This window comes from Hespellia stercorisuis DSM 15480 (genome assembly GCF_900142165.1).
Lineage (GTDB): Bacteria > Bacillota > Clostridia > Lachnospirales > Lachnospiraceae > Hespellia > Hespellia stercorisuis.
The window spans coordinates 1-57,671 of record NZ_FQZY01000023.1 but is presented as its reverse complement, the minus strand read 5'-3'; the positions used below and the strand labels follow the sequence as shown (position 1 = coordinate 57,671).

General features: G+C 49.6%; 58 protein-coding genes, 2 riboswitches and 1 other annotated feature (1 of these 61 running past the window's edge). Of the genes, 51 read left to right on the top strand and 7 right to left on the bottom strand.

Annotation, left to right across the window (positions count from 1 at the left end; all coding sequences use genetic code 11):
- From BUB85_RS09180 to BUB85_RS09170, 3 genes are all read left to right on the top strand, one after another.
- Positions 1 to 361, top strand: the 3' portion of a protein-coding gene (locus BUB85_RS09180) for a Fur family transcriptional regulator (protein ID WP_242945392.1). Its footprint begins 104 nt before the window's first position; only the last 361 of its 465 coding nucleotides appear in the window; its start codon lies beyond the left edge, outside the window; it ends in the stop codon at positions 359 to 361.
- A gap of 206 nt (positions 362 to 567) precedes the next feature.
- Entirely contained in the window at positions 568 to 1,128 is a 561-nt protein-coding gene (locus BUB85_RS09175; protein ID WP_159434634.1) for a hypothetical protein, read from the top strand.
- 476 nt (positions 1,129 to 1,604) lie between these two features.
- A complete protein-coding gene (locus tag BUB85_RS09170) occupies positions 1,605 to 2,198 on the top strand; it encodes a nucleotidyl transferase family protein (RefSeq protein ID WP_242945391.1) in 594 nt (197 codons plus the stop codon).
- A gap of 140 nt (positions 2,199 to 2,338) precedes the next feature.
- Here the strand turns inward: BUB85_RS09170 and BUB85_RS09165 are convergent, their stop codons facing one another.
- The 3 genes from BUB85_RS09165 to BUB85_RS09155 form a co-directional block, all read right to left on the bottom strand.
- On the bottom strand, positions 2,339 to 2,836 hold the full coding sequence (locus tag BUB85_RS09165) for a DUF6106 family protein (RefSeq protein ID WP_073108932.1): 498 nt from the start codon (positions 2,834 to 2,836) through the stop codon (positions 2,339 to 2,341).
- Positions 2,829 to 3,743, bottom strand: coding sequence for a PucR family transcriptional regulator (locus tag BUB85_RS09160; protein WP_073108927.1), 915 nt, complete (start codon positions 3,741 to 3,743; stop codon positions 2,829 to 2,831). The genes BUB85_RS09165 and BUB85_RS09160 overlap by 8 nt, the downstream gene beginning before the upstream one ends.
- Before the next feature lie 96 nt (positions 3,744 to 3,839).
- The gene (locus tag BUB85_RS09155; RefSeq protein WP_073108921.1) at positions 3,840 to 4,952 is read right to left on the bottom strand and encodes an ABC transporter ATP-binding protein; all 1,113 of its coding nucleotides are present in this window, start codon (positions 4,950 to 4,952) and stop codon (positions 3,840 to 3,842) included.
- Between the two features lie 228 nt (positions 4,953 to 5,180).
- Between BUB85_RS09155 and BUB85_RS09150 the strand changes: the two genes are divergently transcribed.
- The 11 genes from BUB85_RS09150 to BUB85_RS09095 all read left to right on the top strand — a co-directional run bounded on the left by BUB85_RS09150 (position 5,181) and on the right by BUB85_RS09095 (position 15,466).
- Positions 5,181 to 5,819, top strand: a complete 639-nt coding sequence (locus tag BUB85_RS09150) for a hypothetical protein (protein WP_330392268.1) — start codon at positions 5,181 to 5,183, stop codon at positions 5,817 to 5,819.
- Between the two features lie 65 nt (positions 5,820 to 5,884).
- The gene (locus BUB85_RS09145) at positions 5,885 to 6,403 is read left to right on the top strand and encodes a peptidylprolyl isomerase (RefSeq protein WP_073108918.1); all 519 of its coding nucleotides are present in this window, start codon (positions 5,885 to 5,887) and stop codon (positions 6,401 to 6,403) included.
- Between the two features lie 148 nt (positions 6,404 to 6,551).
- A complete protein-coding gene (locus BUB85_RS09140) occupies positions 6,552 to 7,403 on the top strand; it encodes an energy-coupling factor transporter ATPase (RefSeq protein ID WP_073108916.1) in 852 nt (283 codons plus the stop codon).
- On the top strand, positions 7,388 to 8,236 hold the full coding sequence (locus BUB85_RS09135; protein ID WP_073108913.1) for an energy-coupling factor transporter ATPase: 849 nt from the start codon (positions 7,388 to 7,390) through the stop codon (positions 8,234 to 8,236). Before BUB85_RS09140 ends, BUB85_RS09135 begins: the two co-directional genes overlap by 16 nt.
- Complete coding sequence (locus BUB85_RS09130) at positions 8,229 to 9,053, top strand: energy-coupling factor transporter transmembrane component T family protein (RefSeq protein ID WP_073108911.1); 825 nt, start codon at positions 8,229 to 8,231, stop codon at positions 9,051 to 9,053. Before BUB85_RS09135 ends, BUB85_RS09130 begins: the two co-directional genes overlap by 8 nt.
- Before the next feature lie 88 nt (positions 9,054 to 9,141).
- A complete protein-coding gene (gene truA / locus BUB85_RS09125; protein WP_073108908.1) occupies positions 9,142 to 9,909 on the top strand; it encodes a tRNA pseudouridine(38-40) synthase TruA in 768 nt (255 codons plus the stop codon).
- Positions 9,910 to 9,992: 83 nt separating this feature from the next.
- Positions 9,993 to 10,739: a nickel pincer cofactor biosynthesis protein LarB gene (gene larB, locus BUB85_RS09120; RefSeq protein ID WP_073108905.1), complete on the top strand. Its 747-nt coding sequence runs from the start codon at positions 9,993 to 9,995 to the stop codon at positions 10,737 to 10,739.
- The gene (gene larC / locus BUB85_RS09115) at positions 10,736 to 12,226 is read left to right on the top strand and encodes a nickel pincer cofactor biosynthesis protein LarC (protein WP_073108902.1); all 1,491 of its coding nucleotides are present in this window, start codon (positions 10,736 to 10,738) and stop codon (positions 12,224 to 12,226) included. Before larB ends, larC begins: the two co-directional genes overlap by 4 nt.
- 69 nt (positions 12,227 to 12,295) lie before the next feature.
- On the top strand, positions 12,296 to 13,126 hold the full coding sequence (gene larE, locus BUB85_RS09110; RefSeq protein WP_073108898.1) for an ATP-dependent sacrificial sulfur transferase LarE: 831 nt from the start codon (positions 12,296 to 12,298) through the stop codon (positions 13,124 to 13,126).
- The gene (locus BUB85_RS09105) at positions 13,123 to 13,923 is read left to right on the top strand and encodes an MBL fold metallo-hydrolase (RefSeq protein ID WP_073108895.1); all 801 of its coding nucleotides are present in this window, start codon (positions 13,123 to 13,125) and stop codon (positions 13,921 to 13,923) included. The genes larE and BUB85_RS09105 overlap by 4 nt, the downstream gene beginning before the upstream one ends.
- A 163-nt stretch (positions 13,924 to 14,086) precedes the next feature.
- Positions 14,087 to 15,466: a sigma-70 family RNA polymerase sigma factor gene (locus BUB85_RS09095; protein ID WP_242945388.1), complete on the top strand. Its 1,380-nt coding sequence runs from the start codon at positions 14,087 to 14,089 to the stop codon at positions 15,464 to 15,466.
- Positions 15,467 to 15,746: 280 nt separating this feature from the next.
- On the opposite strand, the gene BUB85_RS09090 is transcribed toward BUB85_RS09095, so the two are convergent.
- Entirely contained in the window at positions 15,747 to 16,559 is an 813-nt protein-coding gene (locus BUB85_RS09090; RefSeq protein ID WP_073108892.1) for a nitroreductase family protein, read from the bottom strand.
- Positions 16,560 to 16,982: 423 nt separating this feature from the next.
- Here BUB85_RS09090 and BUB85_RS09085 point away from each other — a divergent pair, with 423 nt between their 5' ends.
- The 3 genes from BUB85_RS09085 (at position 16,983) to BUB85_RS09075 (ending at position 22,026) form a co-directional block, all read left to right on the top strand.
- Complete coding sequence (locus BUB85_RS09085) at positions 16,983 to 17,993, top strand: PD-(D/E)XK nuclease family transposase (RefSeq protein WP_073108888.1); 1,011 nt, start codon at positions 16,983 to 16,985, stop codon at positions 17,991 to 17,993.
- A gap of 189 nt (positions 17,994 to 18,182) precedes the next feature.
- The gene (locus BUB85_RS09080; protein ID WP_073108996.1) at positions 18,183 to 20,723 is read left to right on the top strand and encodes an excinuclease ABC subunit UvrA; all 2,541 of its coding nucleotides are present in this window, start codon (positions 18,183 to 18,185) and stop codon (positions 20,721 to 20,723) included.
- A gap of 153 nt (positions 20,724 to 20,876) precedes the next feature.
- Positions 20,877 to 20,994: riboswitch (FMN riboswitch) on the top strand.
- Between the two features lie 384 nt (positions 20,995 to 21,378).
- Complete coding sequence (locus tag BUB85_RS09075) at positions 21,379 to 22,026, top strand: ECF transporter S component (RefSeq protein WP_073108886.1); 648 nt, start codon at positions 21,379 to 21,381, stop codon at positions 22,024 to 22,026.
- Between the two features lie 113 nt (positions 22,027 to 22,139).
- Here BUB85_RS09075 and BUB85_RS09070 read toward each other — a convergent pair whose 3' ends face one another.
- Positions 22,140 to 23,783: a SulP family inorganic anion transporter gene (locus BUB85_RS09070; protein ID WP_073108882.1), complete on the bottom strand. Its 1,644-nt coding sequence runs from the start codon at positions 23,781 to 23,783 to the stop codon at positions 22,140 to 22,142.
- A 213-nt stretch (positions 23,784 to 23,996) separates the two neighbouring features.
- On the opposite strand from BUB85_RS09070, the gene BUB85_RS09065 reads away from it, so the two are divergent.
- The 13 genes from BUB85_RS09065 to BUB85_RS09010 all read left to right on the top strand — a co-directional run bounded on the left by BUB85_RS09065 (position 23,997) and on the right by BUB85_RS09010 (position 37,139).
- Positions 23,997 to 24,938, top strand: a complete 942-nt coding sequence (locus tag BUB85_RS09065) for a glucosaminidase domain-containing protein (RefSeq protein WP_242945387.1) — start codon at positions 23,997 to 23,999, stop codon at positions 24,936 to 24,938.
- Positions 24,939 to 25,121: 183 nt separating this feature from the next.
- Positions 25,122 to 25,350 (top strand) — a binding site (T-box leader).
- A gap of 208 nt (positions 25,351 to 25,558) precedes the next feature.
- Positions 25,559 to 28,207 (top strand): valine--tRNA ligase, encoded by a 2,649-nt coding sequence (locus tag BUB85_RS09055; protein ID WP_073108876.1) that lies wholly within the window; start codon positions 25,559 to 25,561, stop codon positions 28,205 to 28,207.
- 19 nt (positions 28,208 to 28,226) lie between these two features.
- A complete protein-coding gene (locus tag BUB85_RS09050; protein ID WP_084533975.1) occupies positions 28,227 to 30,593 on the top strand; it encodes an LTA synthase family protein in 2,367 nt (788 codons plus the stop codon).
- 117 nt (positions 30,594 to 30,710) lie between these two features.
- Positions 30,711 to 32,018 (top strand): bifunctional folylpolyglutamate synthase/dihydrofolate synthase, encoded by a 1,308-nt coding sequence (locus BUB85_RS09045; RefSeq protein WP_073108874.1) that lies wholly within the window; start codon positions 30,711 to 30,713, stop codon positions 32,016 to 32,018.
- Positions 32,011 to 32,148, top strand: coding sequence for a hypothetical protein (locus BUB85_RS21720; RefSeq protein WP_200803561.1), 138 nt, complete (start codon positions 32,011 to 32,013; stop codon positions 32,146 to 32,148). The genes BUB85_RS09045 and BUB85_RS21720 overlap by 8 nt, the downstream gene beginning before the upstream one ends.
- A gap of 22 nt (positions 32,149 to 32,170) precedes the next feature.
- A complete protein-coding gene (locus BUB85_RS09040) occupies positions 32,171 to 33,574 on the top strand; it encodes a tetratricopeptide repeat protein (RefSeq protein ID WP_073108872.1) in 1,404 nt (467 codons plus the stop codon).
- Between the two features lie 198 nt (positions 33,575 to 33,772).
- On the top strand, positions 33,773 to 34,081 hold the full coding sequence (locus tag BUB85_RS09035) for an STAS domain-containing protein (RefSeq protein ID WP_073108870.1): 309 nt from the start codon (positions 33,773 to 33,775) through the stop codon (positions 34,079 to 34,081).
- 96 nt (positions 34,082 to 34,177) lie between these two features.
- Complete coding sequence (spoIIAB, locus tag BUB85_RS09030; protein ID WP_073108868.1) at positions 34,178 to 34,633, top strand: anti-sigma F factor; 456 nt, start codon at positions 34,178 to 34,180, stop codon at positions 34,631 to 34,633.
- Complete coding sequence (locus BUB85_RS09025) at positions 34,612 to 35,325, top strand: SigB/SigF/SigG family RNA polymerase sigma factor (RefSeq protein WP_073108864.1); 714 nt, start codon at positions 34,612 to 34,614, stop codon at positions 35,323 to 35,325. Before spoIIAB ends, BUB85_RS09025 begins: the two co-directional genes overlap by 22 nt.
- A gap of 56 nt (positions 35,326 to 35,381) precedes the next feature.
- Positions 35,382 to 35,537, top strand: a complete 156-nt coding sequence (locus BUB85_RS21715) for a hypothetical protein (RefSeq protein ID WP_200803560.1) — start codon at positions 35,382 to 35,384, stop codon at positions 35,535 to 35,537.
- The gene (locus tag BUB85_RS09020; protein WP_073108861.1) at positions 35,534 to 36,199 is read left to right on the top strand and encodes a stage V sporulation protein AA; all 666 of its coding nucleotides are present in this window, start codon (positions 35,534 to 35,536) and stop codon (positions 36,197 to 36,199) included. Before BUB85_RS21715 ends, BUB85_RS09020 begins: the two co-directional genes overlap by 4 nt.
- Entirely contained in the window at positions 36,159 to 36,575 is a 417-nt protein-coding gene (locus tag BUB85_RS09015; protein WP_073108858.1) for a stage V sporulation protein AB, read from the top strand. The genes BUB85_RS09020 and BUB85_RS09015 overlap by 41 nt, the downstream gene beginning before the upstream one ends.
- 102 nt (positions 36,576 to 36,677) lie before the next feature.
- Positions 36,678 to 37,139: a SpoVA/SpoVAEb family sporulation membrane protein gene (locus BUB85_RS09010; protein ID WP_073108855.1), complete on the top strand. Its 462-nt coding sequence runs from the start codon at positions 36,678 to 36,680 to the stop codon at positions 37,137 to 37,139.
- An 11-nt stretch (positions 37,140 to 37,150) separates the two neighbouring features.
- Here the strand turns inward: BUB85_RS09010 and BUB85_RS09005 are convergent, their stop codons facing one another.
- Positions 37,151 to 38,491 carry an MATE family efflux transporter gene (locus BUB85_RS09005; RefSeq protein ID WP_073108852.1) on the bottom strand — a complete coding sequence of 447 codons (1,341 nt, stop codon included), beginning with the start codon at positions 38,489 to 38,491 and terminating at the stop codon, positions 37,151 to 37,153.
- Positions 38,492 to 38,909: 418 nt separating this feature from the next.
- Between BUB85_RS09005 and BUB85_RS09000 the strand changes: the two genes are divergently transcribed.
- The 21 genes from BUB85_RS09000 to BUB85_RS08905 all read left to right on the top strand — a co-directional run bounded on the left by BUB85_RS09000 (position 38,910) and on the right by BUB85_RS08905 (position 57,197).
- Positions 38,910 to 39,914, top strand: a complete 1,005-nt coding sequence (locus BUB85_RS09000) for a stage V sporulation protein AD (RefSeq protein ID WP_073108849.1) — start codon at positions 38,910 to 38,912, stop codon at positions 39,912 to 39,914.
- Positions 39,908 to 40,072: a hypothetical protein gene (locus BUB85_RS21465; RefSeq protein ID WP_159434633.1), complete on the top strand. Its 165-nt coding sequence runs from the start codon at positions 39,908 to 39,910 to the stop codon at positions 40,070 to 40,072. Before BUB85_RS09000 ends, BUB85_RS21465 begins: the two co-directional genes overlap by 7 nt.
- Positions 40,048 to 40,404: a SpoVA/SpoVAEb family sporulation membrane protein gene (locus tag BUB85_RS08995; protein ID WP_073108846.1), complete on the top strand. Its 357-nt coding sequence runs from the start codon at positions 40,048 to 40,050 to the stop codon at positions 40,402 to 40,404. Before BUB85_RS21465 ends, BUB85_RS08995 begins: the two co-directional genes overlap by 25 nt.
- Before the next feature lie 189 nt (positions 40,405 to 40,593).
- Positions 40,594 to 42,234: a Na/Pi cotransporter family protein gene (locus tag BUB85_RS08990; protein WP_073108843.1), complete on the top strand. Its 1,641-nt coding sequence runs from the start codon at positions 40,594 to 40,596 to the stop codon at positions 42,232 to 42,234.
- A gap of 61 nt (positions 42,235 to 42,295) precedes the next feature.
- Entirely contained in the window at positions 42,296 to 42,643 is a 348-nt protein-coding gene (locus tag BUB85_RS08985) for a hypothetical protein (protein WP_073108993.1), read from the top strand.
- The gene (locus tag BUB85_RS08980) at positions 42,616 to 43,134 is read left to right on the top strand and encodes a shikimate kinase (protein ID WP_073108840.1); all 519 of its coding nucleotides are present in this window, start codon (positions 42,616 to 42,618) and stop codon (positions 43,132 to 43,134) included. The genes BUB85_RS08985 and BUB85_RS08980 overlap by 28 nt, the downstream gene beginning before the upstream one ends.
- Before the next feature lie 294 nt (positions 43,135 to 43,428).
- Positions 43,429 to 44,721, top strand: coding sequence for a UDP-N-acetylglucosamine 1-carboxyvinyltransferase (locus BUB85_RS08975; protein ID WP_073108838.1), 1,293 nt, complete (start codon positions 43,429 to 43,431; stop codon positions 44,719 to 44,721).
- Between the two features lie 71 nt (positions 44,722 to 44,792).
- Positions 44,793 to 44,889: riboswitch (SAM riboswitch) on the top strand.
- 441 nt (positions 44,890 to 45,330) lie between these two features.
- Positions 45,331 to 46,518, top strand: a complete 1,188-nt coding sequence (gene metK, locus BUB85_RS08970) for a methionine adenosyltransferase (RefSeq protein WP_073108835.1) — start codon at positions 45,331 to 45,333, stop codon at positions 46,516 to 46,518.
- 125 nt (positions 46,519 to 46,643) lie between these two features.
- Positions 46,644 to 47,699, top strand: a complete 1,056-nt coding sequence (locus BUB85_RS08965) for a sensor histidine kinase (RefSeq protein ID WP_073108832.1) — start codon at positions 46,644 to 46,646, stop codon at positions 47,697 to 47,699.
- The gene (locus tag BUB85_RS08960) at positions 47,692 to 48,381 is read left to right on the top strand and encodes a response regulator transcription factor (RefSeq protein ID WP_073108829.1); all 690 of its coding nucleotides are present in this window, start codon (positions 47,692 to 47,694) and stop codon (positions 48,379 to 48,381) included. The genes BUB85_RS08965 and BUB85_RS08960 overlap by 8 nt, the downstream gene beginning before the upstream one ends.
- Before the next feature lie 23 nt (positions 48,382 to 48,404).
- Entirely contained in the window at positions 48,405 to 49,781 is a 1,377-nt protein-coding gene (locus BUB85_RS08955) for a TrkH family potassium uptake protein (protein WP_330392267.1), read from the top strand.
- Positions 49,782 to 49,790: 9 nt separating this feature from the next.
- Positions 49,791 to 50,435 (top strand): potassium channel family protein, encoded by a 645-nt coding sequence (locus BUB85_RS08950; RefSeq protein ID WP_073108822.1) that lies wholly within the window; start codon positions 49,791 to 49,793, stop codon positions 50,433 to 50,435.
- 20 nt (positions 50,436 to 50,455) lie between these two features.
- Complete coding sequence (locus BUB85_RS08945; RefSeq protein WP_073108818.1) at positions 50,456 to 51,247, top strand: TrmH family RNA methyltransferase; 792 nt, start codon at positions 50,456 to 50,458, stop codon at positions 51,245 to 51,247.
- Between the two features lie 5 nt (positions 51,248 to 51,252).
- Positions 51,253 to 51,726, top strand: coding sequence for an NfeD family protein (locus BUB85_RS08940; RefSeq protein ID WP_073108815.1), 474 nt, complete (start codon positions 51,253 to 51,255; stop codon positions 51,724 to 51,726).
- An 82-nt stretch (positions 51,727 to 51,808) separates the two neighbouring features.
- The gene (locus BUB85_RS08935; RefSeq protein WP_073108812.1) at positions 51,809 to 52,738 is read left to right on the top strand and encodes an SPFH domain-containing protein; all 930 of its coding nucleotides are present in this window, start codon (positions 51,809 to 51,811) and stop codon (positions 52,736 to 52,738) included.
- Positions 52,739 to 52,794: 56 nt separating this feature from the next.
- On the top strand, positions 52,795 to 53,778 hold the full coding sequence (gene argF / locus BUB85_RS08930; protein WP_073108808.1) for an ornithine carbamoyltransferase: 984 nt from the start codon (positions 52,795 to 52,797) through the stop codon (positions 53,776 to 53,778).
- A 54-nt stretch (positions 53,779 to 53,832) separates the two neighbouring features.
- A complete protein-coding gene (locus BUB85_RS08925; protein ID WP_073108805.1) occupies positions 53,833 to 54,813 on the top strand; it encodes a biotin--[acetyl-CoA-carboxylase] ligase in 981 nt (326 codons plus the stop codon).
- A gap of 21 nt (positions 54,814 to 54,834) precedes the next feature.
- A complete protein-coding gene (locus tag BUB85_RS08920) occupies positions 54,835 to 55,161 on the top strand; it encodes a DUF6145 family protein (protein ID WP_073108990.1) in 327 nt (108 codons plus the stop codon).
- A complete protein-coding gene (locus BUB85_RS08915) occupies positions 55,162 to 55,932 on the top strand; it encodes a type III pantothenate kinase (protein WP_073108802.1) in 771 nt (256 codons plus the stop codon).
- Between the two features lie 46 nt (positions 55,933 to 55,978).
- A complete protein-coding gene (gene dusB / locus BUB85_RS08910; RefSeq protein ID WP_073108985.1) occupies positions 55,979 to 56,950 on the top strand; it encodes a tRNA dihydrouridine synthase DusB in 972 nt (323 codons plus the stop codon).
- Positions 56,951 to 56,954: 4 nt separating this feature from the next.
- Entirely contained in the window at positions 56,955 to 57,197 is a 243-nt protein-coding gene (locus tag BUB85_RS08905; RefSeq protein ID WP_073108799.1) for a hypothetical protein, read from the top strand.
- Positions 57,198 to 57,349: 152 nt separating this feature from the next.
- Here BUB85_RS08905 and BUB85_RS08900 read toward each other — a convergent pair.
- Positions 57,350 to 57,671 (bottom strand): IS66 family transposase (locus tag BUB85_RS08900; protein ID WP_143160689.1); only part of this gene is annotated, 322 nt, incomplete at its 5' end.

Below are 57,671 nucleotides of genomic sequence, written 5' to 3'. Positions count from 1 at the left end.
CAGGATTACGAAGCAGCGGCTTCTGATTCTGGACATCATCCTTGAAAACCAGTGCTCCTGCTGCAAGGAAATCTACGCGGAGGCGTTGAAGTCGGATCCGAACATTGGAACGGCAACGGTGTACCGCATGGTGAATCGCCTGGAAGAAATCGGGGCAATCAGCCGGAAGAACATGTATAAGGTTGTGAATCCTGCGGTAGAGGGCGGAAAACAGGTCTGCACGGTAGTGCTTGACGATGAGACGACGTATATCCTGTCGGCAAAACGCTGGAAGGAAATCGTCAAGGCAGGTCTGTCTACCTGCGGATATCTGAAAAAACAGAACGTTGTGTCGATTATGATGTCACAGCGAGAAGCTTAGAAACGGTCTGCAATATTGCTGAGCCGCTGTCAAAGAGCCTGGCTCTCTGACAGCGGCTTTTGAAACGTCGATGGAACAGGGATGAAAAGACTACCCATGGGGGTAGGTTACAAATGACAACAATCATGATAGCCTTAGAGAGTACAATTCAACCTAGAAAATAAAGATTGGCAGTTCAGAAAATGAGGATTGAACCAAGGAGGGAAATGATGAAATTAAGAAAGTGTTTTTTAACAATAATGATGGTGTTTGTAATGGCATTTTCATTAACAGCATGCGGCGGCTCTTCGAGCAGCAAAGATACATCGACAGAGGCGAAAGCAGATAAAGAAGAAACAGATGAGGAAGATGTAGAAGAAGTCGATACAGAGGATACAAAAGACGCAGATGCAGAAGAAGACGGATCATGGTATGATTATTCAGATCTTCTGACCGTATGTTTCCAAGGCGTTTCGGATGCCGGAGAAGTGGCAGTATTCGTGGCATCAGATGATATGAGTTTTGCAGTACTTGGTGTTGCAGATCCTGAGTCTGCACAGTCTGTCAGCTTTGCAGGAGATCTTACAGAAGATGAAAGCACTGGATATCTGACAATTACAGATGAGACAAGTGAGCAGACACTTACATTTGAAGTGATAGATAATGGAGACGAAACATATACATTAGACATGGGCGACACAGGCAAATTAACAATTACCGCTTGTACACAGGACGAAGCATTTGAATTGCTTGATACATTAGACACTTATACAGAGCCTGTTTCATAGGATTACGCAAGGTTGATATTTGTACAAAAAAAGGAATAATCGTTTCGGTGTCTGGATCTGTTCGTTCCAACGCGTTAGCCAGTGCATCCGAACTTATCATTTTTAAAAGAATTAATAACTCAATATCTACAAAAATAGATGTTCAAATATGAGCGTCTATTTTTTTTCCAAAAAATGGAAAGGCGTATTCACGTATTAAGTGGCAGATGTGGACTGGTTCATTAAGGCAGACGATATTGTTTTAAAGGGGAAAGGTAATTAGACAGCAGGAAATCCGCAGAGTTATAATAACCAACAGATACAAGGTGAAAATAAGCAATTTATAAAATTGGATTTATGCATTGACTTTCTTGGCTCAAGTTCACAAATATCTTGGAATTTTGCCGAATCTGTACTATACTATAAGTACTGAGCAATTACAACATATGCCCTGTTCAGGATTGAACAGGGCATAAAGTTGCTTATAGGAGATTTATTTGGCAACAAAAGAAAGAGGGAGAATGATAATGGCAGAGATAGGCGTAGTTCACGGACGTTTTCAAATATTGCACTTAAAACATATGGAGTACCTGCTGGCAGCGAAGATGCGCTGTTCCAGATTGTATATTGGAATCACACACCCAGATGATCTGTATCTGGGAGGCCTGGAGGCAGACAGACATGGAATCCGGAAGTCGGACAACCCGCTGACGTATCTGGAGCGGTATGAGATGATCCACGATGCGTTGGTAGACTTCGGAGTGCGGAGAGAAGAATTTGAGATCGTACCATTTCCAATCACGAGACCGGAATACATTTTTGAGTATGCACCGAAGGATGCGACATATTTCATGAGTGTCTACGATTCCTGGGGCGAGATAAAATGCGAGATGCTCAAGAGCATGGGCGCAGATGTAGATGTACTCTGGAGAAAATCAGAAGAAGAAAAAGGCGTGACCGGGACAGATGTCAGAACCGCGATTGCGCTCGGGCGCGACTGGCAGCAGATGGTGCCGAGAACGGTATATGATTATATCCTGAAGAACGGGATAGATCAACGGATCAAAGACAATGCAGTGTTCACCGGATAGGAGATAATCCTGCCGGGTTATCCAAATGTTAATTGGGGACAGAGCAAAAGTGCAATTGGGGACGTAGTAAAATGTCATTTTACTACGTCCCCAATTGCACTTTTGCTCTGTCCCCAATTAACATCCTCGACGAATGCTGATTATGATAACCATAAAGTACGCGGAAGAAAGCTCTTCATATGCTGCAGCATATCATCATCTGGTGATAGTCGCACAGCAGTAGTCACATTCTCGATCGGAACAACCGCCACATAAGAAGTAACTGATGAATCTCCGGCTGAGCAGTCAATCGTCTTACTCGGATTGAAGTGGGCGAGCCGCTCGGATCCTTCCGGTGCGATGATCTCAGCCTGTTTCAGATCAAAAGAGATAACGCTTTTTCTTTTGGACTTATTCAGGATCTTATCAATCGTGATCTCATGGTTCAATATGGAATATTCGTACTCCACATGAAAGCCTGGGAAAATGAGGTAGTAACAGATGATTCCCAGAATCAGTGCAAGAAACAGAGCTGGAAATCCGATGATCATGGTTCCAGCGACGAGTATTGCGATCAGCACAATGAGCAGAATCTGCAGGACGCGCTGTGCGCCGCTCATCTTCCTGGAAACAAGTAATTCACAAAATGTATCATTCATAAGAGTTCTCCTTTTTCGCGTGTAAATAATTAATGACCATAGTAGCGAGCTTGAAGGTCAGGGCATCTTCGAAAATACGGATGTCCAGCCCGGTCATTTTTTGAATATGTTCAATCCGATAGATCAGAGTGTTCCGGTGCATGTGAAGCTGTCGGGCTGTCTCCGCGATGTTCAGATTGTTCTGGAAGAAACGGCTGACGGTGGTCAGAAGCTCCTCATCCAGAGCATCAAATGGATTGACGCCGAATACTTCCCGCAGAAAATTCTCGCACAGAGCGGGAGGCAGACGATAGATCAGACCGCCGATCCCGAGTCTGTTGTAAGGAATCACGGCGTATTCCGGATAAAACACCCGTCCGATCTGAATAGCAAGGCGTGTCTGTGAATAGGCCTCCGCGGAATCCGACAGATGAGAAAACAGATTGCTGTAGGCAACCTGGACAGAAGTCATGAGCTCGGAGCTGATGGTATCCACCACCGTGCGAGCTGTCAATTCGGCATCATCGGTTCCGGGTGCTTTGCAGGGACTGATGAGGACGATACGCTGACCATCCATCCGGACAATAAAATACTTATGGGACGATGGAAACAGATTTTTCAGCAGCTCTATGAAATTTTCATCCATCACATTCCGGGAGGCAATGAGAAACAGACGCCGTTCACCGTGTGCATCGATGTGAAAACGGGAGGCGCGGGCATCAATTTCCGGGCGGGAGACGGCTTCACCAAGAATACTCTGCAGAAAAAAGTCCCGGTTGTATTTTTCCTTATAGGCGGAAGACAACTGCCGCAGCTGCGACAGCGTCTGTTCCGGGTCCCTGCTATCCTCGGCATTGAGGTGCAGATCCAGACCGGTCGCGCTTCGCAGATCGTCCAGTGCCTTTTGTAATTTTTCCTGATCTGTCATGGTATCCTCCTGTGATGAAAATCAATACGGACAAAAAAACAATACGGATAAAAAACGGAGACAGGTCATCTGCCTGTCCCCATTTATTTTAAAGGATTAATCTGTAATCGTCAACTCAGTTTCTTTATCAAAGAAATGAATTTTTTCCATATCTAATGCAAATCTTCCTTTGTCACCGTTTCTCAGTGGTGTGCGGGGATTTACACGGGCTGTAACCTGTGTGCCCTCCACATCAAAGTAGAGGTAAACCTCTGCGCCGAGCAGTTCATAAACCTTGATCGTAGACTCTACGATGCTGTCAGGAGACTGTACAAGGAAGGATTCCTCATCATGGATATGCTCCGGACGGATACCGAGAACAACAGTCTTGCCGTCATAACCACCGTTGATCAAAGCTTTTTTCTTTGAGGCCGGTACCTTCAATGTGTAAGAACCAACCTGCAGGGATACGTCCTGTCCCTTGATTGTCACCGCTGCATCCAGGAAGTTCATCTGTGGAGAACCGATGAATCCGGCAACGAATAAGTTGCATGGGTTGTTGTATAAATTCTGAGGAGAATCAACCTGCTGAACGAGACCGTCCTTCATAACGACGATTCTGGTTCCAAGTGTCATAGCCTCTGTCTGGTCATGTGTTACGTAGATGATGGTTGCGCCCAGTCTCTCGTGGAGCTTGGAAATCTCGATACGCATCTGAACACGAAGCTTTGCGTCCAGGTTGGAGAGCGGCTCATCCATCAGGAATACCTTAGGATTACGAACGATGGCACGTCCCATGGCAACACGCTGTCTCTGTCCACCGGATAAAGCCTTTGGTTTACGATCTAATAATTTGTCCAGATCAAGGATTCTGGCTGCTTCGCGAACCATCTTGTCAATCTCGTCCTTTGGCACTTTACGCAGCTTTAATCCGAAAGCCATATTATCATATACGGTCATATGCGGATACAGAGCATAGTTCTGGAAAACCATGGCGATATCGCGGTCTTTTGGCTCCACATTATTCATTGTCTTGCCATCAATTTCCAGTGTACCGCCGGAAATCTCTTCCAGTCCGGCCACCATACGAAGTGTAGTAGATTTACCACATCCGGAAGGTCCTACGAAGATGATAAATTCTTTGTCGTCGATGTCCAGGTTAAAATCTTTTACTGCTACGAATCCGTTTGGATATACTTTTTCAATACCTTTTAAAGATAAACTTGCCATGATAAATAGCCTCCTTAAATTCTGATACTGCTCGTCACTCTTGAGAGCAGGCGTTTGTTTTTGTTATGAATTCAGTATAGAGAAAAAACGGAAAATACACAATGTCACGAGTAACTAAAAAAATGGAAAGAAAGTGTACAGATTAACTATTGTATATGGTATACTCAATTCTGAGAGAAAAACTATCGGAATAGCATAGAAAGAGACAACGTGGATAGAAGACAGAAAATGGAGTGTAATGGTATGCAAAATGAACTGGAATACTACAAAATAGGAGATTCATTTGGCGGAAATCAGGAGTGGTTTCGAAATGTACTGATGTACATGGGCGGCTGTGCGGCTGCAACAGCCTGTGACAGCTGCATCTATCTGGCACTCAGACAGGGAAAAGAAAAATTATATCCTTATGATATCCATCATCTGACAAAGGAAGACTATATTCAGTTTTCGATGGTCATGAAGCCGTATCTCAGACCGCGGGTGCAGGGCATCAACAAACTGAGTCTCTATATAGAAGGATTTGCCAAATATCTTCATGACACGGGAATGCAGGAGCTGAAGATGGGAGGGTTTCCCGGAGAATACAGCGCCGAAAAGGCGGCACAGCAGATAAAGAACCAGATTGACAAAGGGTTTCCGGTGCCTTACCTGATGCTGCATCACACGATGCGAAAGTTCAAGGACTTCAACTGGCATTGGTTTTTGGTGGTCGGATATGAGGAGACAGCGTCGGATTTCAAAGTGAAGGTAGCGACCTACGGAGAGGCGACTGTATTCTCACTGGAGGAACTCTGGAACACAGGTTTTGAAGAAAAAGGTGGAATGATACTTTACGAATGGGAAAAAATTGGTTACAATATAGGTTAGCATACACTAAGATGGTCTTTTGCACAGAGGTGCGGCGGGCCACATAAAAAGGAGAGGTATTGATTATGGCAAATCCAGTAGTTACATTTGAGATGGAAAACGGAGACATTATGAAAGCAGAGCTGTATCCGGAGATCGCACCGAATACAGTGAATAATTTTGTATCATTGGTAAAAAAGGGATATTATGACGGGCTTATATTTCACCGTGTAATTCCGGGCTTCATGATTCAGGGCGGCTGTCCGAGCGGAACAGGAACAGGCGGACCTGGATACAACATCAAGGGAGAGTTCAGTCAGAACGGATTTGAGAACAATCTGACACACGAGCCGGGAGTGCTTTCCATGGCACGTGCAATGCATCCGGATTCAGCCGGATCTCAGTTCTTTATTATGCATCAGAACTCCCCACATCTGAACGGTGCTTATGCGGCATTCGGAAAGGTGACAGAGGGAATGGACGTGGTGAACAAGATTGCTGCGGTACAGACAGATTACAGCGACAAACCAATGCAGCCTCAGGTGATGAAAAAGGTTACGGTCGACACCTTCGGTGTGGAGTATGATGAGCCTGAGAAGGCATAAATTTACAGTAGAACGGCAAAGGCGCTTCGATAGAAGTGCCTTTTGTAAAATGAGAAATGTTTCGCAGGTGGAAAAAGTCTGAGATACAAGTACTGTCCGGCGTCAGTTTACTGACAGCACAACAGGAATAAATAAAAGAGGTAGAACTATGGAAATGATTCAAACGGAAGATCTGGTGTTTGAATACGATAAGCATGATGAGGAAGGCAATGTCATCGGGAAAAATACAGCCATCGATGGCGTGAACATAGATATTGAGCAGGGGAGCTTTGTGGCGATTCTGGGGCATAACGGTTCTGGAAAATCGACCCTTGCAAAGCATATCAATGCGATTTTAGTCCCCAGTGGCGGAACGATGTGGGTGGATGGGAGTGACACGAAGGATCCTGACAAATTATGGGATGTCCGCCAGACGGCCGGTATGGTATTTCAGAATCCGGACAATCAGATCATCGGAACGATTGTGGAGGAGGATGTGGGCTTTGGGCCGGAGAATCTGGGGGTGCCGACGGAGGACATCTGGACGCGTGTGGAGGAGAGCCTGCGGTCGGTGGGAATGCTGGAATACAGACACCATTCTCCAAATAAGCTGTCCGGTGGACAAAAACAGCGTGTGGCCATCGCGGGAGTGATCGCCATGCGCCCGAAATGTATCGTGTTGGATGAGCCCACCGCGATGCTGGACCCGAACGGGCGCAGAGAGGTTCTGCGCACGGTGGAGGAGCTGCGCAAAAAGGAAAATGTGACAGTGATTCTGATCACCCACTATATGGAAGAAGTTATCGACGCGGACAAGGTATGCGTCATGGACAGCGGACATGTGGTGATGGAAGGAACCCCGAGAGAAATATTCAGCCGGGTGGATGAACTGAAGAAGTACCGTCTGGATGTACCGCAGGTGACCATGCTTGCGGATGAACTGCAGAGCAGAGGCCTGGATATTCCGAGCGGGATTCTGCGGACAGAAGAACTGGTGGAGGCATTATGTCAATTAGATTAGAACATCTGAATTATATATACAATCCCGGAACGGCGTATGAGAGACAGGCTCTGACAGATATCAATCTGGAGATCCCGCAAGGACAGTTTGTGGGCGTGATCGGACATACTGGCTCCGGAAAGTCCACCATGATCCAGCATCTGAATGGACTGATCCGGGCGACAAGCGGGAAATTATACTACGAGGATCAGAACATTTACGACGAGAATTACGATATGAAAAAGCTGCGGAGTCAGGTGGGGCTGGTATTTCAGTACCCGGAGCATCAGCTCTTTGAGGTGGACGTTATCACGGATGTCTGTTTTGGACCGAAGAATCAGGGATTTTCTCCAGAGGAGTGCAGGAAGAGGGCAAAAGAGGCACTCGAGTTGGTCGGATTTCCCGAAAAGTACTATGAACAGTCCCCGTTCGACCTGTCGGGCGGCCAGAAGCGCCGTGTCGCTATCGCGGGGGTGCTTGCTATGCAGCCGAAGGTTCTTGTTCTGGACGAACCGACTGCTGGACTGGATCCGAGAGGCCGGGATGAGATACTGGACCAGATTGCACTGCTGCATGAGAAGACAGGCTTGACAGTGATTCTTGTATCGCATAGTATGGAAGATATCGCAAAGTACGTGGACCGTATTGTTGTGATGAATCAAGGGGAGAAGATGCTGGACGGTGTCCCGCGCGAGGTGTTCTCCCATTATAAGGAACTGGAAAAAGTCGGGCTTGCGGCACCACAGGTGACCTATATCATGCATGCGCTGGCTGAAAAAGGAATGAAAGTAGATACCGATGTAACCACGATTCAGGAAGCAGCGGATGAGATAATGAGGCATTTTCATGATTAGAGATATTACGATCGGACAATATTATCCGGCAAACAGCATACTGCATAGATTAGACCCGAGGGTGAAGATCGTCTGTACCCTCCTGTTTTTGATCTCGCTTTTTCTGCAGAAGAGTATTCTGGGGTATGTGGTGGCGACCTTGTTTCTGGTCATCGTCATCCGGGAGTCCAAGGTACCGTTTAAATTCATTGTAAAAGGGCTTAAGCCCATTATACTGCTGCTTTTGATTACGGTGGGATTCAATCTGTTTTTGACGGATGGTCCGGTTGTGCTGGTGAAGTTCTGGATATTCCGGATTACGGACACCGGTCTTGAGACGGCTGTGTACATGGCAATCAGACTGATGTATCTGATCATCGGTTCGTCGCTGATGACATTTACAACGACGCCGAATGAGCTGACGGACGGAATTGAGAAGCTTCTTCACCCGTTAAATAAGATCAAGGTTCCGGTGCACGAGATTGCCATGATGATGTCGATCGCCCTCCGGTTTATCCCGATTCTTCTGGAGGAGACGGACAAGATCATGAAAGCGCAGATTGCAAGAGGTGCAGATCTGGAGAGCGGCAATATTATTCAGAAAGCAAAGAGTATGATCCCCATTCTGGTGCCGCTGTTCGTGTCGGCGTTTCGCCGTGCTAACGACCTTGCCATGGCGATGGAATCACGGTGCTACCGCGGGGGCGATGGCCGGACGAAGATGAAACCACTGGTTTACAAGAGCAGAGATCGGATGGCCTATGCGGCGATGATTGTATATATGGTGCTGATCGTGGTGATAGGGCGGTTTGTGCCGTTTCATATCTGGATCTTCTGACCGGGAGCAGAGCCTGAGTCTGGAGTGGAGCCTATGAAGTCACTTTGAGAAAAATGAGAAAGCATCTATGAAAATATAAGGAAAATCTATGAAAAGAATCAGACTTACGGTGGCTTATGACGGCACCGCCTACTGTGGCTGGCAGGTTCAGCCCAACGGAATCACAATAGAAGAAGTTATCAACCGGAAGCTTGGCGGACTGACGGGGGAGGATATCACGATCATCGGTGCAAGCCGGACAGATTCCGGTGTCCATGCGCTGGCCAACGTCGCGGTATTTGATTCCGACACCACGATCCCGCCGGACAGAATGGCCATTGCGCTGAACCAGAAGCTGCCGGATGATATCGTAATCATAAAATCTGAGGAAGTACTGCCGGACTGGCATCCGCGATATCAGAAGAACATCACAAAGACTTATGAGTATCATGTGACGAACGCACCGTTCCCGAATCCGCTGAAGAGACTGACCAGTTTCTTTGTCTCCTATCATCTGGATATTGGGAAGATGCGCGAGGCAGCAGGGTACATCGTGGGTGAACATGATTTCGCAAGTTTCTGCAACATACGGACGAATGCACTGACAACGGTGCGAAGGGTGGACGAACTGTCCATCCGGCAGGAGGGGGAGGACATCACATTCCGCATTTCCGGGAATGGGTTTCTCTACAACATGGTCCGCATCATCGTCGGGACCCTGCTTCGGGTAGGGCGCGGGTTCTATACGCCGGAGCAGGTGAAGGAAATCGTGGAGGCGAGAAACCGCAAGGCTGCCGGAGTTACAGTTCCGCCGCAGGGACTTGTACTTGTGGAGATTGATTACCATGAGGATGAAACGCAGAAGATTGAGCAGTAAAATCGTATTTTGTACAGAATGGAAAAGCATATTTTTTCAAAATGGTATCATCATAAGAAAAAGTGCTGGAGGAGTGATAACATATGGAGACGGCAGAGGTATTACAAAAAGTAAAATCCGGGGAAATATCCGTGGAGGACGCCGAGCGCTATTTTCGCAAAAAACCATTCGAGGAGATGGGATATGCAAAGCTCGATACACATAGAAAAATCAGGTCGGGTTTTTCGGAAGTGATTTTTTGCAGCGGGAAAGCGGATGAGCATCTGCTGCGCATTTTCGGAAAACTGTATGAGGAGGATGGCGAGGTTTTCGGAACCAGAGCCACAAAGGAACAGTATGAGATGATCCGGGAGCGGTATCCGCAGGTGGAGTATGATGAATTGTCGCACATTCTCAAAATCGAGAAGCCGGAAAAAGAGAGAAAAGGTCTGATCGCAGTCTGTACCGCAGGGACGGCAGATATTCCGGTGGCCGAGGAGGCAGCGCAGACCGCGGAATATTTTGGGTCCAGTGTCGAGCGTGTGTTTGACGTGGGAGTAAGCGGGATCCACCGGCTGCTATCCGAACTGGATGTCATTCAGAAAGCAAACTGCGTGGTTGCGGTTGCCGGGATGGAAGGCGCGCTGGCAAGCGTGATCGGAGGTCTGGTGGACAAGCCGGTCATCGCGGTGCCGACCTCGGTGGGATATGGTGCCAGCATGCACGGTCTGTCGGCACTGCTGACAATGATCAACTCCTGTGCCAACGGGATCTCGGTGGTCAACATCGACAATGGATATGGTGCCGGGTATGTAGCAACGCAGATTAACAGATTAGGAGTAAGAGAATGAGCAATACACTGTATTTAGAATGTTATTCGGGAATCAGCGGGGACATGTCTGTTGCGGCGCTGATCGATCTGGGAGTAGAAAAAGAGATGCTGGTGAAGGCGCTGAAAAGTCTGCCGCTGGACGGATATGAGATTCAGATCAGCAGAAAAAAGAAGGCCGGACTGGATGTCTGTGATTTTGATGTAGTGCTGGATGCAGCACACGAAAATCATGATCACGACATGGCGTATCTGTATGGAAAAGAGCAGCCGGAGATGCATGTGCATGTTCATCAGCACGACGCCGATCATGAGCATATGCATCATTCCGGGCAAGGCGAAAACAGTGCATGTCCTCACAGTCATGAACATCTTCACAGCCCGGAGGATGAGACGGGACACGATCATCATGAGCATGTTCACGGAACGCAGGATCATAACCATGGAACGCAGGACCACGAGCACGGAACCCACGCACATACCCACGGAGCCCACGATCATGTGCACAGGGGTCTTGCAGATGTCACGAAAATTATCAACGGTTCCGGTCTGACGGAACGGGCAAAGAACATAGCCATCCGCATCTTTACCGTTCTCGGCGAGGCGGAGGCGAAGGCCCACGGCGAGACACTAGAGAGCGTACATTTTCATGAGGTGGGAGCGGTGGATTCCATTGTGGACATCGCAGCGATTGCGGTCTGCATGGACGCATTGGACATCGAGGATGTGATCGTGCCGGAGCTCTGCGAGGGAAAAGGATTTGTCAGATGCCAGCACGGTGTACTTCCGGTGCCGGTGCCGGCAGTGGCCAACATCGTGACGGCGAACGGACTGCGCCTGCACATCACAGACATGCAGGGAGAGATGGTGACGCCCACAGGAGCAGCATTTGCCGCCGCAGTGAAGACATCGGATGTGCTTCCGGAGGAGTTCGCGATTAAAAAGATAGGAATTGGGGCAGGAAAGCGTGAGTACGAGCGACCGAGTCTGCTGCGTGCAATGTTGATTGAACCGATAGAAAATACGAAGCAGTCAGACGCAGATTCCAGCAGTGATGTCGCGGATTATATTTACAAGCTGGAGAGCAATATCGATGACTGCACCGGCGAGATGCTGGGGCTCGCCATGGAAAAATTGTTCGAGGCCGGGGCGAGGGATGTCAGTTACATGCCGGTGTTCATGAAGAAGAACCGTCCGGCGTATCAGCTGAATGTAATCTGCAGCGAGAAGGATGTTTCTGCATTGGAGCAGATCATATTTGAGGAGACGACCACTATCGGAATCCGCAGAGTGAGGATGGAGCGCACGATTCTGAAAAGAGAGATGGCGCTCGTGCAGACATCATTCGGTGAGGTGCGTGTAAAGGTCTGTGATTTTGACTCCGGGACGCGCTGTTATCCGGAGTATGAGAGCGTAGCGAAGATCTGTCGCCAGCGGAATCTGTCCTATCGTGATGTTTATATGGCGGTTCACCGCGAGTGTGAAGCGCTGCAGCGAAGAAACGTATAAATCCCGCAAGGGGAGATCAGGCAGATTTCCGGCATCCGCTCGACAGATGCCGTGACAGATAGGAAAAAAATGAACACATACGAAGAAAAATGTAAAGAACTGAAAGAAATGATCGATGGATATACGAAAAAAAATCTGATGATTGCATTTTCCGGGGGAGTGGACAGCAGTCTGCTCCTTTCTCTTGCGTGCGAGAGTGCAAAGCAATATGGAACCACAGTCTACGCCGCCACGCTGCACACCATGCTTCATCCTATGAATGATCTGGAGGAGGCGAGGAGGACGGCACGCGAGGCAGGAGCGGAGCATCTGGTGCTGAAAGTGAATGAACTGCAGGATGCCGGGATACTGCACAATCCGGTGGACCGCTGTTACCGATGTAAAAAATGTCTTTTTCAGCAGGTGCAGAAACAGGCGGAGGAGCTGGAAATTGATGTGATTCTGGATGGGACCAACGAGGACGATCTGCATGTGTATCGTCCCGGAATCCGTGCGCTGGGAGAACTTGGAATCATCAGCCCGCTTGCGCTGACCGGCATGACGAAGGCGGAGGTGCGGCGGCTGGCGAAGGAGAACGGCCTTGCGACCTCATCGAAGCCGTCCACACCGTGTCTTGCGACCAGATTCCCTTACGGAACACAACTGGAGGAGTCGAAGATGAAGCAGGTGGAAAAAGGGGAGGCATATCTGAAAACTCTTGGATTTTATAATGTGCGTCTGAGAGTCCACGGGGATACTGCAAGAATAGAGGTGGACCGGCCGGATATCGGAAAGATGGCAGAGAAGAGCGGGGAAATCGTGGCATATCTGAAATCGCTGGGATACCGCTATATTACCGTTGATCTGGAAGGATTCCGGTCCGGCAGTATGGATTTGGAAGAATGGAGGGAGCAAAGATGAGACTGACAATTCTGGGAACCGGAAATGCTATGGTGAAGGAGTGCTATAATACCTGTTTTGCGCTGACGCAGGACGGGCAGCATTTTCTGGTGGATGCGGGAGGCGGAAACCGGATCATGAAGGTGCTGGCAGACACGAATATCGATGCGGTGGATATCCATGATATTTTTATTACCCATGAGCATATAGATCATCTGCTGGGATGCATCTGGATGATCCGGGTGATCGCGACGAAGATGAATCAGGGGAAATATGAGGGTGACCTGCGTATTTTCTGTCACAGCGGTTTGGCGGACACGATAAGAACCATCGCGGGGCTGACTCTGCAGAAGAAAATGTGTGCGCATTTTGATGAGCGCATTCAGTTCGTTCCGCTGCAGTCGGGAGATCAAGCGGAAATCCTGGGATGTCCGGTCACCTTTTTTGACATTTTTTCGACCAAGGCAAAGCAGTTTGGCTTCACCCTTCGGACAGGGGATGGCAAAAAGTTTACCTGTGTCGGGGATGAGCCTTACAATGAAAAGGATTATGAGTACGTGAAGGGCAGTGACTGGCTGACGCATGAGGCGTTCTGCCTGTACGGGGAGGCGGACAAGTTCAAGCCTTACGAGAAGCACCACAGCACCGTGCGCGAGGCGTGCAAGGTGGCAGAGGAGCTGAAGATCCCGAATCTGATTCTTTATCACACGGAGGAGACCCATCTGGCAGAGCGGAAGGAATTGTATATAGCGGAGGGGCAGGAGTATTATCACGGCAATCTGTATGTGCCATATGACCTGGAGACATTTGAAATATAAAAGCGGGTACAACGTTTTCAAAATAACCCGGCCAATCACCCCGAATGGTCTGGTTATTTCTGAAACGTTGTACTAGTCAAAAAGCTCAAGATGTGTTATATTTTTCTAGGTAAAATACAGGGGATGAGAGATGGAATAGAATATGTCGGCAGAAAAAATTTTTATGAATAAAATGAATGAACTGGTAGAAAAAGGGAAAAAGAACGGAAATTCGATTAGCGGACAGGATATCGCGGATGCATTTCCGGGTGCCGTATTTGCAGAGCAGCAGATCGTTCAGATGCATGCTTATATCAAGGGATTTGGCATTAAAATTGAAGAGGCGGGAGAAGCCCAAACAGCGAAAGACCGGACTGTGCAGAAGCCGGCGGTGGAGAAAAGGGCGGTGAAGAAGCCGTCAGTGGGGAATCAGTTGGTGGAGAAGCAGACAGCAGGGAACCAGGTGCCGGACGATCAGGACACAGACACAACGGACGAAGCAGAGGAAGAGTTTGACGAATCCGCCGAGGAACTGATTCTGGATAAAGATATATCGGAGACGAGCCTTCTGGATGCAGAGGATTCCACAGACATCTTTGTAAAGAAAAGATTTGTCAACATGGACAAGAGCGAAGCAGATCTTCTGGATGAAGGCGGATTTCGTGGAAAAACCTCGAATGAAGAAGCTGGCGATGAGGAAGAGGAGGATATTGATTCTGCGAACCTGCTGGAGGGCATCGGCACAGAAGATCCGGTCCGGCTATATCTAAAGGAGATTGGAATGTATCCGCTGCTCACGATCGAGGAGGAGCTGGCTCTCGCACAGCGAAAGAGTGAGGGAGATAAGGCTGCATTTGACAGGCTGATCAACTCCAACCTGCGGCTGGTAGTCAGCATAGCAAAAAGATATACCGGAAGAGGTCTGAACTTTCTGGACTTGATTCAGGAGGGAAATATCGGGCTGATAAAAGGCATAGAGAAGTATGATTACAGCAAGGGATTCAAGGTGAGCACGTATGTTACCTGGTGGATCAAGCAGGCCATCACAAGGGCGCTGGCCGACAAGGCACGGGTTATTCGTGTTCCGGTACATATGGTGGAGGAAATTAATAAAGTGGTCCGCATGCAGAAAAAGCTGACGCTGACACTGGGATATGAGCCGAGCCATGCACAACTCGCAGAAGAACTGCAGATCAGTGAGGAACGTCTGCTGGAAATCATCCGGTATGCGGCAGATTCGGCGTCTCTTGATACGCCGATCGGAGATGAGGAAGATTCGACGCTGGCTAATTTTATTGCGGATGACAAGATGCTTTCCCCGGAGATGTCGGCGGAGCAGTCACAGCTGAAGGAGAATATTAATCAACTTCTGGAGATGCTGACGGAGAGAGAACGGGAAATCATTATTGCGAGATTCGGCCTGAAAACAGGCGTTCCGAAGACGTTGGAGGAAATAGGTTCCGAACTAAACGTGACCAGGGAGCGTGTGCGCCAGATTGAGGCGAAGGCACTCAAAAAATTGAAAAACACCCGAAAGAGAGTTCTGATCAGGGATTTTATGTAAAGAACGGGAAGATGGTATTGAGAAAGCATGTATTTATGATATGTCACAATATATAGCTGAAAACGAGATTTGGCCGGATGGCTGAGTCTCGTTTTTTGAGCAATAGTGGACGGAGCAATAGGGGGCAGAACAATAGGGGACAGAACAATGGGACACAGAGCAATAGGGGGGGCATACCAACAGGGGGGGGACATACATAAGCAGAAGCTTTTGTATGTCCCCCCCTGTTAAAATGTATCAAAGGAAAGAGTGAAGAAAAAAAGGGTGGATCAGGCTCGTGTTACATGTAAGGCTTTAAATACTCTGCGGCGGAACGATTCATTTCTTTAGAAAATTCGCTTTCGTATTTTCGCTTCCAAAATGCCGTCACACTGGACGCGAAATCTAAAGAGTATTCCTGAGCGGATTCCGGGGAAGACACACTGGTGCTGTTGGGATTTTTATGCTGCCGATGCTGTGCCATATTGGCTTTTTTCTGCGTCAGGTACATTTCACGCAGTTCATCCGGTGAGCAGGTGTGATAGGTGTTCTCGGAAACAATGTATTTGCCCTCGAACCGCACCGGCTTCGGACGTTCCTTCTGTTGGCGCACCGGATATCCCATCACGACCATGCCGACAGGGATTGTGAGCTCGGGGAGTCCGAGCAGCGCGGTGACTTCCTCGCAGCGCTCCAGGATGTCACCGATATAGCAGCAGCCGATTTCAAGGCTTTCTGCAGCAATGGTTGCGTTCTGGGCGGCGATCATCGTGTCACTGATGGCTAAAAGCATATCTCCCACGCCGGTTTTTCTCGGTGTACAGCCAGCGGCCCGATAAGTGTCTGTCCAACGCTTCTGGTCTGCGACAAACACCAGTACCACAGGTGCTTTGGCTATAAAAGACTGGTTGTCGCACAATATCGCCAGTTTTTCCTTCCGCGCCGGTTCTGTGACGTGAATAATACTGTAAAGCATCTGGTTTCCGGCGGTCGGAGCGTGGAAGGCAGCGTTTAATATCATCTGTAGTTTTTCATGCTCCACGGGTCTGTCTTCATATACTCTTACACTTTTGGCCTCGCAGAGGGTTCTTAGTACTTCGTTTTCGTAATTCATAGCGGATTCTCCAATTCAGATTTTTTTGTTCTATGCCGGAATTGTATGATTTTAAGTGTCTTTGTACAATTTCGGGGTGGAACGGTGGTGGTGCAGTCCGGGGGATTTATCCCTATAAGCATAACATTTATGAATGGGGTTTGCAAAGAAATAGAAGACCGATGAATTGCGTAATTTGTTGTTCGCAGTTGGTGATGTACTGTTTACTTCTTGCATTTCTTGTGCTTTCATGTTAGAATCATTTCATAAATTCAGTAAGAAGTTCTTCTTACGCATTTTATATGGCGAATCGCCAATTTTTCACGCAGAATAATAAATTAATGCAACACATGTAAAGGGGAAGATAGTGCCTGTATTCGGAGGCATTGCAAATTGCCAATTCAGTCAATTTATGTTACTATCAGGTTGCAGGAAAGAGGACACATGGGAGAAATCCAGAATCTAATTGAAAATGTGAGTATTGAGGCACAATACGATAAGAATGCAAAGGCGTTGCTGGTGCAAAAGCCATTTTTGGCGAATATTCTGATTCGTACGGTGGAGGAGTTTCAAGGGGCAGATCCAGGAGAAGTAGAACGGCTCATCGAAGGTGAACCACGGGTCAGTGAGGTGCAGGTGGAGCCAGGGTTTACAAATAAGAATGCACCTGACGGAGCACACGAAATTATGGGACGAAACACAGAAAACAGTATTCGCCGGGAAGGCGTCCGTTATTTTGACGTCCTGTTTGATGTTAGAACAAAGGATGGGCTTGCCAAAGTGATCGTAAATATGGAGGCGCAGAAGGCAAAGCCGTCAGGATACGACTTGGAGATGCGTGGCATTTTCTATGCGGCGCGGTTGATTTCTTCCCAGTTGGAAAGAGAGTTTACCGGGAAAAATTATAATGGGATTCAAAAAGTGTACTCCATTTGGATATGTATGAACTGTCAGGAGAATACATTTAACAGAATCCATCTGGCAAATGAGGATATTCTGGGGCAGTCACGCTGGAAGGATATGTATGACGTGATGAATGTTGGAATTATATGTCTGGCGAAAACGCTGGACCTGGATCGGTCGCATGAACTTCATCGCTTGTTGGGAGCAATGTTTCTGCCAACGGTGTCCATACAGGATAAGGAAGAAATTATAGAAAAAGAATTTAGGATAGAGTTAGAGGGAGAGCGAAAGGAGCTGATCGGAACGATGTGCAATCTGGGCGAAGGAATTAAGGAAGAGGCGCTGAATGAAGGCGAATATAGGAAACTGATGGAGCTGATTATTAAAAAGATTAAAAAAAATAAGAGTCTGCTTCAGATCGCAGATGAACTGGAAGAAACGGAAGAGGCGATTTTTCCATTATATAAAGCAGTAATCGATGCGGCACCGGAATATGATATGGATAAAATATGTGAAAAAATTTATCTCAAAAGAAATCCTGTGAAACCGTAAAACCCTCTTGTATAATGGACATTAACGAGTTATGCTCTGACTTTTGCAGCTGGAAAAATATAAGAACCCGTCAATCCAACAAACCATGTGGGCTGACGGGTCTGTCTTTGTGCAAAAGCGCGGAGCTGTCGGATAGTTGGAAAAAACATAAGATTTTCAGCAGGGTGTCAAAGAATGGAGAAACGAAACATGAATAGCCAGAAGGAAGAAAATAATAGAATACACGGGAGAAACCATATTCCCGATAAAATTCAAATACGGAATGCGAGAGTGCATAACCTTAAAAATATAGATGTGGATATCCCGTTGAATCAGATCGTCGGCATAGCAGGTGTTTCCGGCTCCGGGAAATCATCCCTGGCACTGGGAGTCTTGTATGCGGAAGGGTCGCGCCGCTATCTGGATGCGCTCTCTACCTATACCCGGCGGCGCATGACACAGGCCGCGAAGGCGCAGGTGGACGAGGTACTTTATGTCCCGGCGGCGCTGGCACTGCACCAGCGTCCGGGGGTTCCGGGGATTCGCAGTACCTTTGGCACGGGAACGGAACTGCTGAACAGTCTCCGGCTGATGTTTTCACGGCTGGCGAAGCATCGCTGTCCCAATGGGCATTATTTGGAACCCACGCTGGCAGTTGCGGCGGGGCAGGAACTGGTCTGCCCGGAATGCGGAGAACATTTCTCTGCTCCATCTGCGGAGGAACTGGCATTTAACAGTCAGGGAGCCTGCCATACCTGCGGGGGGACCGGTGTGGTACGAACGGTGGACCAGGCGGCACTGGTGCCGGATGAATCACTGACCATTGACGAGGGTGCCGTCGCACCGTGGAATACGCTGATGTGGTCATTGATGACGGATGTATGCCGTGCGATGGGTGTTCGTACTGAGGTGCCGTTTTCCGAACTGACTGAGCAGGAACGAGAAATTGTTTACCATGGTCCTGCGGAAAAGAAGCGTATTTTCTATAAGCCGAAGAATGGCAGTAATCAGGCAGGAGAATTGGATTTCACCTATTTTAATGCCAATTACACCGTGGAAAATGCTTTGTCCAAGGTGAAAAATGAAAAGAGTATGAAGCGTGTGGAAAAATTTCTGAAGCAGGGCGTCTGCCCGAATTGCGGCGGCACCCGGATATCGGAAACTGCCAGAATGCCAAAGCTTCGTGGGATTTCTCTGGACGAAGCCTGCGCGATGACACTAAACACGCTGATGGAGTGGGTGGCAGGCGTGCCGGATTCGCTTCCGGGCGAGATGCGGCCGATGGCGGAAACTATCTGTGATTCGTTTCGGACGGTGGCAAAACGTCTGGTGGATCTGGGACTGGGGTATCTGACGCTTGACCGTGCCGCGTCCACGCTCTCCACCGGAGAACGACAGCGGATGCAGCTTGCCCGTGCTGTGCGAAACCGCACCACCGGCGTGTTGTATGTTCTGGATGAGCCGTCGATCGGACTGCATCCTTCCAACATCGTCGGACTGACGGGAGTCATGCACGATCTGGTTGCCGATGGAAATTCTGTAGTGTTGGTCGATCATGACACACAAATTCTGTCGGAGGCGGACTGGATCGTGGAGATGGGACCGGAGGCAGGCGCGGACGGCGGGCAGGTCATTGCACAGGGGTCGATTCAGGAGATTGAAAAGAATCAAGCCTCTCAGATCGGTCCGTTCCTCTCGGGAGAGGCCTCCAATCGTGTGAGAGAGCAGGCTGAGGCGGATGCACTGTTTGATCTGGGTAACATTCATTTGTCTACCGGGGAAATCCACACGGTGAAGCCCTTAGAGGTAGATATTCCAAAAGGACGGCTGACGGTGGTGACAGGGGTATCCGGTTCCGGAAAAACAACCCTGATTCTGGAAAGTCTGATTCCGGGACTGGAAGCTGCGATTGCGGGGAAGGCATTTCCGGCGCATGTGCGGGAAATTGCGGCAGAAGGGATTCGTCAAGTCAAGCTGATTGATGCAACGCCGATCGGCATTAACGTCCGCTCTACGGTGGCGACCTATGCCAATGTGCATGATGAACTGCGGAAAATCTATGCAAGGACAGAGGGTGCCAAAGCCAAAAAGTATAAGGCGGGGGACTTTTCCTACAATACCGGAAAGCTGCGCTGTCCGATTTGCGACGGTACCGGTACGATCAGTCTTGACGTACAGTTTCTGCCAGATGTGGAGATTCCATGTCCGGAGTGCGGTGGGTCAAGATATGCAAAAGAGGCGGAAAGCATCAAGCGAAAAGCTCAGGATGGAAGTGAATATTCTTTGCCAAAACTCATGGATATGGATGTGAAACATGCTTTGACAGCGTGTGAAGATCTGAAAACGGTTCATCGACGTCTGCAGGTTTTGCAGGATCTGGGCCTCGGCTATCTGACACTCGGCGAAGAGACACCGAGCCTGTCCGGCGGAGAAGCGCAGCGGCTGAAGCTGGCCTCCGAGATGGGCAGACAGCAGGCGGACGCGGTTTTTGTGTTTGATGAACCAACCATCGGCCTGCATCCGCTGGATGTTCGCACGCTGTTGGCGGTATTCGACCGGCTGGTCGTGAGTGGCGCGACGGTCATTGTGATTGAGCATGACCTGGACGTGATTTCCAATGCGGATTATATTATTGATATGGGTCCGGGAGGCGGTGAGGACGGCGGGTACATTGTTGCCACTGGAACACCGGAGGAAGTGGCGGCTGATCCGCGGAGTATTACGGGGAAATACATGACTATTCGCAGGTAGTGCGCCACTTCCTGCGTGCAGAGTTTCAGACGGCACCGGAATATGATATGGATAGAATATATGAAAAAATCAACCAGAAAGAAATCCTGTAAAATCATAAAAGCCTCTTGAATAATGAGCATTAACGAGTTATACTATAAAAGTAATTAAATAAAAGTTCTTCGGGGTAGGGTGCAAGTCCCAACCGGCGGTATAGTCCGCGACCCACTTAGGTGGCTGATTTGGTGCGATTCCAAAACCGACAGTAAAGTCTGGATGAGAGAAGAGATTGTATGATTGGATCGTAACGATAGCCTCGAATATTTATATTCGAGGTTTTTTTATGTAATAGGAAAGTTCTCTGAACTTTCCTATTACATAAAAACCCTCCAGGGGATGCGCACTACGCACAAATGGAATATGGTCACTGAGGTGACCGCGCTTCGGCGCGAGAGTTTCGCATACGAAACTCTTTGTTCTGTCATAGGAAATTCTTTTTGATTTCCAATTTACGCCAATACAGCAACTCCTCAAAGATGAACCGGAAACACGAATCGGCAGAGACCGGTACAAAAATTTAAGGGGGAAGTGGAGATGAAAGAACAGATTTAATAAAGCTTTACTGAGATAACGTAAATAACCTTAGGGAAAATAAAATGAAAAGAGGGAAAATAAAATGAGTACACAGACAGATGTTACAGAAAAAACACAGACAGTAAATGCAAAACCGAGAATTAGAATCCAGGCAATTGCACAGATCGGTATGTTGGCGGCAATCGCGACCGTATTGATGTTATTTGAGATTCCACTGCCGTTTGCGCCTTCGTTTTACGAGATTGATTTCAGCGAGGTACCGGTGCTTGTCGGATGTTTTGTGATGGGACCACTTGCGGGAGCCATCATTGAACTTGTAAAGATCCTGTTGAATTTCTTGATTAACGGAACTGCAACAGCAGGGGTAGGCGAGATTGCCAACTTCATCATCGGCTGCGCTTTTGTTGTACCAGCGGGAATCATTTACCATAAGATGCACAGCAGAAAAGGTGCGATCGTTGGTATGCTGACAGGAACCTTATTCATGACGTTCGTGGGCTGTTTCCTGAATGCATATATTCTGCTCCCGACCTATGCGAAGGCATTCCAGATGCCGATTGATGCACTGGTAGGAATGGGAACCGCGGTAAATCCACATATCACAAGCCTGATGGGCTTCGTGCTGCTGGCGGTGGCACCGTTCAACCTGTTAAAAGGGTGCCTTGTATCGTTGATTGTATTTTTGATCTATAAGAAGATCAGTCCGATTTTTAAGATTCATCAGAAGTAGCAACCACGCTTTGAATGCAATTGGGGACGTAGCAAAACTGCAGTTTTGCTACGTCCCCAATTGTCATTTAACCTGTCCCTAATTGAATGTCCGGTTTATTCGGAGGCAGGGAATTAGTTTTTACTGGTGGTTTTCGCGCACAGCGTGGCTGCGTAAGCCAGCGCCTCGTGGATATTTGCGCGGAAGTTCTCCGGTCCGACTTTTTCTACGAAACCGCCTTTTTCCATCATCTTCAGTGGCTGTTCGGCAGCGTGGGAGATGATGAGCGTGACGTTTGCCTTCTGACAGGCGGTGTGGACCTCCTCTAACTTGCGGAGCGCGGACATATCCATGGCGGGAACGCTTCGCATACGTAAGATAACGACTTTAGTCCCTTTATCCTTGTAGACATTCAGGAACTTGTCGGCTGCGGCAAAGAACATGGGTCCAATTACTTCATATACTAATGTGCCTTTCGGGACGGTCTCCAGATTGTCCTCCGGGTTTGTACTGTAGGTCCAGCCGCGCACTTCGGCGACATCGGACATTCTCTTTAAGAAGAGGAATGCAGCCAGCACGAAACCAACCTCGATGGCAACGACAAGATCGAACACAACGGTCAGCACAAAGGTGGTTACAAGCACGAGGATGTCACTCTTCGGCGCCTTCTTTAAAAGATGGAGAAATTCTTTCCAACCGCACATGTTGTATGCAACCATAAACAGAATCGCGGCGATGGTCGGCATGGGGATGAGTGCGGCATATGGCATCAGCAGAATCAGGATCAGTACCAGCACGATGGAATGTACCATGCCGGAGATCGGGGAACGTCCGCCGTTCTTTACATTTGCAGCGGTTCGTGCGATGGCTCCGGTCGCCGGGATTCCCCCGAAGATGGCGGAGACGATATTGCCGGCACCCTGTCCGATTAGCTCAGCGTTGGGATTGTGCTCGTCGCCGATCATACCGTCGGACACAACGCAGGACAGGAGAGATTCGATGGCCGCGAGAATGGCGATCGTCATCGCATCCGGCAGCACACTCCGAACCAGTGCAAAATCAAAGTGAGGGATGGAAGGAACCGGCAGTTTGTTGGAAATCTCATACAGACTTCCGATGGTGTTCACATCCAGATGCAGCACTTTCACAAGAATGATCGCGGCGATGACTGCAATCAGTGACGGTGGGATCTTGGCGTTTACTTTCGGCCACAGAATCAGGATGGCCAGAGAAAGGACACCCACGATCAGTGCGGTATAGTTGATGGTTCCGATGGTGGCAACACATTGTTCCAGCTTTTCCAGTGTCTCAATGGGAGATTTCTCAAAAGTGAGTCCGAGAAAGTCCTTGATCTGCCCGATGAAAATGGTGACGGCGATTCCGCTGGTGAATCCGGTGACAATTGTATAAGGTATGTATTTGATCAGGGAACCGAACTTGCACAGCCCCATGACAATCAGAAAGATCCCGGCAAGAATCGTGGCAACAGCCAGTCCCGCAATTCCCTTTGTCGCGACGATCCCTGCGACGATCGTCGCAAATGCGGCGGTCGGACCGGAGATCTGGACCCGGCTCCCTCCCAGCGCGGCGATGACAAAGCCGGCGAAGATGGCGGTGTAAATACCCTGCTCTGGGCTGACGCCGGATGCGAGCGCAAGTGCGATGGAAAGCGGCAGCGCAATGATAGCCACAATGATGCCGGCAACGATGTCCTTGATAAACTGCTCTTTTGAGTAATCGTTCCAGATAGATAATAATTTAGGTGCATAGTTGTTCATATCTTGTTTTCCTCTCATAAATCCCTTTAGATGAATCATATTCATTATAAAGAAGGGAAAACATGAAAGTCAATGAAAACGAGTCGTGTCTTTTATTAGATACAATCGGTGTGGAGGGTGACCGGGATTTTGTAATTATAGGTTGCGAAGCGGGGGGACCGGTGGTAAAGTGATAAAAGAAAGATAACAATTTAGTTCAGGGGAGAAAATGATATGAAAAAAATCTTGGAAGATTTGATGAAAGATAAGAAAAAAATCCTGCTGCTTGTGGTCGTGTGTGCGGTCATGGCACTGATCATCGTGAAAGCGGTGGGGGGAGTGAAGGATTATGCTGCGGGCAAGTCGGACAAACAGGTGGCGAGTGAGGCAGCAGATGCAAAAGCAAAGAATGGCACGACAGAAAAGAGCAGCAAGACAACGACCAAAGAAAAAACGGAAGATTCTGATAAGACCGGGACGTCGGACAGTGACAGCACAGCAGATGCAAAGAACAATGCGGAGGATGCAGCGAAAAAAGACGCGGCGGGTACGGAGACAGCAGAGAAAGATGCGGCTAAAGCGGAGGCAGAGGCAGTAGCCAAGGCGGAGGCAGATAAAGCGGCTCAGGAGGTCATCGCGGACGGTCAGTACCCGATTCTGGGAAAAACAGGAGCGACGGTGGATCAGATGGCGGCATACTTTAATTCCACAGGTCTCGCCTATCCGAGTGATGCACTGGGGGCAGGCGGAGCCGGGGATATCAACACCTTTGCCCAGATGTATGTTGAGGAGGCAGCCGCCGAGGGAGTCCGTGCGGAGATTGCCTTTGTGCAGGCCATGAAGGAGACGGGCTGGCTGCAGTTTCAAGGCGTGTCGGATATCAGCCAGTATAACTTTGCAGGAATGGGAGCGACTGGCGGAGATGTGGCGGGAGCATCCTTTGCGGATGTACGCACCGGAATCCGTGCCCAGATCCAGCACCTGAAGGCATATGCAACCAGTGCGGCACTGAACCAGGAGTGCGTGGACGGCCGTTACGAGCTGGTAGCCAAGGAATCGGCACCCTACGTGGAATGGCTGGGACAGCAGGAAAATCCGGGTGGTTATGGATGGGCAACAGACGGCGGATATGGCTATTCCATCGTGGAGATGATCCATACATTGAAGAGTTTCTAAAGATTCCCTAAACTCCTTGACAAAATGCGCTTTCAAGTCTATTATAACCTAAGTAAAGTTATTACAGAAATGTTACAAAACACGTACTGAGGAGGACCTGCCGGAGGTGGGAATAACCTTGGTGTCTGTGCGGGTGCCGGCGAACAAAGTTTGCTTTTAATATGCATCTGCTCCTTGAAAAAGACAAATGCGCGGAAGAAGAGGAGTACATAGAGATCCCTTGCCAGAGAAAACTGCCCATGGCTGGAAGGCAGTTAAAAGAAGGAACTATGGAAGGTAGCTTTGGAGCACAGCGCCTGAATGAGAGTAAGGTACTGCGGAGTGGTTCCCGTTACAGAACTTAAGAGAGATATGTGCGTCCATGAGAGGCGGATATATAACGAAGGTGGTACCGCGACAATTCGCCCTTTACATGAAACCATGTGAAGGGCTTTTTTTGTGCAGACAGTGAGCCGAACGACATCATGCTTGCATGAATGTCACTCGGCGAGCGTCCATCATCGAACAACGGAAGTTGTGAGATGCTGGAACTGCACAGGATCAAGCAGAGAAGCTGCTTGATGGCAAATGGTGAAGGTACACCCTGGCTATATTGACAATAGAACAAAAAGGAGAATGAGATGAGTAAGAATCTGGAAAAAACCTACAATCCGAAAGAGATTGAGGACAAATTGTACACGAAGTGGTGTGAGGAGAAATATTTTCACGCAGAAGCGGACAGAAGCAAGAAACCATTTACAATCGTAATGCCGCCGCCGAACATTACAGGAAAGCTTCACATGGGACATGCTTTGGATGAGACCTTACAGGACATTCTGATCCGATATAAAAGAATGCAGGGCTACAACGCACTCTGGATTCCGGGAACCGACCACGCGGCAATCTCCACGGAAGTAAAAGTAACCAACCAGTTAAAATCAGAAGGAATCGACAAGAAGGAACTGGGCCGTGAGAAATTTCTGGAGAGAACCTGGGAGTGGAAAGAAGAGTACGGCGGAACCATCAACGAACAGCTGAAAAAACTGGGCGTATCCTGTGACTGGGACAGAGAGCGTTTTACCATGGATGAGGGCTGTTCCAAAGCGGTGGAAGAAGTATTTATCAGCTTATACGAAAAAGGATACATTTACAAAGGGTCCCGCATCATCAACTGGTGTCCGGTATGTAAGACATCGCTCTCCGATGCAGAGGTAGAACATGAGGAACAGGAAGGACATTTCTGGCACATCAAGTACCCGATCGTGGGAACAGACCGTTTCCTTGAGATCGCGACTACGCGTCCGGAGACGATGCTGGGAGATACCGCGATCGCCGTGCATCCGGATGACGAACGCTACACGGACATCGTGGGCAAGAACGTGCTGCTGCCGCTGGTGAACAGGGAAATTCCGATCGTTGCGGATTACTATGTAGACAAAGAGTTCGGAACCGGTGCGGTGAAGATCACCCCGGCACACGACCCGAACGACTTTGAGGTCGGAAAGAGACACGACCTGGAAGAAATCAACATCATGAACGATGACGCCACCATCAACGAAAAGGGCGGAAAATACGCAGGCATGGAGCGCTACGAGGCGAGAAAAGCCATTGTAAAGGATCTGGAAGAGCAGGGATATCTGGTCAAGATCGAGCCGCATACACACAACGTTGGAACCCATGACCGCTGTGGAACGACCGTGGAGCCGCTGATCAAACAGCAGTGGTTCGTGAAAATGGAAGAACTGGCGAAACCGGCCATCGAGGCAATCAAGAACGGGGAACTCAAATTCGTTCCGGAACGTTTTGATAAGATTTATCTGCACTGGTTAGAGAATATCCGTGACTGGTGTATCTCCAGACAGATTTGGTGGGGGCACAGAATCCCAGCATATTATTGCGACAAGTGTGGGGAATTTGTAGTGGGAAGAGAAAAACCTGAGAAATGTCCTCACTGCGGAAACACAGAATTTACACAAGATGAGGATACACTAGATACGTGGTTCAGTTCTGCACTGTGGCCGTTCTCTACACTGGGCTGGCCGGAGCACACCGAGGATCTGGATTATTTCTATCCGACCGACGTGCTGGTTACCGGCTACGACATCATCTTTTTCTGGGTAATCCGTATGGTATTCTCCGGATATGCCCATACAGGAAAAGCACCGTTCCACACCGTATTTATCCACGGTCTTGTACGCGATTCCCAGGGGCGCAAGATGAGCAAGTCGCTCGGCAACGGAATTGACCCGCTGGAGATCATTGACCAGTACGGTGCGGATGCGCTGAGACTGACACTTGTCACAGGAAATGCACCAGGAAATGACATGCGTTTCTACAACGAGCGCGTGGAGGCAAGCAGAAACTTCGCCAACAAGGTATGGAATGCGTCCAGATTTATTATGATGAATCTGGATGATAAAGAAGTGACGAAACCGGATGACTTCCAGATGAAGCCGATGGACCGCTGGGTACTCTCCAAGGTGAACACACTTGCCAAAGATGTGACAGAGAACATGGACAAATTTGAGCTTGGAATCGCGGTGCAGAAGGTGTACGATTTTATCTGGGACGAGTTCTGCGACTGGTATATTGAGATCGCAAAATACCGTATTTACCATGCAGAGGAAGATCCGAAGGGTGCGAACTGCGCGCTGTGGACGCTGAAGACAGTTCTTGGAAACGCATTAAAGCTGCTCCATCCGTTCATGCCGTTCGTGTCAGAAGAAATCTATAAGGCACTGGTGCCGGAGGAAGAGTCGTTGATGATGTCCGCATGGCCACAGTACCGTGAGGACTGGAACTTCCCACAGGCGGAGAATATCGCAGAGCACTTCAAGGCAGTTGCCCGCGGTGTGCGTAATATCCGCGCGGAGATGAATGTAGCGCCGAGCCGTAAGTCCAAGGTGTACATTGTGTCGGAAAGTCAGACACTCTGTACCGGATTCGAGATGTTCAAAGAATCCGCGAAGCCGTTGGTTCTCGCAAGCGAGATCATCGTAAGCCACACCAGAGAAGGAATCGCAGACGATGCAGTATCTATTGTGGTTCCGGATGCGACCGTCTACCTTCCTATGGAGGATCTGGTGGACTTTGAGCAGGAAAAAGAACGTCTGACCAAAGAGAAAGAGCGTCTGTCCAAAGAACTTGCGCGTGTGAACGGAATGCTCGGAAACGAGAAGTTCATCAGCAAAGCGCCGGAAGCGAAAATCAATGAAGAAAAAGCTAAGCTTGAAAAATATACGCAGATGATGGCACAGGTGGAGGAGCGTCTGGCCGGACTGAACAAATAGAATTACTGAGAGGTTGTGCATGAAAAAAATCCAGTTGAAGAAGCCTGACATCAAGGGCTTCTTCCAGAAGGCGAAAAATTTAAAAAAAGACGATATTAAACAGTGGTGGAAAGCAAAGAGAGAGCGCAGACAGCTCATTCTGGAGCAGAGACGAAACTCAAAGCTCGCGAAGATGATGCAGCCTGTCTATCGAATCATGAACCGGTTCTCACTTGTTTTCCATGCGCTGCTGGCGTGTATCCTGAATTTTGCAATCGAGTTGATTTCGAGACATTCTCTGATTGCGGCGTGGGAGTACATGGTGCAGACACCGAAGGTGTTTTTGTTCAATGCTTATTTGATCTTTGCCACATTTGCTATCGTTTATCTGGTCAGACGAAGGATGTTTGCCAGAATTATCATCAGCGTATTCTGGCTGGTTCTCGGAATCAGTAACGGATATCTGTTGTTGAAGCGTGTGACACCGTTCAACGCACAGGATCTGAAGGTGTTGTCGGATGCAACGGCGCTCATCAGCAATTATTTTGCACCGGGAGAGCTTGTGCTGCTGATCATCGGAATCGTGGCAGTGCTGCTCTGGGTAGTCTCCATGTGGAGACGCGGCGGACAGTATACGGGGAAGATGCACCGCGTGCTTGGGATTGTTGGTGTGGTAGCAGCCTTTGCGGGCTATGCGGTACTGACCGGAATCGCGGTGGACCAGCGGGTTGTCTCGAATTATTTTGGAAATATTGCATTTGCGTATGAGGATTACGGTTTTCCGTACTGCTTCACTGCAAGTGTGTTTAATACAGGAATCTCAGAGCCTGCAGGCTACAGTGAGGCGACCATAGATGAAATCAGTAACGATGGAGCGCTCACAAAATCCGAGTCTGGAAGATCGCAGGAGGAACTGCCGAATATTATGTTCGTGCAGCTGGAATCCTTCTTTGATCCGACGGAGGTAGAATGGCTTCAGTTCTCAGAGGATCCGATTCCGAACCTGCGAGCACTTTTTAATGAGTATTCGAGCGGATACTTTAAGGTGCCGTCTGTCGGGGCCGGAACAGCCAACACCGAGTTTGAGGTGCTGACCGGCATGAATCTTCGATTCTTCGGACCGGGAGAGTATCCGTATAAGACTGTTTTAAAGGACAATGTGAGCGAGAGCGCGGCGACGGCACTCGCGAGCCTTGGCTATGGCACGGAGGCACTGCACAACAATGGCGGTAATTTTTACAGCAGAGCCAAAGTATTCAACCACATGGGCTTTGATCATTTCACCAGCAAGGAATTTATGAACATTCTGCAGACCACACCGAAGGGCTGGGCGACAGATGACGTGCTGATTCCGAATATCATGGAATCCATGGATACGACGGAGCAGCAGGACTTTGTGTTCACGGTCAGTGTGCAGGGGCATGGAGACTACCCGGAGGAAAAGGTATTCCAGAATCCTGCGGTCGTGGTCAGCGGCGTGGAGGATGAAGGCAGACGCAATGCCTGGGAGTATTATATCAATGAAGTGCATGAGATGGATGAGTTTGCAGGAAATCTGATCAAGGCAGTGGAGAGCAGAAATGAGCCGACGGTGATTGTCTTCTACGGGGATCATCTTCCGACACTGGATCTGCAGGCGAAGGATTTAAAAAGCAAATATTTATATAATACAAACTATGTAATCTGGGATAACATGGGTCTTCAGAAAGAGGATCGAAACGTTCCGACTTATCAGATCATGGCGGATGTGTTCGACAGACTCGACATCCATTCCGGCACCGTGTTCAACTATCATCAGGAGCGCAGACAGACGCAGGATTATTTGTCTGATCTGGAACTGCTGCAGTATGATATTCTTTATGGCAAGCAGTACGTCTACAAAGACAGTGGTGAACCGATTACCGAGGGGCATCTGGTGATGGGCGTGAAGGATGTGAACCTGACAGAGGTCGTGGAGCAGATGAATGGTACATACAGCCTATATGGTGAGAATCTGACCAAGTGGAGTAAGGTGTATGTAAACGGAGAGAAGCAGAACAGTACGTACCTCAACAATACACGGGTAGAACTTCCGGATACGAAGCTGAAGGACGGCGATATCATCGAGGTGAGTCAGGTGGGATCCAGCAATACGGTTTTCCGGACGTCGGCTCAATATGAGTATAAGAAGGGCAAGCTGACAGAGGTTCCGGGGACACTGCAGAATCTAACACTGGATGAGATATCCGGTGAGAAGAAGGTGGAGAAAAAGACCGACACGAAGACGGATGACAGCCAGAGTACAGATGCTGCGACAGATGCAGATACGGCGGCCGGAACTGAAAATACCGAAGGAACCGAAAACACCGGAGATGCGGACATGGCGGCCGATGACAATACAACGGATGCGGCAGTGCCTGCAAACTAAAATACATCGGGTTCATTTCACACGGAGGCGGGCCAAAATGGCAGCAGACGGAATGAACCCGGTACAGGGGAAGAATTGTCTGCGGTGCAGACATTATAACAATGCGGGGGAAAGAAATTGAAATATGAGGATATTGTAACGTATATTTCTGATATTCCGAAATTTACAAAGAAAAATAATCCGGACCACACGAAACGTTTTCTGGAACTGCTTGGCAGTCCACAGGAGAATCGAAAGATTCTCCATGTGGCAGGCACAAACGGAAAGGGTTCCGTGTGCGTTTATCTGGAGGCAATGCTCCGGGCGGAGGGACAGACAACGGGACTGTTCATCTCGCCGCATCTGGTGAAGATGAATGAGAGAATTATCGTAAATGGACAGCAGATATCGGACGAACAATTTATAGATGCATTCGAAGACACAATGGACGCGGTGCGGAGACTGGAAACAGAAGGCTTCTCCCACCCGACGTTTTTTGAGTTCCTTTTCGGGATGGCAATGAGGACATTTGCGAAGGCAGATGTCTCTTGTATTGTTCTGGAGACGGGACTTGGCGGAAGACTTGACGCGACCAACGTGTGTGAGCATCCGGTGCTGACACTGATCGCCAGCATCGGTCTGGATCACACAGAGTATCTGGGAACCACGTTGGAGCAGATTGCGTGGGAGAAAGCCGGAATCATAAAACCGGGAGTGCCCTGCCTTTATTCGGAGGGGGAGAAGGAAAGTAACCAGGTGATTGAGAAGCGGGCGGAATCCCTGCAGTCACCGTGCAGAAAAATCGCGAAATCTGCGTTCGAAATCTTAGAAATTAAAGATAAACATATTGCATTTTCCTGCGTCAGTGATTATTATGAAGATACTATCTGGACACTGGATAACATCGGCGTCTATCAGCCGGCTAATGCAATGCTTGCGCTGGAAGGGATGCGGTGTCTGGCAGGAGAGCAGGTAGATACGGGTCGACTGCATGTGTGGCGGGATGCACTTGCCGCTGTTCACTGGGAAGGGCGTATGGAGGAGATCCTGCCCCGATTCTATGTGGACGGTGCTCACAACGTGAATGCGGTCCGCGGATTTGCCGACAGCGTGCCGGATGGCGGAGCACAGAGCGTGATTTTGTTTTCTGCTGTGCAGGACAAGAACTATGAAGAGATGATTTCCTGTCTGTGCGAGAACGTGCAGGCGGACGAATATATTGTGACAACCATCGCGGACAAACGCCGGACAAAGGCGCAGGAGCTTGGCGATGTATTTTGCAGGTACACAGATAAACCGGTCAGTGTGAAAGAAGCACTGCCGGAGGCATTTCACTATGCGCGTAAGATACAGGGAGAGCGGACGGTCTACTGTCTTGGTTCCCTGTACCTGACCGGAATGCTGAAAGCGCTGGTGGAGGAAAGTCAGGAGGATTCATATGCTTGATTATGAAGAGGAATTAAAAAAATTCAAACCCAGTTTGGAAGTAGAGGATATAGAGGATGCAGTATATCAGGAGAATCTGTCGGATATGACGGATCTGCTGCGTGAGGTTATGGATCAGACAACCAAGTAGAGAAGGATTATGGTGAGGATAGATGGAGTACGAGTACAAGCAGAAAATCATTTACCAGTCCAATTACTGGTATAATGACGGATTGAGAAAAGCCGGTATTCGCGACATGTCGGGAGCAATCGCTTCGCTGCGGCGGAGCCTGCAGTATAACAGAGAGAATATCGCAGCCAGAAACCTCCTGGGGCTGGTCTTTTATGGGCGCGGCGAGGTGGTGGAGGGACTGGTGGAATGGATCATCAGCAAAAACCTGAAGCCCAAGGATAACATAGCCAATTATTATCTTGCCGAGATTCAGAACTCGGAGAACGAGCTGCAGGCGTATAACCAGATGGTGAAAAAGTTCAACCAGTGTCTGGTATATGCAGGACAGGACGGGGAGGATCTGGCGATTATCCAGTTGAAAAAAATCGTGGTGGATTATCCGGATTTTCTGAAAGCACATCAGCTTCTGGCGCTGCTTTATTTACACACGGAGCAGTATGCGAAGGCGAGACAGACTCTGCGGGCCGCGAGAAAGCTGGATACGACCAACGAGATGACACTGCTCTACATGCATGAGCTGACCCAGCTTCGCGGAAAGAAGCTCAGGGAAGAGCGGGAGAAAGAGGCGGACACAGTTACTTACAATCTGGGAAACGAGACGATCATTCAGCCGGCAGGTTCTACCATGAAGGAAGTGGCGAGCCGGGTTGTTCTTGCAAATATTTTAGTAGGGCTGGTGCTTGGAGCTGCGGTGGTATGGTTTTTGATTGTTCCGGCGGTGAATCAGTCCAAGGCGGAGAAGACGAACCAGCAGATTGTGGAGTACAGCGACAAGATCGCGGCTATGGACGCCCAGATCAACGCCCAGACAACGGCACTGGACGAGTACCGCTCGACCAGCGACCAGTCGGAGGAGGCTGCCCAGACGGCGGCCAGTACATCGGACAGCTACGAGAATCTTATGACCGTGGTCAGTCAGTACAATTCCGCCAGCGCCAGCGACGCGGACATGGCGGCGACCCTGAAGAACGTGAACCGGGCAGCACTGGGAGCGCAGGGACAGGCACAGTATGACTCGATGTCAGGGGCTATCTTTGAACCGCTGTGTGCAACGCTGTACGAGTCGGCACTGGAGTCAATGGCAACTGCAGATTACCCGGCGGTCATTGATGCCCTGTCACAAGTGACAGGGATGATAGCTACGTATAGTGACGGGCAGGCGCTACTGAATCTTGGTGTGGCTTACGCTAAGAGTGGCGATACCGAAAATGCAAATGTCTGTTATAATAAGATCATTGAGAGTCTTAAGGATACGGATGTGGCAGAGCAGGCCAAAAAAGGTCTTGATGGTGATACCAATATCGGTGCAGGTGCGACAGCGGAGGATGCTGCGGCGGAGGATACAACGGGAACGGCAGGCAGTGGGACGGCAAACGGATATTAAAACTGCCGGACCGCGAAACATCAGAATACAAAAGAAAATATAAAAATACAAAAGACAAGGATATGCGAACAGGCAGATCCTTGTCTTTTTGCGTTTTTGTAATTGTGAGAGGATGCGTCTGCACAGAATCCAGCAGTGAGGCTGCGCGATGGCAGACAATGAGCCGGACGGGAAAATGAAAACAGGAGGAAACAGATTATGAAATATCAGGTGCAGGAGAACTGCCTTACGATTTATCTGCCCAAGGAGGTAGATCACCACAACGCGGAGGAGATGCGAAAGAATGCGGATGCCATGATTGAGCAGAATCACATCCGTTATCTTATATTCGATTTCGCGCAGACAGAATTTATGGACAGCTCCGGAATCGGTGTGATCATGGGACGATACCGGACAATCTGCCTTCTGGGAGGTGAGATCTGGGCAGTGCACACGAACGCGCGGATGAAGAAGATACTGACCATGTCGGGAATGACAAAATTATTGCAGATATATGAGGAAAATTAAAATTTGAGAATTTCGCTGAAAAGTAAAAAAAGGTCCTTGTGACCTGCCGCTACGCGTATGCGAGGGGGCACTACATATGGAATAGGAGGAGAAGTGATGGCAATCACGAATGAAATGAAATTGATTTTTGACAGCAGATCAGAGAATGAGAGTTTTGCGAGAGTGACGGTGGCAGCGTTTCTGGCACAGTTGAACCCTACCTTTGAGGAGGTGGCGGATGTGAAGACAGCCCTGTCGGAGGCAGTCACCAATGCCATCCTGCATGGATACGAGGAGGAGGTACATAATATCACGATCCACTGCACGATCCGGGAACAGGAGATCACCATAGAGGTGAGGGATGAGGGAAGAGGAATCGAGGATATTGAAAAGGCCATGGAGCCGCTTTACACGACCAGACCGGAATGGGAACGCGCAGGAATGGGGTTTGCGTTTATGGAGGCATTCATGGATCATCTGGAGGTGGAATCGACGGTCGGATGCGGCACGCTGGTGAGAATGAAAAAGACCATCGGAGAAGGAAGGGAGTCATGGATCACACAATCGCTTTGATTAAAAAATCACACGAGGGAGATAAAGCGGCGAGAGAACAGCTTGTGGAGGAAAACTGCGGTCTGGTCTGGTGCGTTGTGAAGCGCTTTTACGGCCGGGGGACGGAGAAAGAGGATCTGTTTCAGATAGGCAACATCGGATTGCTCAAGGCAATCGACAAGTTTGATCTGTCCTTTGATGTGAAATTTTCAACCTATGCGGTGCCCATGATATCCGGGGAAATCAAACGTTATCTGCGGGATGACGGGATGATCAAAGTGAGCCGGACGCTGAAAGAGCTGGCGTATAAAGCATTTCTGGCAAGGGAGCGGCTCTGGCAGGAGCGCGGGCACGAGCCGGCGCTGGAGGATGTGGCGAGGGAGCTTCAGGTCGAGAAAGAGGATCTGGTGCAGGCGATGGAGGCGAGCGGTGAGGTGGAATCCATTTACCGGCCGGTCTGCCAGCAGGACGGCAGCGAGACACAGCTTCTGGACAAGCTCGTGGAGCGGGATCAGAAGGAGGAGCGGATGATCGACAACATGGTGCTGGGGCAGATGCTGGAAGAACTTGGAAAAGAAGAGCGGCAGCTGATTTATCTGCGTTACTTTGAGGAGTGGACACAGACTCAGGTGGGAGAGCAGATGGGAATGTCGCAGGTGCAGGTTTCGCGTCTTGAAAAGAAAATACTGGAAAGGCTGCGAAAGCTTGCCTGAATTTGAATAAAAAGAAAAAAATGTTCCATACTAATCCGAAAGGATGGTAAGAGATTATGGAACATAAAAGCAGAAAATGGATAGGATGGCTGGCGGCTGTTGTGATTCTTGCCGCAGTCATCGGACTTTTTTATTATTATTACAATGTAAAAGGAGGAGATACAGTCAGCCAGGGGACGCTGATCGTGGAGACCAGAGGGAGGCTGCGATGAGTGAGAAAAAAGAGACTGTCTATATCAAGGGAGACCGGAATGTGGAAGTGAAAGAGAGAGAAATCCGCCTGGGGGATGTGGTATCTCTGGAGTGCGCGAACAGCGCCATGGCAGCGAAGCTGAAGTGTCTGAAGCTTATGACGATCCCGGAGCAGGGGGAACATCGTGCCGTGGTGTCCGTACTCCGGCTGATTGCCTGCATTCACGAGCACTACCCGAATGTGGATGTTCAGAACATGGGAGAGACAGATTTGATCATCACGGTGGAGAATCAGAAGACACCGGGAGGCGTGGCGGAGGCTCTGAAGGTAGCGGCTGTGGTACTGATTACATTTGCCGGATCGGCATTTTCTATCATGGCGTTCAATAACGATGTGTCGACGACGAAGCTGTTCTCACAGGTATATGAGCTGGTGACGGGGAGCAAGTCGAACGGGTTTACGATTTTGGAGGTGACATACTGCGTTGGTCTGATTATCGGGATTCTCGTGTTTTTCAACCACTTCGGGAAGAAGCGGTTCTCGGTGGACCCGACGCCTATGGAGGTGGAGATGCGGCTGTATGAGAACGATATTGCAACGACGGTCACAGAGACGTATGCGAGAAAGGGGCAGGAGAAGGATGTGGATCAGACAGGTCATACTGGCGTTTCTGGGAATTAGCGCCGGCATCACGGCGGCAGGAGGGCTGTTTGCATTTATTGTGGGACTGGGCGTGGTGTCGGATTTTGCTGACCGCACTCACACCGGATCTTATGTCATGCTGTATGAGGACTGCATCGCGCTGGGGGGGATCCTGGGAAGTATTTTCTACATTTTCCGGATCTCTATTCCTTACGGCGGCTGGATCCTTCCGGTGTTTGGGCTGCTGTCAGGGATTTTTGTGGGATGCTGGGCGATGGCGCTGGCGGAGATCATCAACATTTTTCCGATTTTTGTGCGGCGTCTCAAGATTGTGGAGGCCATCCCGTACCTGATACTCGGTATGGCGCTTGGAAAAGGGGCCGGCGCATGGATATTTTTGGTACACAGATGGTAACGAATTACAGTAAGGACTGATAGTAAGCTCTGATAGTAAGGTCTGATAATAAGGGCTGATAGTAAGAGCGATAGAACGGCTGATGGAAGGAGGATAGAGAAGATGGATAAGATACAGAAAAAGAAAAGGGAAGAGCAGTATAAGAAATATGTGAAGACGAAGACGCCGGTGCATAATCTGTTTGCGAATATGACGAGGGCATTCATCACCGGAGGTACGATCTGTGTGATCGGGCAGGGAATCCTGAATTACTGCAAGTTCCAGAAGATGCCGGAGGATCTGGGAGGCGCGTGGACGTCTCTGCTTCTGGTGCTGGGAGGTGTGATCCTGACCGGAATGAACCTGTACCCCTCCGTTGCCAAATGGGGTGGCGCAGGTGCATTGGTTCCGATTACCGGATTTGCGAACTCAGTGGCGGCACCGGCAATCGAATACAAGAAAGAAGGGCAGGTATTCGGAATCGGCTGCAAGATATTTACCATCGCAGGGCCGGTGATTCTATATGGGATTGTGACCAGCTGGGTGCTGGGCGGGATATACTGGATCGGAAAGCTGCTGGGATAGAACGGGTAAAGTTATTTGTCTGCAATGGAGAGTTTCCGCGTCATCCACCAGTAATAATATGGAATCAGCGGAATCAGAGCACTGATCCATGCAGCCGGATCGCTGAAACAGATTCCGGCGAATCCAAAGGGCTTCGCCAGTACAAAGATAGCAAAGCTGCGCGCCAGGAGTTCAAAGATACCGCCCAGCATCGGTACGAGGCCGTTGCCGAGTCCCTGCAGTACGTTGCGGTACAGGAAGATCAGACCGAGGAACGGATAGAACCAGAGGCTGATGTGGAACATGGTTGCTGCAATCTGCTGCAGCTCGCCGGTTGGGTCGGACACAAACAGGCGCACGGTCATCGGACAGATGAAATAGGCGAAGACCATGACAAACCCACTGTAGACGATGGCGATGATGAAGCTGCTGCTCAGTCCCTTTTTGATCCGGGCAATGTGGCCGGCACCGTAGTTCTGACCGGTGTAGGTGGCGAGCGCGGATCCCAGCGCGACATAGAACTGCATGATGATGCTCTGGACCTTGGCTGCAGCGGCATAGGATGCAATATAGGTCGCCCCGAGCAGGTTGAGTGAAGACTGCACGATCATGGATCCGACGGCGGTGATGGAGAACTGCAGCGCCATCGGGATCCCCATGGAGAGAAGGGCTTTGGCACTGTGGAATGAAAAATGCATGTCCGCTTTATGGAAATGAATGATCGGATATTTTTTCCAGGTATAAAACAGGCACAGCACAGCGGAGACACCCTGTGAGATCACGGTCGCATAAGCGGCTCCGGCAACACCGAACGGAAGGACGGCTACGAACAGAAAGTCCAGTGCGATGTTGAGGAGGGAGGAGACGATCAGAAAGTAAAGCGGGGTCTTGCTGTCTCCCAGTGATCTGGCGATGGAGGCCAGCATATTGTAGAGAATCGTCATCGGCAGTCCGGCGTAGATGATGGCTACATATCTGCCTGTGTCAGAGAAAATCGTATCCGGTGTGTTCATGGTGTGCAGGATCGTATGGTTGGCGAGCAGGAGCACGCTGGTCATGAGAACCGCCAGAACGATGCAAAGATACATGGACATGGCCGTGTAGTGACGGAGGCGGGATTCGTCTCTGGCACCGAAGGCCTGGGCGATCAGAATGCCGAACCCGTTGGTGATGCCGAGGATAAAGCCCACCACGAGAAATGAGATGGAGGTGGTGCTCCCCACAGCGGCCAGTGCATTTACCCCGAGAAAACGGCCGACGATCATGGAATCTACAATATTATAAAAATTTTGAAACAAATTCCCGCAGAAAACGGGAAGTGCGAAAGCCAGGATGAGTCTCAGAGGGCTCCCTTCCGTCATGTCTTTTGTCATAGAAATCTCCTTTCGATGTGTTTATGTGAAATGATACCGGAGGAGGTCGGTGTTGTCCGGCAATCCACAGGTATCGGTTTGTGTTTCAGAAAACAGTGTTATTTTGGGCTAACTTTATGAAGTCTAACACAGAAGAATAAAAAACTCAATGTACAATTGGCCTTTTTGTAAAACTTTTTTGAAAATTTTTAAAAAGTTTCCAGAAGCTTCTGCATAACTTTTTTGGATCTGCAGATACTATCTAAAAATGAAATGATCGTCCGCGGGCATCCCCACTTTAAGCGCACAGAACACGCACGAAGTGGCGGAGCAGGGGATATTTGTTTCGGCGGGGGGAATGAAAAGCTCCTGCAAAAAGCGGTGAGGCGGATTCCGAATGTCTGCTTTACCAAGAACATAGGAAAGCAGGTAGTAATCTATGATAAAAGGAAAACAGAGTCTCTCATTTACGCAGGCACCGTTTCTGATCAGCAGCGGATGTGTGGTGGGGAGCAAGGAGGCAAAGGGGCCGCTTGGAAAGCACGTGGATATGTTCAATACCGATGATCTGTTCGGGGAGAAGACGTGGGAGGCGGCGGAGAGCACCATGCAGAAGGAGGCCTGCGTCATCGCGCTGGGTAAGGCACATGTGGAGACGGAGGAGGTGCGGTATCTGTTCGGCGGAGATCTGCTGCGGCAGGGAATTGCCACCTCCATGGGCGTGGAAACGCTTCAGATTCCCATGTTCGGTCTATACGGAGCCTGTTCCACATCGGGAGAAGCACTGGCGCTGGCATCCATGGCGGTGGCAGCCGGCTACGGGAGCAATCTGCTGGCGGTGACATCCAGCCATTTCGGGAGTGCGGAGAAGGAATTTCGCTTTCCGCTGGGATATGCGAACCAGAGGCCGCTCTCCGCACAGTGGACCGTGACCGGGAGCGGGGCGTTCCTGGTGGGAACGGCAAAAAGTCATGTGCGGGTCGCAGGTGTCACGGTCGGGAAAATCGTAGATTATGGCCTCAAGGATTCCCAGAACATGGGGGCCTGTATGGCGCCGGCAGCCACCGATACCATCGTGCAGAATTTTATCGATTTTGGCCGGGGACCGGAGGATTATGACCGCATCATCACGGGAGATCTGGGGAAAATCGGCCGGACGATCCTGTGGGACCTGGCGGAGAAAAAAGGGTATCAGCTCAAAGAGAAGCATCTGGACTGCGGGCTGCTTATCTACGATCATGAGAAACAGGATACTCACGCGGGAGGCAGCGGCTGTGGGTGTGCGGCTGTGACCTTGTCGGCATACATTTTGCCGAAGCTCGCAAAGGGAGAATGGAAACGTGTGCTGTTCGTTCCGACGGGAGCGCTGCTGTCCACCGTGAGCTTCAACGAGGGTGAGAGTGTGCCGGGAATCGCCCACGGAATTGTGCTGGAGCATTGTTAGCTGGCCGGTGTGTACCTGACGCACAGGCGGCGAAAGCTTTTGCGGGGGTCAATCACGCGGACGGTATAAAAACAGCCGGTGGAAACAGCGAGGAGAAACGGGAGACGACGGCGTCGCCCGGGGAGGAAGAAAAATGGATTATGTCAAAGCATTTATAATAGGAGGACTTATCTGCGCAGCCGTGCAGATTCTGCTGGACCGGACGAAGCTGATGCCGGGGCGTGTCATGGTGCTTTTGGTCTGCGTCGGGAGCGTCCTTGGGTTCTGCAAGATCTACGAACCCTTTGTGAAATTCGCGGGGGCCGGGGCGAGCGTTCCCCTGCTCGGCTTCGGCAACGTGCTCTGGAAGGGCGTGAAAGAAGCCGTGGACAAAGAGGGATTTATCGGAATCTTCATGGGAGGATTCAAGGCCAGTGCGGTCGGGATATCGGCGGCGCTGATATTCGGATATCTGGCATCCTTTCTTTTTGATCCGAAGATGAAAAAATAGAGCCCTGAAAGTGGGGACAGAAAGTAGGGACAGGTTGGTGAGCAGTTGGGGACGTAGCAAAATGTCATTTTGCTACGTCCCCAACTGCTCACCAACCTGTCCCCAACTGAAAAAATAGTTGTATTTTGGAGATGATAATGGTATCGTAATACTAGAGTTTTTCTTAAGAAAACATGGGAGGAAATGAAGATGGATTACGCGGGTATCATTATTCCGTTCGTAGGTGGATTGGGGATGTTTATTTACGGGATGCAGATCATGGCGCAGGGCCTTGAAAACGCAGCCGGGAACAGGATGAAGTCATTGTTACAGGTGCTGACGAAGAATAAATTCTTCGGGGTGCTGCTCGGAGCATTCATCACGGCGGTGATTCAGAGTTCTTCTGCGACCACGGTTATGGTGGTCGGCTTTGTGAATGCCGGAATCATGAATCTGGGACAGGCCATGGGCGTAATCATGGGTGCAAACATCGGTACGACCGTGACGGGATGGCTCGTGTCCGCCGTGGAGTGGGCGAAATTCTTGAGCCCGGGCAATCTGGCGCCGATTGCAATCATGATCGGTGTCATCATCATGCTGACGGGAACGAGACGTTCCACCAAGGATATTGCGAGTATTATTATCGGATTTGGCCTGTTGTTCGTAGGTATTACGACCATGTCTTCCGCAGTGTCGCCGCTGAAGGATTCAGAGGCGTTCTGCAGTATATTTGTCAGCCTGGGAGTCAATCCGTTCCTGGGAATTATTGCCGGTGCGCTGGTGACCGCAGTGATCCAGAGCTCTTCCGCGTCAGTCGGTATCCTGCAGAGTCTTGCAGCGGCAGGTCTGGTACCGTTCAACGCGGCAGTTTATATCATCATGGGCCAGAATATCGGTACCTGTGTGACCGCTATGCTGTCCAGCGTCGGTGCGAAAAAAACTGCGAAGACTGCAGCTCTGATGCATCTGCTGTTCAACGTGATCGGCACGGCAATCTTCAGTGTGTTCGCAATCATTTACTTTAAGGTGATCAACACCACGATCGGGCAGGGCATCATCACGCAGACCCAGATCAGTATGGTGCACACCGCGTTCAACATCGTGACGACCGTGCTGCTCTTTCCGGCTTCGAATGGAATCATCAAGCTGGCGAAAAAAATCGGCAAAGTGGAAGAGAGTGAGCAGGACGACAGCAAGGTGCTGCTGGACGACAGAATGCTGGAGACTCCGAGTATCGCCATGCAGTCTACCCTGAGCGAGGTCATCCGTATGGGACGTATCGTGGAAGGAACACTTGACAAGGCAAAAACGGTCATGTTCACAAAGGACTACAAGGATATTTTGGATATCAAGGAAGAGGAAGAGAAGGTGGATCAGCTCTGCGGCGGAATCACCGACTACGTCATCAAGATTACGACCCTGTCCATCAACGAGAGGGAGCACGAAGAGCTGGCACATCTTCTGCAGGTCATCTCCGACATTGAGCGGATCAGTGATTACTGTGAAAATGTGTCAGAGTATGCGGAGACACTGCAGGAGCGCAGTGCTACATTCTCTGAGAAGGGAGCGACAGAGCTTCGTGAGATGATAGAGGTCTGTTCTGACTGCTACAAATATGCGCTGGATGCGTTCGAGGATCATGACCGCGACAAAGCCATGATCGTGATTGAAAAGGAGACCAGAGCGGATGACCTGGAAGTGTCCCTGCGCACGGAGCACATGCAGCGTCTCGCCAACCGGGAGTGCAACACGGATGCGGGAATCGTCTTTCTGGATGCACTGGTATGTATGGAGCGTATTTCTGACCATGCGAGAAACATCGCGGAAGAGGTGCTGAACATGGTGAAATAGAACATGATACATGCCCGGAGCATATAATAATTCATATAAGTGCTGGGACGGGAAATGTATTATGAGTTGTAAACTTCCTTACTATATGGCATATCCGATGCCGATGCAGTATGATGAAGAGATGATAGAGAGACGGGACTGTGAATATCTGAAGAGCCTGTATCCGATGGAGGCAAAGCGCCTGCTACCGTATGTGGAGGAGGAATGCGACCGCATGGAATACGCGGGAAGTATGTGTTACGACGAGTATCCGGATAAACTGCAGCTTCAGATGATGGCGAGGAGGGTCGCCGTCATGGCACAGATCCCGGATAATCTGCGCAGTCTGGTGGATGTGATGCTCTATCAGGAATTATATAAAAGAAGGTGTGATAAGAGAAAATGCAGAACGTACATAGGAAAAATATAATATTTATCGGGATGCCGGCCTCGGGAAAAAGTACAGCCGGCGTAGTGGTTGCTAAAAGGCTGGGCTATCAGTTCATCGACACGGATCTGCTGATTCAGGAACAGGAGAAACGTCTTTTAAAAGAAATCATCGCCCAGGAGGGCAACGAAGGGTTTCTGAAAATCGAGAATCAGGTCAACCGCGACGTACAGGCGGAGCATGCGGTGATCGCGCCGGGCGGAAGTGTGGTTTATTGCGAAGAAGCGATGAATCATTTCAAAAAAATTGGAGTTGTCGTATATTTGAAAGCGTCTTTTGAGACAATAAGAACAAGGATCGGCAATCCCAGAAAACGAGGGGTTGTGTTGGGAGAAGGACAGACACTCCAGATGCTCTATGACGAGAGGACACCTCTTTTTGAGCGGTATGCAGACATCACCATCGATGAGGATGCAATCGGTAAGGAAGACGATATGATTGACTATATTCTGCGCGTGTTCCAGGATGCATGAGCTGTCTGAAATCTCTTTTAGCCAATCACGGTGCGGCTGATATTCTTTCGCCCGCGGCAGTGTGGCAGGCGTACAGCATGAACATAAACAGCAGTCAAAATATTACGAGAATGTTAAAAAAATTACGAAAACATTTTACAAATCCTTAATATGTGATATAATACCATACGAGTATACCATGAGTCAGAACTTCCAGAACAACAGCAGAGCGGATTTCAGGATCGGCTTTTTGTCAGACTCGTCAAGGTGGTAATGTAGGATGAAAATGAAAAAGATAGATAATTGAGGTGCAGAATGGAACAATATATTATAAAGGGCGGAAGTCCTCTGAAGGGTGAAGTAGAAATCGGCGGTGCAAAGAATGCGGCATTGGCTATTCTGGCTGCGGCAATCATGACAGACGAGACTGTTTTGATTGACAATCTGCCGGATGTGAATGACATCAACGTGATGCTGGATGCAATCGCCGGAATCGGAGCTGCCGTACAGAGACTGGATCGTCATACTGTTAAGATCAACGGTGCAGGAATCGGCGATTTCAGTATTGATTATGATTATATCAAGAAAATCAGAGCATCTTATTATTTGCTGGGAGCGCTTCTGGGCAAATACAACAGAGCAGAGGTTGCACTTCCGGGTGGATGTAACATCGGGAGCAGACCAATCGACCAGCATCTGAAGGGATTTCGCGCACTGGGAGCAGAGGTGGACATTGAGCACGGCAAGATCGTTGCCGATGCAGAGGTTCTGGCGGGAACCCACATTTATTTTGATGTGGTAAGTGTTGGGGCAACTATCAATGTCATGATGGCAGCAGCCATGGCTGAAGGACGTACCATCATGGAGAACGTGGCGAAGGAGCCGCATGTCGTTGACGTGGCCAACTTCCTGAACAGTATGGGAGCCAACATCAAGGGAGCCGGAACGGATGTCATCAAGATCCGCGGCGTCAAATCACTTCACAAGAGTGAGTATTCTATCATTCCGGATCAGATTGAAGCCGGAACATTTATGTTTGCGGCCGCGGCGACACAGGGAGACGTCACAGTGCTGAATGTAATTCCAAAGCATCTTGAGGCGACAGTCTCCAAGCTGACGGATATCGGATGTATCGTGGAAGAGTATGATGATTCGGTTCGTGTTATTGCCAACAAACGTCTGAGAAGCACACAGGTTAAGACATTGCCGTATCCGGGATACCCGACTGATATGCAGCCACAGATCGGTGTGACACTGGCGTTGAGCAAGGGAACCAGCACGATCACGGAGAGCATTTTCGAGAATCGTTTTAAATATCTTGATGAGCTTGCAAGAATGGGTGCGACCATCAAGGTGGAAGGAAACTCGGCAACAATTGAGGGCGTGGAACGTCTTTCGGGAGCCAGAGTCAGCGCACCGGATCTCCGCGCAGGCGCAGCACTCTGCATCGCAGGACTGGCAGCGGACGGCATCACAATTGTGGATGATATCGTCTATATCCAGAGAGGGTACGAACGTTTCGAGGAGAAACTGAAGGGAATCGGCGGAGTCATCGAAAGAGTATCCAGTGAGAAAGATATTCAGAAGTTTAAATTAAAAGTAAGCTAATATACTTGACATTGCAGCACAAAGAGTATATTGTTTATGAAGTAAACAAGACAATTTCATAGTTAGACTTTCTCTTATTCAGAGCAGTGGAGATACAAAGGATCTGTGAAGCTGCGGCAACCCCGTTATGGAAGGTGCCAACCTGAGCGAGTAATCGAGCAATAAGAGGATTGTTAATATTAAAATATAAGACAGTCCGCTTTTTTGCGGGCTGTCTTTTACGTGAAAGCAGCAAGCCGATCACAGGAAAACAGAGAAAGCCCGGAGGATGCTCGCATCCGCAGGACGTTCTCTGTTTTCCTGTAGTGGGCGCCAGCCCACGACCGAGATGAAGCGAAGCGGAATCGAGGTGTTCGGCTGCTGGAGCCAAAACGACGGGGCAGAATCATGGCGCCAGCCCACGACCGAGATGAAGCGAAGCGGAATCGAGGTGTTCGGCTGATGGAGCCAAAACGACAGGGCGGAATCGGGGTGCCCGGCTGATGGGACCAATACAACAGGGCCAAACATCCAGGCGGGACAATATCACAAACCGATAAACCGAATAAGAGAACAGAATCGGACTAACTACAATAAAACCATAAGATCAACAAAAGAAAGGACAGCAAAATGGAAAAATTATTATTCACATCAGAATCAGTAACAGAAGGACATCCGGATAAGATGTGCGACCAGATTTCAGACGCAATTCTCGACGCGCTCTTAGAGCAGGATCCAATGAGTCGTGTGGCCTGCGAGACCTGCACAACCACCGGCATGGTGATGGTGATGGGAGAGATCACAACAAACGCATACGTGGACATTCAAAAGCTCGTGCGCGACACCGTACGGGAAATCGGATACGATCGCGGAAAATACGGATTCGACTACGAGACCTGCAGCGTACTGACCTGCATCGATGAGCAGTCTGCAGATATTGCACTCGGAGTGGACAAGGCGCTGGAGGCGAAAGAGAATAAGATGTCCGAGGAGGAGCTTGACGCGATTGGCGCGGGAGACCAGGGCATGATGTTCGGTTATGCATCGGATGAGACGGAAGAGTTTATGCCGTATCCGATCGCACTTGCACATAAGCTGGCAAGACGGCTTACCGAGGTGCGCAAGGATGGTATATTGAGTTATCTGCGTCCAGACGGGAAGACACAGGTGACAGTCGAGTATGATGAGAATGGTGTGCCGGCGAGGCTGGATGCAGTGGTCCTGTCCACGCAGCACAATCCGGAGATCAGCCAGGAACAGATTCATGAGGACATCAAAAAACACGTATTTGGTCCGGTGCTTCCGGCAGAGATGGTGGATGAACACACGAAGTTTTTCATCAATCCGACCGGAAGATTTGTAATCGGCGGACCACACGGAGACAGCGGACTGACCGGACGTAAGATCATTGTTGACACCTACGGCGGAATGGCGCGTCACGGCGGCGGAGCATTTTCCGGGAAAGACTGCACGAAGGTAGACCGCTCTGCAGCATATGCAGCGCGCTATGCAGCGAAAAATATCGTGGCAGCGGGTCTGGCGAAAAAGTGTGAGATTCAGTTATCCTACGCAATCGGAGTCGCACATCCGACCTCCATCATGGTAGATACCTTCGGAACTGGAAAGCTTTCCGAGGAAAAGCTGGTGGAGATCATCCGCCAGAACTTCGACCTGCGTCCGGCGGGAATTATTAAGATGCTGGATCTGCGCAGACCAATTTACAAACAGACGGCAGCCTATGGACATTTTGGCCGGAATGATTTAAACTTACCTTGGGAGCGGCTTGACAAGACAGAAGATTTAAAGAAATATTTATAAAATGGAGGGGACGCAGCCTGTTTTTGTTGCGTCCCTTTTTATGCAGACAATGAGCCGAATGGCATCATTCCCACGTGATTGTGGAGCGTGGGGCTACATAAATAAGAAAATACGGAGGTATGAATATGAAGCTAAGGACACGACTGATCATCGGTTTTATGACGGTAATGATACTGCCGACCCTGTTTACCACAGTGGGGATGAGGATTTTGGCACCGCAGCGTGTCAGTGAGATGCAGTTTTTGCTTTTAGTCGTAATTTTTCTGACAGCGGCAATCTTTATCATGTGGATCTACCGGGCGGTGAACATTCCGATCCATAAGATGCAGGACGCGGCAAAGCAGATCAAGGAAGGCAACCTGGACTTCGAGCTGAAGGTGGATGAGGATGACGAGATGGGACAGCTGTGCCGGGATTTTGAGGAGATGCGCCTGCGCCTGAAGGACAATGCGGAGGAGAAGGTCGCATACGACAAAGAGAGCAAAGAGCTGATCAGCAATATTTCCCATGATTTGAAAACTCCGATTACCGCAATTAAGGGATATGTGGAGGGAATCATGGATGGCGTGGCGGATACGCCGGAAAAGATGGACAGATACATCAAAACAATATACAATAAGGCTAATGAGATGGACAGGCTCATTAATGAACTGACATTATATTCAAAGATTGACACCAACCGTATTCCATATAATTTCAGTACTCTTTCCGCACAGGATTACTTTGATGACTGTGCGGAAGATTTGGCTTTAGAATTAGAAGCAAAAGGTGTATTATTTATATATCATAATTATATGGAGGAGGACTCCAGAATCATCGTGGATGCGGAGCAGCTTCGCCGTGTCGTCAACAACATTGTCAATAATTCCCTCAAGTATATGGATAAACCACAGGGAAAGATCAACATGACGATCCGTGATGTGGGAGATTTCATCCAGGTGGAACTGGCGGATAACGGAAAAGGTATCGCGCCAAAGGACCTGCCCAACGTATTTGACCGGTTTTACCGGACGGACGCATCACGCAACTCTTCCAAGGGCGGCAGCGGTATCGGCCTTGCCATCGTGAAGAAGATTGTGGAGGAGCATGGGGGCAATATCTGGGCGACGAGTCAGGATGGTGTCGGAACAACAATGTATTTCGTATTAAGAAAATATCAGGAGGTACCGGTAGATGAGTAACATACTAATCGTAGAGGATGAGGAAAGCATCGCAGAATTAGAGAGAGATTATCTGGAACTGAGCGGGTTTGAGGTTGAGGTTGCCAACGATGGAAAGACGGGGCTTGCCAAGGCTCTGGAAGGAGATTACAATCTGGTGATTCTGGATCTTATGCTGCCGGGGATAGATGGGTTTGAGATCTGCAAAAAGATCCGTGAGGAGAAGAACACGCCGATCATCATGGTGTCAGCCAAGAAGGACGACATCGACAAGATCCGGGGGCTGGGGCTCGGCGCGGATGACTATATGACCAAACCGTTCAGCCCGAGTGAGCTTGTGGCACGGGTAAAAGCACATTTGGCAAGATATGAGCGTCTGATCGGAAGTAACGTGGAGGAGAACAAGATCATTGAAATCCGCGGACTGAAGATTGATACGACGGCGAGACGTGTGTGGATCAACGGCGAGGAGAAGTCATTTACCACGAAGGAATTTGATCTGCTCACATTTCTGGCAGGGCATCCGAATCACGTGTACACCAAGGATGAGCTGTTCAGTGAGATCTGGGACATGGAATCCATCGGGGATATTGCGACCGTGACGGTTCATATCAAGAAGATTCGTGAGAAGGTAGAGTATGACACTTCACATCCACAGTACATCGAGACAATATGGGGAGTGGGCTACCGCTTTAAAGTATAGGTGGACACCAGGGGGGAATGGACGTGAAGGATAAAAAGAGAAAAATTAGATTGAATACGATGCAGCTGATTGCGCTCGGCTTCTTTGGGGTGATTTTTCTGGGGGGAATACTCCTGTGGCTGCCGTGGTGTAACGAACAGCCGATCCGGTTTATCGATGCCATGTTTACATCGGTGACCGCGGTGTGCGTGACTGGTCTGGTGACAATCACGCCGGCGACGCAGTTCACGCTGCTGGGGAAGGTGATCCTGTTGATTCTGATTCAGATTGGCGGCGTAGGAGTTATCGCCTGCACGATCGCTTTCTTCGTGCTTCTCAAAAAGAGGATCACAATAAGAGAGAGAGCAATCATCCAGCAAGCGTACAGCATGGAAAATCTGTCCGGTATGGTAAAATTTATTCTCCGGATCATAAAAGGTACTTTGGTTATGGAGTTTATCGGCGGAGTACTTTTTGCGCTGGAATTTGTTCCGGATTTCGGATGGGTCAGGGGGATATGGTACTCTGTATTCCATTCGATCTCCGCATTCTGTAACGCGGGAATTGATATTCTTGGGACGGACAGTATGATACACTATCAAAATTCTGTCCCGATCAATATTGCAATCATGGGACTGATCGTATTCGGCGGTCTCGGATTCGTGGTGTGGTACGATGTGGGAGCAAATATCCGCAGGGTAATCTCGGAACATCAGCCACTCAGAAGAATGTTTACAAGGCTGCAGCTGCAGTCAAAGGTTGTGCTGGTTATGACGGCAACTCTGATTCTGATCGGAGCAGCATGCTTTCTCGGGCTGGAGCACAACAACCCGGAGACCATGCAGGGCATGAGCTGGGGCAATAAGATTATGGCCAGCTTCTTTCAGTCAGTCACCACAAGAACAGCCGGGTTCGCAACGATCTCACAGGATGGCCTGACTTCGGGATCAAAGCTTGTGGGCTGTATACTGATGTTCATCGGAGGATCTCCGGGAGGAACGGCAGGCGGTGTGAAGACAACAACGGTCGCACTGCTTCTGATTTTGAGTCTCAGTGTCATTCGCGGCTCAAATCATACAGAATGCTTTGGAAGAAAGATCGCAAGAGATGTCGTGAGAACTGGAACTGCAATTGTTTTAATTACATTTATCACACTGATGGCAGGAGTGGTAGCCATCACGATATTGGAACCGAAGGAGGACTTCCTGCGGATTTTATATGAGGCAACCTCTGCGATGGCCACGGTGGGACTGACTGCTGACCTGACGCCGCAGCTGTGCGATGCAAGTCATGTCATTCTGATGATCATGATGTACATTGGACGTATCGGGCCGATTACCATGGCTCTTGTATTTGGCGGAAAAGGCAGCTCGGAGAAAGCGTTGAGAGATTTACCGGAAAAAAGAATTATGGTGGGATAGGAGAATATCATGAAGAAACAATATGTAGTATTTGGTCTGGGAAACTTTGGTCGCAGTGTGGCTCTTACATTGGAGCAGCTTGGCTGTGATGTGGTGGCAGTGGACAGCTCGCTGGAAAAAGTGCAGGAGATTGCGGATTTAGTATCCTACGCCATACGGGCGGACGTGTCGGACCCGGACTCACTGAAAATGCTGGGGACGAGAAATCTGGATGGGGCGGTCGTGGCACTCTCCGACAATCTGGAGGCAAGTATCATGGCGACCATCGTGTCAAAGGAGATGGGGATTCCTTATATTCTGGCGAAGGCAAAGAATGAGCTGCACGAGACAGTCCTCACAAAGGTGGGGGCGGACATCGTGGTTTACCCGGAGCGGGACATGGGAGCGCGGGTGGCGAAGAACCTGATGTCCTCCGCATTTACGGACTGGATCGAGCTGTCTACCGACTACAGCCTCATGGAGAAACAGATTCCGGAGAGCTGGGTAGGAAAGAGCATTGTCGATTTGAAAATCCGTGAGAGATATCATGTAAATGTGGTGGGACTTTTGGAGAACGGTGAGATGGATGTGGATTTTGATCCGCGGATGCCACTGTCAGAAAAAATGGTCGTCGCTCTGGTCGGTGCGAATAAACAACTGGAAAAATTCAGATAATAACCGGGAGAACAAAAATTATGATTACCAGTACAGGTAATGCAAAAGTAAAAGAATTGGTGCAGTTACAGAAGAAGGCAAAGAACCGGAACAAAGAGGGCGTCTTCATTGTGGAGGGCGGCAGGATATTTACCGAGATCCCGAAGGAACTGCTGGTGCAGGTATATGTGTCGGAATCCTTTTATGAAAAGAATCGGGAGATGCTTGCACAGGGAGCGTATCCGGTGGAGGTGCTGTCCGACACGGTGTTTGATTATGCTGCGGACACAAGAACCCCGCAGGGAATCCTCTGCGTGGTGCGGCAGCTGAAGTACTGTCTTGAGGATCTGATCGCGGGGGAGGCACCACATATTCTGGTGCTTGACAATCTGCAGGATCCGGGCAATCTCGGAACGATCATCAGAACGGCGGAAGGTGCTGGCGTGACGGCCATTATCATGAGCCGGGACTGTGTGGATGTCTACAATCCGAAAGTGACGCGCTCTACGATGGGATCTTTGTTTCGTGTTCCGTTTGTATACGTGGAGGACCTTCCGGAGGCGGTCGCTGAGTTAAAGAAATACAACATATCTGTGTTTGCGGCGCATTTACAGGGAAAAAATGCATATGATGAAGAGAACTATTCCGGAGGGAGTGCGTTTTTGATCGGCAACGAGGGAAACGGACTCAGCGAGGAAGTGGCAGATACTGCGGATATCCGGGTGCGTATTCCTATGTGTGGGAAGGTGGAATCCCTGAACGCAGCTGTGGCGGCTTCCGTGCTGATGTTTGAGGTCAGCCGGCAGAGACGCCGGAACGGGAAAGAGAGGTAGGAGATATGAATGGAATTACATGGCTTGGGCTGTTTATCGTTCTGCTCGTTATCGAGATATTTACCATGGGACTTACCACCATCTGGTTTGCTGCCGGATGTCTGGTGGCGTGGGGGCTGGCGATGCTCAATTTCGGGCTGCCGGTTCAGGTAATTGCGTTTATCATTGTGTCGGTCGCATTATTTATATTGACGAGACCTCTGGCGATGAAGTATTTTAATAAAGACAGAGAAAAAACGAATGCGGAGAGTCTGGTTGGAAAATCGGCGATTGTGCTGGAGCAGATTGACAATCTCCGTGCGGCGGGCAAGGTTGAGGTGAACGGTATGGAGTGGACTGCACGCTCCGCAGAAGAGTCCGCGGTTATTCCAAAAGATGCTGTCGTGATGATTCTCGGTATTGAAGGCGTGAAGCTGATTGTGCGGGAAACCGAAGCAAAAGAGGCAGAGATGAGAGAAGCGGAGCCTGCAATAGACTAGAGTTTAAGGAAAGCGTGCGCAGGGCAAAGCGGGAGAAGCAGATAGGAAACCATGCAGACAGGGAAAAAAGGAGGATGTGTAAATGGGAATTTTATTATTGATTTTACTGGTGATTTTAATTGTGGTGGCGGTAAGCTGTGTGAAGATCGTGCCGCAGGCGAGGGCAGTTGTTGTGGAGAGACTTGGTGCATACCAGGGAACCTGGGGGGTTGGTCTTCATTTTAAGCTGCCGATCATTGATCGTGTGGCGAGAAGAGTTGATTTGAAAGAACAGGTGGTAGATTTTGCACCGCAGCCTGTAATCACAAAGGATAATGTTACGATGAGAATCGACACCGTTGTATTTTACCAGATTACAGATCCGAAGCTGTTTGCGTACGGTGTTGCCAATCCGATTATGGCAATCGAGAATCTGACGGCGACCACGCTCCGTAATATCATCGGAGACCTGGAGCTGGATCAGACACTGACCTCCAGAGAGACGATCAACACGAAGATGAGAGCATCGCTTGACGTCGCGACGGATCCGTGGGGAATCAAGGTTAACCGCGTAGAATTAAAGAATATCATTCCTCCGGAAGCGATTCAGGATGCCATGGAGAAGCAGATGAAGGCAGAGCGTGAGCGAAGAGAGGCCATTCTCCGTGCAGAGGGTGAGAAGCGCTCCACAGTCCTCGTGGCAGAAGGTCACAAGGAATCTCTGATCCTGGATGCAGAGGCTGAAAAACAGTCCATCGTGCTCCGCGCAGAGGCAGAGAAGGAAAAGAAGATCCGTGAGTCGGAAGGCCAGGCGGAGGCAATCCTGAAGATTCAGGAGGCAAATGCCCAGGGAATTAAGTTCCTGAAAGAGGCAGGCGCAGACGAGGCCGTGCTCACAATCAAGAGTCTGGAGGCGTTCGAGAAGGCAGCCAACGGACAGGCGACGAAGATCATCATTCCGTCGGATATCCAGGGAATTGCAGGACTTGTGAAGTCTGTGACGGAGATCGCAAGCAGGGATGAGGCAAAATAAAGAAGGAAAAGAACAGCAGAAAAAATTACAAGGGTTACAGAAGGGAATTAAAAATCATGAACTTAAAGGGAAGAAGTTTTTTGACACTGAAGGATTACACAACGGAGGAGATTTTGTATCTGATCGACCTGGCAGCAGAGCTGAAGGAAAAGAAGAAAAATGGTGTGCCGGTGGATAACTACAGAGATAAAAATATCGCACTCATTTTCGAGAAGACCAGTACAAGAACTCGCTGCGCGTTCGAGGTGGCTGCCCACGACATGGGAATGGGTAGCACCTATCTGGATCCGACAGGTTCGCAGATTGGGAAGAAAGAAAGTATTGCAGACACTGCCAGAGTATTGGGCAGAATGTATGACGGAATCGAGTACCGCGGCTTCGGACAGGAGATCGTGGAAGAGCTTGCAAAGCATGCAGGTGTTCCGGTTTGGAACGGTCTGACGAATGAGTACCATCCGACGCAGATGCTGGCTGATATGCTGACAATTCGTGAGCAGCTCGGACATCTGGAAGGTGTGAAGCTGGTATATATGGGCGATGCCCGCTACAACATGGGCAATTCCCTGATGATCGCATGCGCGAAGCTGGGAATGCACTTTGTTGCCTGCACGACGAAAAAATATTTCCCGAACGAAGAACTGGTGGAGACATGCAGAGGTTATGCAAAAGAGACCGGAGCAACCATTACACTGACGGAAGATGTGGAAGCGGGAACGAAGGATGCAGATGTCATCTACACGGATGTATGGGTATCTATGGGTGAGCCGGATGAGGTCTGGGAAGAGCGGATCAAAGAACTGACCCCTTATAAAGTAACAAAAGAAGTGATGGCCAACGCGAAGGACAGCGCAATCTTCTTACACTGTCTGCCGGCGTTCCACGATCTGAAGACGAAAATCGGAAAAGAAATGGGAGAACGTTTCCAGATCACAGAGATGGAAGTGACGGAGGAAGTGTTTGAATCCGCACAGTCCAAAGTGTTTGATGAGGCTGAGAATCGCATGCATACCATCAAGGCGGTTATGGTGGCTACGCTGTAGGGTGGATCGAGGGTATCTGTGCTGCAAAATTAATTAGTATAGAAGGACAGGAATGTGAAATCAGAGATATTAAAACTCCTCAGGGAGAGTGAGGGTTACGTGTCCGGGCAGCAGTTATGCGAGCACTTCGGGGTGTCGCGGACTGCGGTCTGGAAGGTAATCAATCAGTTAAAAGAAGAAGGGTATCAAATCGAGGCAGTCCGCAATAAGGGGTATCATATTGTGGACTGTTCCGATATTATGTCGCGGGAAGAGCTGCAGAGCCAGATGAACACCGTGTGGGCCGGCCGAGAGATCGCTTATTTTGAAGAGACGGATTCGACCAACACCCAGGCAAAAAAACTGGGAGATGCGGGGGCGCCCCACGGGACGCTCGCTGTGGCAGACAAGCAGTGCGCGGGCAAGGGGCGGCGCGGGCGTGGATGGGACTCTCCGTCCGGCAGCGGCATCTTCATGTCTATCCTGCTGCGCCCGGATATGGAACCATCCAAGGCTCCCATGCTGACTCTGGTGATGGCGGTCAGCGTCGCCCAGGCAGTCTGTGAGACGGAGGGGGTGGACACGCTGATCAAGTGGCCAAACGATATTGTCGTGAACGGCAAAAAGGTGTGCGGAATCCTGACGGAGATGAGCACGGAGGTTGACTTTATCAATCACGTGGTGATCGGTGTGGGAATCAATGTGAACACCGGGGCATTCCCGGAGGAAATCGCGCAGAAGGCAACCTCACTCAGGCTGGAGATGGGACATCCGGTAAAACGCAGTCCGCTGATTGCGAGTGTGATGCATTTCTTTGAAGTGAATTATGAGCAGTTTCAGAAGGTGGGCAATCTGAGCTTTCTTCAGGAAACTTACAATAGGATGCTGGTAAACCGCGACCGGGACGTCCGGATCCTTGCCCCGGGCAATGAGTACAATGCCCATGCAATCGGGATCAATGAGCAGGGCGAGCTGCTGGTGCGGAGAGGAGATGGACGGACAGAGGCCGTCTATTCCGGGGAGGTATCGGTGCGCGGCATTTACGGATATGTATAGATGAAGGAGACTGGAAGAATCATGGAAGAAAAGACCATACTATGTGCGTCGAGCGCATATGAAAAAAAATATTATCTGAACCCTGAATTTAATGCGCTCCCGGAGACTGTCCGGCAGGAGCTGCAGATTATGTGCGTGCTCTACACGGAGGATGTGGGCGGTATTCTGATGGTAGTCTTCGACGAAAACGGGGAGTTGAAGCTGGAAGTGAGCCAGCAAGACGGAGATCTGAACTTTGACGAGATTGGGAGTGCGCTGAAGATCAAAGAGATGCAGAGGGAGAAGACAGAATTGTTTGAAGCGCTGCAGGTTTATTACAGAGTTGTATTTTTAGGGGAGGAAATGTAGATGTTATTAGCAGTGGATGTGGGAAACACGAATGTTACAATGGGGGCATTTGATGGCGATGAACTGAAAGGAACATTCCGAATGACCAGCAAAAGAATCCGTACATCGGATGAATACGGTCTGACACTTTGCGGGATACTGGAGCACAGAGGGATTATGCCGTCGGATTTTGACGCGGTGATCGTTGCATCGGTGGTGCCGGACATCATGCACTCTCTGGGGAGTGCCATTGTCAAATATTTTAACATCAAACCGATCGTGGTCTCTTCCGGGATCAAGACCGGGCTGAAGATCGTAACGGAGAATCCGAAGCAGATCGGACCGGACCGTATCGTGGATGCGGTTGCGGCGTATGAGCTGTACGGCGGACCACTTATTGTGGTAGATTTCGGGACGGCGACTACATATGATCTGGTGGGTGAAAACGGAACCTTCGAGGCGGGCGTTACCGCCCCGGGTCTTGAAACTTCGGCCAGATCACTCTGGAATGAGGCGGCCATGCTCCCGGCAATCGAGATTCAGAAGCCGGCATCGATCCTGGGCAGGGAGACGATCTCCAGCATGCAGGCAGGATTGGTGTACGGCGCGATCGGCCAGACCGAGTACATTATCAAAGAGATGCGGCGCGAGAGCGGATACGAGAATCTGAAGGTGGTGGCGACCGGAGGTCTGGGGCGGATCATTGCCCAGGAGACGGATGCAATCGACATCTACAGCCCGAAGCTGACGCTGGAGGGGCTGCGCATTATTTATTATAAGAATAAAAGATAACTGAGAAGTGATGAAATAAAGAATAAGAGAGAGACGAGAGATGGGAATACAGAAACTTACAATCGGCGATGTGGAATTGGACAATTCCTATATACTGGGACCCATGGCAGGAGTGACAGACCTGCCTTTTCGTTTGCTGTGCAGGGAGCAGGGAGCGGGGCTTCTGTGTATGGAGATGGTGAGCGCCAAGGGGATCCTTTACAACAATAAGAATACAGAGAGCCTTCTGGCCATTCACCCGGAGGAAAAACCGGTCTCGCTGCAGTTGTTCGGGTCGGACCCGAAGATCATCAGCGAGATGGCAAAACGAATCGAGGACCGCGAGTTTGCATTCCTGGACATCAATATGGGCTGTCCCGTGCCGAAGGTGGTCAAAAACGGCGAGGGCTCCGGGCTCATGCTGGAGCCGAAGCGGGTGTACGAGATCGTTCATGCGACCGTGAAGGCAATCAAAAAGCCGGTCACAGTGAAGATCCGCAAGGGCTTCGATGACGATCATGTCAATGCGGTGGAGATCGCAAAGATCATCGAGGAGGCCGGCGGGGCTGCCGTCGCTGTGCACGGAAGGACGAGAGAGCAGTATTATTCCGGGAGGGCGGACTGGGATATCATCCGTCAGGTGAAAGAGGCCGTATCGATTCCGGTCATCGGAAACGGAGATGTGACAAGCGGTGAGCAGGCCATCGCCATGCGGAAGCAGACCGGGTGCGATGGCATCATGATCGCCCGGGGAGCCCAGGGCAATCCCTGGATATTCTCCGAACTGCTGGCCTACGAGCGGGACGGGAGTATTCCGCCGAGACCTGATGTGGTGCAGATCAAAGAGACCATGCTGCGCCATGCCAGACTTCAGATCCAGTACAAAGGCGACTACCTGGGCATTCGGGAGATGCGCAAGCATGTGGCGTGGTATACCAGGGGAATGCACGGTTCCACGAGACTGCGCGAGGCAATCAATAAAGTCGAGTCCTATGAAGAACTGGAGAAATGCCTGGAGGGGCTGGATCACAGGGAGTAGAAGTGTGCCGGTGGATATGTTGATCGTCACCGCAGACCACGGGTGCAATCCGGGTTTTAAAGGGACGGATCACAGCAGAGAGTACATTCCAGTGCTCTGTTATGGAGGGCATCTGAAAAAGAACGTGGATCTGGGAGTGCGCAGTACCTATGCAGACATTGTCCAGACGGTGATGGCGTATCTGGGTGTGCCTTATGAGGGAGACGGGGAAACTGCAAAGCGGATTCTGCGTATCCGTCGGATATAAGAATAGGAGTAAAATCAGCAGTAAATATCAAGAGGCGATAAAATGTGTAATGATACATTTATTGTCTCTTTTGATATAATGAAAATGTCCGCTTTACACTGCCTGTTGTCTGCAGGTTTTTTATCGGATAAATGTAACTGTTCAGAACTCCATTAGTTAAAGATGATATCGGAATTCCCTAAAAGGGCTTCTCTGATTGCTGTAAAAGCATTTATTCCATGCTTATGAGCAGTCCCAATATAGCTCATGATTGTAAGATATTCCTGTGCGCCTTCCTCACTGCGAAAACATCCTGAGACCTTGGTTTTAACCTTAATCATGCGCAAATCACGTTCCGCAAGGTTATTATCAAACGGAACACAGAGATTCTTTATAAATAAGCAGACTGATGCCTTGTAATTCACAAGTCTGTCAATTAGATTTAGTACCTTGGTCTTTTTCTTTCGACCACGCTTTTTGGTTGTGACTTCTGGT

Bases quoted from the DNA above. Each gene is read 5' to 3' on its own strand.
- BUB85_RS09095 (WP_242945388.1), top strand. From the start codon at position 14,087: ATGAATAAAATGAATGAACTGGTAGAAAAAGGGAAAAAGAACGGAAAT.
- argF (WP_073108808.1), top strand. From the start codon at position 52,795: ATGAACTTAAAGGGAAGAAGTTTTTTGACACTGAAGGATTACACAACG.
- BUB85_RS09055 (WP_073108876.1), top strand. From the start codon at position 25,559: ATGAGTAAGAATCTGGAAAAAACCTACAATCCGAAAGAGATTGAGGAC.
- BUB85_RS09150 (WP_330392268.1), top strand. From the start codon at position 5,181: ATGGAGTGTAATGGTATGCAAAATGAACTGGAATACTACAAAATAGGA.
- BUB85_RS08950 (WP_073108822.1), top strand. From the start codon at position 49,791: ATGAAGAAACAATATGTAGTATTTGGTCTGGGAAACTTTGGTCGCAGT.
- BUB85_RS21715 (WP_200803560.1), top strand. From the start codon at position 35,382: ATGGAACATAAAAGCAGAAAATGGATAGGATGGCTGGCGGCTGTTGTG.
- BUB85_RS09090 (WP_073108892.1), bottom strand. From the start codon at position 16,559: ATGAATTACGAAAACGAAGTACTAAGAACCCTCTGCGAGGCCAAAAGT.
- BUB85_RS09015 (WP_073108858.1), top strand. From the start codon at position 36,159: ATGTGGATCAGACAGGTCATACTGGCGTTTCTGGGAATTAGCGCCGGC.
- BUB85_RS09165 (WP_073108932.1), bottom strand. From the start codon at position 2,836: ATGAATGATACATTTTGTGAATTACTTGTTTCCAGGAAGATGAGCGGC.
- BUB85_RS09050 (WP_084533975.1), top strand. From the start codon at position 28,227: ATGAAAAAAATCCAGTTGAAGAAGCCTGACATCAAGGGCTTCTTCCAG.
- larC (WP_073108902.1), top strand. From the start codon at position 10,736: ATGAGCAATACACTGTATTTAGAATGTTATTCGGGAATCAGCGGGGAC.
- BUB85_RS08940 (WP_073108815.1), top strand. From the start codon at position 51,253: ATGAATGGAATTACATGGCTTGGGCTGTTTATCGTTCTGCTCGTTATC.
- larE (WP_073108898.1), top strand. From the start codon at position 12,296: ATGAACACATACGAAGAAAAATGTAAAGAACTGAAAGAAATGATCGAT.
- BUB85_RS09105 (WP_073108895.1), top strand. From the start codon at position 13,123: ATGAGACTGACAATTCTGGGAACCGGAAATGCTATGGTGAAGGAGTGC.
- BUB85_RS09175 (WP_159434634.1), top strand. From the start codon at position 568: ATGATGAAATTAAGAAAGTGTTTTTTAACAATAATGATGGTGTTTGTA.
- BUB85_RS09085 (WP_073108888.1), top strand. From the start codon at position 16,983: ATGGGAGAAATCCAGAATCTAATTGAAAATGTGAGTATTGAGGCACAA.
- BUB85_RS09000 (WP_073108849.1), top strand. From the start codon at position 38,910: ATGATAAAAGGAAAACAGAGTCTCTCATTTACGCAGGCACCGTTTCTG.
- BUB85_RS08920 (WP_073108990.1), top strand. From the start codon at position 54,835: ATGGAAGAAAAGACCATACTATGTGCGTCGAGCGCATATGAAAAAAAA.
- BUB85_RS09065 (WP_242945387.1), top strand. From the start codon at position 23,997: ATGAAAAAAATCTTGGAAGATTTGATGAAAGATAAGAAAAAAATCCTG.
- BUB85_RS08990 (WP_073108843.1), top strand. From the start codon at position 40,594: ATGGATTACGCGGGTATCATTATTCCGTTCGTAGGTGGATTGGGGATG.
- BUB85_RS09020 (WP_073108861.1), top strand. From the start codon at position 35,534: ATGAGTGAGAAAAAAGAGACTGTCTATATCAAGGGAGACCGGAATGTG.
- truA (WP_073108908.1), top strand. From the start codon at position 9,142: ATGAAAAGAATCAGACTTACGGTGGCTTATGACGGCACCGCCTACTGT.
- BUB85_RS08995 (WP_073108846.1), top strand. From the start codon at position 40,048: ATGGATTATGTCAAAGCATTTATAATAGGAGGACTTATCTGCGCAGCC.
- BUB85_RS09025 (WP_073108864.1), top strand. From the start codon at position 34,612: ATGGATCACACAATCGCTTTGATTAAAAAATCACACGAGGGAGATAAA.
- BUB85_RS09080 (WP_073108996.1), top strand. From the start codon at position 18,183: ATGAATAGCCAGAAGGAAGAAAATAATAGAATACACGGGAGAAACCAT.
- spoIIAB (WP_073108868.1), top strand. From the start codon at position 34,178: ATGGCAATCACGAATGAAATGAAATTGATTTTTGACAGCAGATCAGAG.
- larB (WP_073108905.1), top strand. From the start codon at position 9,993: ATGGAGACGGCAGAGGTATTACAAAAAGTAAAATCCGGGGAAATATCC.
- BUB85_RS09145 (WP_073108918.1), top strand. From the start codon at position 5,885: ATGGCAAATCCAGTAGTTACATTTGAGATGGAAAACGGAGACATTATG.
- BUB85_RS09040 (WP_073108872.1), top strand. From the start codon at position 32,171: ATGGAGTACGAGTACAAGCAGAAAATCATTTACCAGTCCAATTACTGG.
- BUB85_RS08980 (WP_073108840.1), top strand. From the start codon at position 42,616: ATGCAGAACGTACATAGGAAAAATATAATATTTATCGGGATGCCGGCC.
- BUB85_RS08935 (WP_073108812.1), top strand. From the start codon at position 51,809: ATGGGAATTTTATTATTGATTTTACTGGTGATTTTAATTGTGGTGGCG.
- BUB85_RS09010 (WP_073108855.1), top strand. From the start codon at position 36,678: ATGGATAAGATACAGAAAAAGAAAAGGGAAGAGCAGTATAAGAAATAT.
- BUB85_RS21720 (WP_200803561.1), top strand. From the start codon at position 32,011: ATGCTTGATTATGAAGAGGAATTAAAAAAATTCAAACCCAGTTTGGAA.
- metK (WP_073108835.1), top strand. From the start codon at position 45,331: ATGGAAAAATTATTATTCACATCAGAATCAGTAACAGAAGGACATCCG.
- BUB85_RS08915 (WP_073108802.1), top strand. From the start codon at position 55,162: ATGTTATTAGCAGTGGATGTGGGAAACACGAATGTTACAATGGGGGCA.
- BUB85_RS09070 (WP_073108882.1), bottom strand. From the start codon at position 23,783: ATGAACAACTATGCACCTAAATTATTATCTATCTGGAACGATTACTCA.
- BUB85_RS09130 (WP_073108911.1), top strand. From the start codon at position 8,229: ATGATTAGAGATATTACGATCGGACAATATTATCCGGCAAACAGCATA.
- BUB85_RS09035 (WP_073108870.1), top strand. From the start codon at position 33,773: ATGAAATATCAGGTGCAGGAGAACTGCCTTACGATTTATCTGCCCAAG.
- BUB85_RS09160 (WP_073108927.1), bottom strand. From the start codon at position 3,743: ATGACAGATCAGGAAAAATTACAAAAGGCACTGGACGATCTGCGAAGC.
- BUB85_RS09155 (WP_073108921.1), bottom strand. From the start codon at position 4,952: ATGGCAAGTTTATCTTTAAAAGGTATTGAAAAAGTATATCCAAACGGA.
- BUB85_RS09135 (WP_073108913.1), top strand. From the start codon at position 7,388: ATGTCAATTAGATTAGAACATCTGAATTATATATACAATCCCGGAACG.
- BUB85_RS09075 (WP_073108886.1), top strand. From the start codon at position 21,379: ATGAGTACACAGACAGATGTTACAGAAAAAACACAGACAGTAAATGCA.
- BUB85_RS09140 (WP_073108916.1), top strand. From the start codon at position 6,552: ATGGAAATGATTCAAACGGAAGATCTGGTGTTTGAATACGATAAGCAT.
- BUB85_RS08960 (WP_073108829.1), top strand. From the start codon at position 47,692: ATGAGTAACATACTAATCGTAGAGGATGAGGAAAGCATCGCAGAATTA.
- BUB85_RS09005 (WP_073108852.1), bottom strand. From the start codon at position 38,491: ATGACAAAAGACATGACGGAAGGGAGCCCTCTGAGACTCATCCTGGCT.
- BUB85_RS08945 (WP_073108818.1), top strand. From the start codon at position 50,456: ATGATTACCAGTACAGGTAATGCAAAAGTAAAAGAATTGGTGCAGTTA.
- BUB85_RS08985 (WP_073108993.1), top strand. From the start codon at position 42,296: ATGAGTTGTAAACTTCCTTACTATATGGCATATCCGATGCCGATGCAG.
- BUB85_RS08965 (WP_073108832.1), top strand. From the start codon at position 46,644: ATGAAGCTAAGGACACGACTGATCATCGGTTTTATGACGGTAATGATA.
- BUB85_RS08975 (WP_073108838.1), top strand. From the start codon at position 43,429: ATGGAACAATATATTATAAAGGGCGGAAGTCCTCTGAAGGGTGAAGTA.